The following is a 57,103-nucleotide window of genomic DNA, read 5'->3' on the forward strand; positions in this document are numbered from 1 at the left end:
AGTTTATATCCTGAGGCGATTACTGAAAATGATGCTTATGAAATTAATACCTTTTGCTCAAATAATAGACTAAAATTACTACAAGAAGAGCAGTCTTTTTTAAATAAAAAGATTAAAGATGCAGAAAAACTTGAAAACAAAGTAAAAGAATTATTTAAAGATGAATTGTCTCGCCAATCGAGACCGATTAAGAGAAAATATAAAATGATTTATCGTATAATTGTATTTCTGCTTCTATTACTCTCATGTTTGTTAACATATATTCTATTTATTATTGCAAATCTGATTCCAGAACCATTTTCAAATATTTCTAATGGAGTTATTGCAAATTTAGTTTACTTGGTCGTTTCTTCATGTTTTTTCCTGAAAATTATTCCTCCAAAAATAAAAAAATTTATTAGAAAAAAGTACGCATTAGATTATATACGATTAAAAAGGAATTGTTCCCATAAATTTTTTAATACTTGATAAATAAGAGCATTTTCATCACTTCGCTGCCCATCATTTTGCGTCCAGAACGCGGTCTGGACGCTCATTCGGCGCGGGCGCAGCTACGCTGTCGCCAGAGCGATTTGGATAATTTCATTACCAAATCACTCTAAAACATTAATTGATTTGAGGCTTACCGCCATTTGCGGCGGTCGGAAACGTGCGGCTTTTTCACAAGCAGTTCTCGCTGATTCCGCGTCGGTCGCGCAGGCAAAAAAGTAGCCTTCAGCGTTGGAGAAAAATCGCTGATAATCGGTGGTAGTTGTTCAATCGGGCATATTGCACCTGCTTGTCAGTGGCGCCTTGAGGCGTTTGCCCAGATTCTGTGCCTCCACCCAGATTGAAAAAATACGGCTTGCTGAAACTCTTTCTTTCAGCGCGACCGCGGGGCGGAATGCAAAAACGGCTCCCGCCGTGGAGCGGGAGCCGTCGTCTATACGAATGGAACGGGCAAGGCCGCGACAGGAACGGCTTAGTACATGCCGTCCATGCCGCCCATGCCGCCCATGCCGCCGGGCATGGCCGGGGCGTCCTTCTTGGGTTCGGGCCTTTCGGCAATGGCGCATTCGGTGGTCAGCAGCAGGGAGGCCACGGAAGCGGCGTTCTGCAGGGCCGTGCGCGTCACCTTTTTCGGGTCGATGACGCCAGCCTTGATCAGGTCTTCGTATTCGCCGGTAGCGGCGTTGAAGCCGAAGCCGTCCTTGCCGGCGCGAACCTTTTCCACCACGATGGAACCTTCAAAGCCGGCGTTGTGAGCGATCTGACGCAGGGGCTCTTCAATGGCGCGGCGGATGATGTTCACGCCGGCCAGTTCGTCGTCGTCAGCGGGCTTGATGTCGTTGAGAACTTTGGACACGCGAATCAACGCGGTGCCGCCGCCAGGCACGATGCCTTCTTCCACGGCGGCGCGGGTGGCGTTGAGGGCGTCTTCAACGCGGTCTTTCTTTTCTTTCATTTCCACTTCAGTGGCGGCGCCCACATGCACCACGGCCACGCCGCCCACCAGCTTGGCCAGGCGTTCCTGCAACTTTTCGCGGTCGTAATCGGAGGTGCTGTCTTCGATCTGGGCGCGAATCTGCTTCACGCGGCCCTTGATGTCTTCGCTCTTGCCGGCGCCGTCCACGATGGTGGTGTTGTCCTTGTCCACCACCACGCGCTTGGCGGTGCCCAGTTCGGCCAGGGTCATATTCTCCAGCTTGGAGCCGGTGTCTTCGGAAGCGACCTGGCCGCCGGTGAGGATGGCGATATCCTGAAGCATGGCCTTGCGGCGGTCGCCGAAGCCCGGAGCCTTCACAGCCACGACCTGCAGGGCGCCGCGCAGTTTGTTGACCACCAGGGTGGCCAGGGCTTCGCCTTCCACATCTTCGGCGATGATCATCAGAGGACGGTTGACCTTGGCCACCTGCTCAAGCACGGGCAGCATGTCTTTCATGCTGGATATCTTCTTTTCCGTGCAGAGGATGTAGGGGTTGTCCATCTCGCAGATCATCTTTTCGGCATTGGTCACGAAATAGGGGGAGAGGTAGCCGCGGTCGAAGCGCATGCCTTCCACCACATCCATAGTGGTTTCCAGGCCCTTGGCTTCTTCAACGGTGATGACGCCTTCCTTGCCCACCTTGGACATGGCTTCGGCGATGATGTTGCCGATAGTGGCGTCGGAGTTGGCGGAAATGGTGCCGATCTGGGCGATTTCCTTCTGGTCGCGGGTGGGTTTGGCCAGGTTGGCCAGTTCAGCGATCAGGGCATCCACGCCCTTGTCGATGCCGCGCTTGATGGCCATGGGGTTGCGACCGGCGGCCACCAGCTTGATGCCTTCATGATACACGGCCTGGGCCAGAATGGTGGCGGTGGTGGTGCCGTCGCCGGCGGCGTCGGAAGTTTTGGAGGCGACTTCCTTCACGAGCTGGGCGCCCATGTTTTCAAACTTGTCGTCCAGTTCGATTTCTTTGGCCACGGTTACGCCGTCCTTGGTGATGACGGGCGCGCCGAAGGATTTTTCAAGGGCGACGTTACGGCCTTTGGGGCCGAGAGTCACTTTAACGGCATTGGCCAGCTTGTCCACGCCGCGGGCAAGTTTTTCACGGGCTTTAACGTCAAAAAAGATTTCTTTAGCGGACATTTTCTGATTTCCTCCTGAGTGGTGATTCGGCAAGGATCGGGTTAGTCGATGATGGCGAGGATGTCTTCCTCACGCATCACAAGGTGGTCGACGCCGTCCAGCTTGATTTCCGTACCGGCATACTTGTTGAAGAGCACTTCGTCACCCTTCTTCACAGCCATGGCGACGCGGGAACCGTTTTCCGCGATCTTGCCGGGGCCCACAGCCACAACCTCGCCCTTGGAGGGTTTTTCCTTGGCCGTGTCGGGGATGTACAAACCACCGGCGGTCTTTTCTTCGGATTCAAGGCGCTTGACCAGCACACGGTCGTTAAGGGGTTTCAGCTTCATGACGTCAAATCCTCCCGGAAAGTTTTTTATGGCCCTTGCGGGCACAGACGGCGGCCGGAACCAGCGGACGCGCCGGAAATATTGCGCGTAACGGGCCGCAGCGGGCATTGCCGTTGCACTGCCCCGCACGGGCATAGAGATAAGTCACTCTTGCGGCTTGAAAAGGGGCATGGACAAAATTTTTTAAAAAATTTTTTCATGAAAATAGAAAATATTTTTATATCAATATGTTGTATGAATATTTCTGTGGCGCGACACTATCCCTGCATGTCGGCGGGGCATAAAAAAGAGCCCGGTGAGGGGCTCCGACTGATGGCAAACCCGCCTTGCGGCGTACGCGCGTTTAAACCGCCAAGGCGGCCTGAAAAAAGACGAAAAAACACAGTCAATTACTCGTGGGCAGGCCGCGGCCTGCTCATGATTTCCGGGCTTGCCGAGCTTCTCAGCAACCCCAAGACCCCGTGAGAGATTCGCACACGACCGGAAGCGCCCCGCATTCCGCCTGAGCCAGCCGGCCGGCGGCAAAGCCGCTTTAATACGAGCAGAGCCGATCCGCCGGGATAATGGTGAAGCCGTTGCTCTTGAGCACCTCCACGGCCTGATCCACCTTGTCGAAGCGAAAAATCATCGCCGCGCTTTCCTGCTCGCGCTGCACAAAGGCGTACATGTATTCCACATTGATGCCGTTGCGCGAAACAAGCTGCAAAACGGCATCCAGGCCGCCCGGCGCGTCAGCCACTTCCACAGCCACCACACTGGTGCGCCCCAGGGTAAAGCCTTTTTCCTTGAGCACGTTTTTGGCTTTTTCATGATCGCAGACGATCATGCGCAGAATACCGAAGTCCGACGTGTCGGCCAGAGAAAGGGCGCGGATGTTGATGCCCGCTTCGGCCAGGGTATGGGTGACCTCAGCCAGACGACCGGCCCGGTTTTCCAGAAAAACGGATAACTGTTCTGCTTTCATGACGAAATCCTTTCTCAGCCGTATTGTGGCGCTCAGGCCTTGCGGGAGTCTTCACCGGAAGAGGACGGTTCTTTTCTATCCCTGGGGGTGATGTCGATTTCATCGGGTTCAGATGAGGCACGGCGGAAATTGCGGATAGCCCGGCCAAGTCCGCCGCCTATTTCCGGCAGTTTTTTTGCGCCGAAAATAAGCAGCACAACTACCAGAATGAGTAAGAGTTCCTGCGTGCCAATGCCGAACATGCGGCAAGCCTCCGTTGGATGTTGGGCTGTAAAACCGGTTTGCCCGGCCAGCATAAGCCGTCGCGCGCCCGAGGTCAAGGCGGCGGCGCGGCGCGGGCGCTTGGCCGGGGGCTTCAACGCCGTCGCGTCAGCGAGTGGCGCACCTGTCTGGGAGAGGCGGGATGGCGAAAACCGGCCTCAATCAGGCGGCGGGCCGAAACGTCGCGCCTGTCTTTGGCGTCGCCGCCCAAAACCACGGCCAGCAGACGGGTTTTGCCGCGTTGGGCCGTAACCACGATATTGTAGCCGGAGGCGACAGTCCAGCCGGTTTTCAGGCCGTTGACTCCGGGCACGCCGCCCAGCAGCGGGTTGGTGTTGCGCAGGGCGCGGCCTCTGTGCAGGAAAAAGCGCGTGCTGTGAAAGCGCATGACGCCGGGGTGCGCCCTGAGGTAGGCGCGGCTCAGCGTTGCCATGTCGCGGGCTGTGGTTTTCTGACCGGCGGCGGGAAGGCCGGTGGAGTTTTTGAAGACTGTGCGCCGCATGCCCAAGGCGCGGGCCTTGCTGTTCATCCGGCGCACGAAATTGCGGATATTGCCGCCGCTGACGCGTTGGGCCACGGCCACGGCGGCGTCGTTGCCCGAAGCCACGGCCATGCCGGTAAGCAGCCGTACCAGCGGAACGCGCTCTCCGGCGCGCAGGTGCATGGAGGAGCCCCCGGTGGAGGCGGCCTGGCGGCTGATTTTGACCTTTTCATTCAAGGAAAGGCTTTTTGCCCTGGCCGCGTCCATGGCCAGAAACATGGTCATGATCTTGGTCAGCGAGGCCGGCGGGATGGGCGCGTCGGCATTTTGTTCATAGAGGACGCGGCCTGTGTCCAGATTGATCAGCATGGCGGCGCGCACCGGCAGCGCGGCCCGGGCCGGAAGAGCCGGGATGCAGAAAAACAGAAAAAGGATCAGCCAGAGCGGCCCGGCGAGGCGCGTCCGGCCCGGGCGGGGCCGGCAAACGGCGCCGGAGACGCGGAGCGACGTCGCCCGGGGCTGTTCGCGCTGCTTCCGGGTCAGGGCGGCGTCGGAGTCAGTCATGGGCCTTGTAAAAAAGGTTGGCCTCTTCCACCGCCTGTATGGCGAAAGCAAGCAGAACAGGCCCGGCGATGAGCCCCACCGGGCCAAAGCTGGCCAGACCGCAAAGGATGGCGAGAATGAGAACAAAGAAGGGGGCCTTGATGCCCTGACGCAAAAAAAGGGGCCGCAGCACGTTGTCCACGCCGGCCACGGCCAGCATGCCCCAGAGGGCCAGGCCCACGGCGGCCACGGTTTTGCCGGTGAACCAGAGCGAGAGGCAGAGCGGCAGCCAGACCAGGGCCGTGCCAACCACCGGAATGGGGGCCACCAGCGTCGCCAGCATGCCCCAGAAGGCGGGCTGGTTGAGTCCGGCCACGGCAAAGCCTATGCCGCATAGAAAGCCCTGGGCCAGGGCCACCAGCACAATGCCCAGCATGATGGCGCGCAGGGCGCGGTGAATGGCGCTGATGAAACGTCGCAGAAGGGCCTGCGGCAAGCGGAATATCCGGCAGAAAATCTTGCGGATGCGGCGGGAATAAAGCGTGAACAGCACCGTAAGCGTGAGAAAGAGAAAGGTGGTCCAGAGCGCGGTCATGGTGCCGCCCAGAAAGCCGAAGCCGCGGCTGACCAGCATGCTCACAGCGTCTCCGAAAAGCGTATCCAGATTGTGCAGAAAGTCGTTAATCAGCTTCTCGATACGCGGATATTCGGTCAGGTTCAGACGCCATTGCTGGATGTGTTCCACCCATTGCGGCGGCAACTGGAAGTTATTGGCCTGAAGCTCGCGCAGCCGCGCCAGGCCGGCCACAGCCTGGGGCGAAACCAGCAGGGCCAGAACGGCGACGGGCGCAAGCAGGGAAGAAATAACGACCGCGACATATCCCCAAAGCGGCGCATGACGCGAAAGGCCGATGAGCCAGCGTCGCTTGCGCGAGTCTGGCTCGCGGCGCTCCAGACGAACTCTCCAGATGGCGGCCTTCTGGCGCAGACGGCGGTACAGGGGCAGGGTCAGGCAGGAGAAGCAGGCGGCCATGAAAATGGTGACGGGATTGGGCAAGAAAAGCAGATACCACGCCAGCGCGGCCAGCAGGTAAAGCAGGCGCGGCAGAAATGCAGTCATATATCAAACCCTTGTTGCGTCCGGCGCGATGTCGGCGACGGCGGACGGCGTTGCGGAGCGGGATGTGGCCTTGCGGGATGTCATGCCGGTTCGGCTGACTCCCGCCTTGCGCCCCGCCGGCTGAAAAAGCTGCGGTATTTCGCTGTCGGCGGCGCAAGACGGAACGATTCTAGCAGACCTTGCCGGGCCCTGCCAAGCCCCATAGCCGTGACTCGCGGCGGCTTGCCGCCGGGCCGTGCGTTGCATTGCGCCGGGGCCTGCCGTACCATGCGCGCATGAATATGGATTTTTCCGGGCCGTCCCTGCGCTCCGCAGGCGCGCCCGCGCTGACGGTATTGCTGGCCTGTTCGGCGGAAGCGCCGCCCACGGCCTGCCTTGAGGCTCTGGCCGCCGCCGGAGCAGGCGACGCGATGGTTTTTTGCTGCTGCCCGCCGGAGCTGGAAGGCCCGGCGCGGGCAGTGGGAGAAACCCTGTGCCGGTCGGGATGCCTGGGCGGCTTCCGCTGTCTGCCTCTTGCGCCGGGCGACGACCGGCATGCCGCCGTCAACGGGGCGGCGAAAGCGGCAGAAAGCTCTTTGTTGCTGCTGCTTTCTTCGGATGCGCTGCTGGAGCCGGACAGCCTGCCTGCCCTGTCGGCCAGACTGGCGAAAGAGCCCGCGCTTGCTGGGCTTAATCCCGTATTGCTCGCGCCCGGAGGAGGGGCCGGGCCGCGCCGCATATGCCATCTGGGTTGTGTGGCCGACAGCGTGGGGCAACTGCATTATTTATATGAAGGGCTGCCCGACGGCCACCCGCTGGCCGCCCGGCGACGCGCCTTTCAGTTGGCCCATGAGGCGGCGCTGCTGGTGCGGCGGGAGGATTTTCTGGCTGTGGGCGGTTTCAGGCCGGGGCTGGAAGGGCTGGCGACGCCGGATTTCTGTCTGCGCCTTGCGGCCGCGCGCAAGGGCGTTTTTTCCACCGAGCCCACAGCCAGAGCCGAGCTGCGTGATGGCTTTGATTCCTGGAAAAAATGCGGTCTCTGGAACAGTCTTTTGCAGCGCGGTCGTCTGAAACCGGGTCTGCTGCGGTGCGACTATCATGCCCAGGTTCAGGCCGACGGGCTGGAATACGGCCTTACCCCCTGGCTGGCGGAAGGCCCATGCAACCTGCCCCTTGAAGCGGAAAAGGACGGCCTGGATGCGGCCTGGCTGCGCTGGCGGCACGCGCCCGAACCCGCCGCGCTGCTGCGCCTGCTGCGCCTTTTGCCGCCACAGCGGCGCGCCTGGGCTTTGCGCCTCTGCCGCGAACTGCCATCCAGCCTGCCGCGCGCTTTTGCCTGGTATACGGCTTTGGCCGCGCGTCTGGAGGGCTTCGGCCGACGTGAAAATCTGCCGCGACTCACGGAACAGGCGCGCGCCTGGCAGGCGAAAGCCCGGCGTTTTCAGCATGAGATGCTTGGGCCGGGCCTGCGCGCCCTGGCAGACGCGGGCATCTACGCCTGCTCGCTGGACAGCGCGCCTTCCCTGTATGACGCCTGGCTTGAATTGCGAGAAAACAGCCTTCAGGCGGCGGAGCGGAAGGCGAGAAATTTGCGGGTGGAACGAACCTGGCCGGAAATTGCCGTGCTCATGCCGGTCTGGAACCCCGAACCGGAGTTTTTGCGCGCCGCTCTCGATTCCGTACTGGCCCAGAGTTACAGCCAGTGGCAACTCTGCCTGGCCGACGACGCGTCCACCAGGCCGGAAACGCCGGAGCTGCTGCGCGCCTGCGCCGCGCGGGACAAACGCGTCCGCCTAGTCATCAGGGAGCGGAACGGGCATATCTCTCGCGCCAGCAACAGCGCGCTGGCTCTGGCGGATGCGCCCTGGGCGGCTTTTCTGGATCATGATGACCTGCTGGCCCCTGACGCCCTGCTGGAGGTGGCCCGGCATGCGGCGGATCGTCCGGGCCTGCGTTTTTTGTACAGCGACGAAGACAAAATTGACGCCGCCGGCGTGCGGCGCACGCCGGTATTCAGGGCGGCCTTTGATCCTGACAGTTATTGCCCCGGCCATCTTGCCGCCTATGCCGTGGCCGCGCTGCGCGACGCGGGCGGTCTGCGCCCCGGTCTGGAAGGTTCGCAGGATTTTGATCTCGGCCTGCGCGTGACCGAAAAGCTCAACCCTGAAGAAATCGCCCACATTCCGCGTATTCTTTACCATTGGCGCATCCATGCGGACAGCACCACGGCCAGCGTGGCCACCAAACCCTATGCGCTGGAGGCCACGCGTCGGGCTTTGGCCGAGAGCGCGCAACGCCGGGGCCTGGCCGCGTCTGTTCTGCCGGCGGGAAAAAACAATTTTTTCAGACTGGAACTGGCCGTGCCGCCGGGCCTGCGGTGCAGCGCGATTTTGCTGGCGGACGCCCCCGGAGCGCTGACGCCGGGGCTGGCCGACTGTCTGCGTGGCCTCGCCCGGCGGCTTCGCCTGGAAACGCTTTGGCAGCCCTTGACCCCCTCGGCCCTGCCCGTGAACCTGCCGAAGTCCTGGCCGCCGCGCCTGAACGGGCGTGTGCTGCCGCCTGCCGGGCCGCATTGGGCCACAGCCTGTCGGGCGGCGGCCCGTGCCGCCGCGGGGGATGTGCTGCTGTTTCTGTCCGCCGATCTTCTGCCTGTGGGCGACTGTCGCCCGGAGCAACTGGCGGCGCTGGCGCTGCGGCCCGATCTGGCCGTGGTGGGCGCTTGCGTCTGGCGGGGCGGGCGGCTCTGGCACGCGGGCCTGTACCCCGATGTGACGGGCCTGCCTTTTCCTTTGCAGCGCGGGGCCGATCCCGCGCTGATTTCCTCGCTTTGCTGGGGGCGGTTATTGCTCGCGCGCCGTGTGCTGGCTGTCTCCTGGCGGTGCATGGCCGTCCGACGACAGGACTTTCTGGAAAACGGCGGCTTCGATCCGTCCATGGGCTCGCTGGCGGGGGCGGATTACGGTCTGCGCCGGGAAGCGCGGGGGCGCTTTGCCCTGGTTTCGCCCTGGGGGCAATGGCTGCTGCCGGCAGGGGCGGGGGAGGAAACGCTGTCGCCCCGAACGCGGCAGTGTTTTCTTGAGCGCTGGGGCCATATCGTGCGCGGGCATGGCCTGAGGAATCCGCACATGCGCGCCGCGCCGGATTACGGCTGGACGCTGAACCTGAGCGGAGCGTAGCGCCCGACGGCTCTTGCTGAAAACGCTCATGGAGCGGGGCGCCATGTTGCCGTGCCGCTTGCCCCATGAGCGTTTTTTGTTTCATTGCGGCATAAGCGCGTTGTCGGCGGCTGTCGCCGCTCAGGCCAGCACCTTGCTGCCGTTGAAGGAAATGCTGATCACCTCATAGGTGACGCGGCCGCGCGGGATGTCCACCGTGACTTCGTCGCCTTCCTCCTTGCCCAGCAGGGCCTGGCCCACTGGCGACATGAAAGAGATGGAGCCCTTGCCGGGGTCGGCTTCATCCGGGCCGAGAATGGTGAAACTGCGGCTTTCGCCGCTGTCCACATCCTCCACTTCCACTGTGGAGCCGAAGATGACCTTGTCGCCGCCGAGCTTGTCTAGGTCAATCACCTGATAAAGCGCCAGGCGCGATTCAATATATTTGATGCGCGCCTCAGCCATGCCCTGGCGTTCGCGCGCGGCGTCATAGCCCGCGTTTTCGCGCAGGTCGCCTTCTTCTCTGGCTTCTTTGATGGCCTGGATGATGGCCGGGCGCTCGCTTTTCAGGCGGGCCAGTTCTTCTTCCAGTTTCCTGTAGCCCTGTACGGAAATGGGGATATTTGTCATGTCCAACCTCACAGCGCAAAAAAAGCGTCCGCTGCACGGGCAGCGGAGCATACGCGCGACTTTTTTGCTGAAAGACTTTAGCGCGAACCGCCTTTGAAAAAGGCGTTCGCTTCCGGCGGCCGCGAGAGCGGACGCCCGCGCCGAATGAGCCTGAAAAATCGCGTTTTTCAGGCTCTTGCCCGCTCTGCGGGGAAATGCGACGCCGTTTTTGAAATTGTAAATTTCAAGAGCAAAATGCTCTAGTGTCTAATTGCAAAAATTCTTCGCAGAATTCCGCGCAGAATCTTTGCGGGATCGTACGCGAAAAAAAGTGGTTTTTCGCTCACCCACGGCGGCCACTTTTGCAAGTAGGCGCTAGAAGCGCGGCAGACGCAACAAAAACCCCGCGTGACGAAAGCCGGTCGAGGGCGTGAGCGTGCCTGCCTGTCTACCCTAGCCGCTGCCCGCGCCGTGGTCAAGCCCTGAAACGCTTTCCCGCGCACGGATAAAGGCGGGCCGTTCCCCGGGCTTGCGCGCGCGGCGTGTGGCGTATATGCTGGGGAAAATGCAGAAATAGCGCCCCGCGCGTCAGCAGAGCACACGGCATGCCATGAAAAAATACTTGCGTTATCTGGGCCCCGTTCTGGTCACCGCCATTTTTTTGCTGGCGATCTATCTGCTTTACAACAAGCTTAAAGCGTACAGCATCGTTCAGATTCGGGAGAGCATCCAGCAGATTTCCTACGGTCGCATTGGCCTTTCTCTGGCGCTCATGGTCATCAATTATATGATTCTGGTGGGCTATGACTGGCTGGCCCTGAAAGCCATCCACAAAAAACTGGCCTTGCCGCGCGTGGCTCTGGTTTCCTTTGTGGGGCAGGCCGTCAGCTACAACTTTGGCGCGCTGCTGGGCGGCACCAGCGTGCGCTATCGCTTTTACTCGGCCTGGGGCTTCTCCCTGACGGACATCGTGCGTCTGGTGCTCATGCTGGCCGTGACGTTCTGGGTGGGGGCGCTGGGGCTGTGCGGCATTATTTTCATGGTCGCCCCGCCGGTGATACCCGACGAACTGCTGAAGCATATGCCCATCGCGGATGTGCGCATTCTGGGCGTGATTCTTTCCATGATCGCCTGTTCCTATCTGGCGCTCTGTTTCGCGGTGCGCAAGCCGGTGCATGTTTTCGGCAAGGAATTTGTCTTTCCCGCGCCGCGCATCGCGGTGGCCCAGTTTGTTGTGGCGGGGGTGGACATCATTGCCGCGGCGGCCTGCATGTATGTAATGCTGCCCGACAACATGGGCATCGGTTTTCTGGATTTTCTGCCCAGTTATCTCATGGCCCAGGTGGCTGTGGTGCTGACCCACATTCCCGGCGGCGTGGGCGTGTTCGAGCTGGTCATTCTGCATCTTACCCACACCGACCACGAGCAGATGGTCTTTGCCGCGGTGCTGCTTTTCCGGCTTATTTACTACATTATCCCTCTGCTGGCGGCGGCCGCGCTGCTGGCCGTGTACGAAGCCCGGCAGCGCCGCCACATGCTGCGCGAGGCCGGGCGCTGGCTTTCGGTGCTCTCGCATTCCATCGCGGCCTACGCTGTCTTTGTGGGCGGCCTTGCCCTGCTGGTTTCGGCCACACTGCCAACCTTGCCCCACAAGGCGGCGCTGCTTGACGCCTGGCTGCCCAGGGGCGTGTCGGCCGCGGGACATTTTGTCTGCGCGCTTTCCGGCGCTGCGCTGCTCTTCGTCTCATATGGCCTGGAGCGCCGTCAGACCCGCGCGTTCAAGCTGAGCGCATGTTTTTTGATTGCAGGCATGGCGGGCGCGCTGCTCAAGGGCTTTTCCTGGGAGGTGGCCCTGATGGCCGGCGTGGCGCTGCTGGCCGTCTGTCTGGCGCGGCGGCGTTTTTATCGTTCCTCCTTTTTCTGGGAAGAACCCATCCCCCTGCACTGGCTGGCCGGGGCCGTGGGCGCGCTGGCGCTGATTTTCTTTCTGGGCTGGGCCATCTATCATCCGGCCTGGGACCGGGCCGCAAGCTGGGGCTTTGAGCGCCCCCTGAACGCCTCGCGGACATTGCGGGCGTTTGCGGGCATTGTTCTTGTGCTGTCGCTCTCCTGGTTCTGGCGCGTGACCCTGCGGCAGCGGCGGCGTCTCAGGGAAAAGAAGGCGGCCGCCCCGGCGGAGCCGCCGTTCAGACCGGCGGCGAAAAAATAGCCGTATTTTCAGCCTGCAGCACAGCGGGCAGGCGGGCGATCAGCTCTCCCACCTGCGTGGCCGGAGTGGGCGCGCAATGCCGGGCCAGCAGGCGCGCGGCCCGCGCGGCGGCAAGCGTCGCCAGGCCGAGGGGCAGGCCGCCGGCCAGAAAGGCCGTCGCCAGCCCCATAACCAGGTCGCCCGTGCCGCCGATGCATTCCATGGCCGGTACGGAAGGGCTGCTCACCGTGGCGCTGATTTCTCCACCGCAGACAATATGATCAACCCGCCCCTTGACGATCAGGTTGGGCGGGCAGTTGCCGTGTCGCCGCGCCCGTTCCAGCAGGCCGGGAATATCCTCTTCTTCGGCCAGCAGAAAGCCCCGCGTGTAAAAAGGGTGGGGGGCTTTTTCGTCAGCCAGAAAGGCCAGCTCGCCCAGGTCGGGAGTGAAAAGATCATAGCTGTCGGCGTAGCCGCTCATCTTGGCCGCGTACATGAAGCCCGCGTCGGCCGCCAGCAGCGGTTTGGGAGTCAGCGCCTGGAGGACCAGAAGAACGCGGTTGTGCCAATCCACATCCGGGAAAAGATAGTGAAAGGTCAGGCCCGTCAGCCCCCCGGGCAGTCCGGCCGGCAGTGCCGGCAGGCGCTTTTCCAGCCAGGCGTACGCGGCCCGGCTGCCTGATCCGGAACCCGTGTCGCCGGCCAGGAGCAGACGGGGCGCGGGAAAACCGCAAGCGGCGCAGGCCAGCAGGGCCGTGGCGGCCAGAGCCGCCGTGCCCCGCCGCACGGGCACGCGGCGGTTGTCGGGCAGTATCAGCGCCTCGCCGTCCACCCGGCTTTCAGAAAAAACGTCGTCCGGGCGCAGAGCGAAATCCGCATCGGGCACGGTTCCCACGATCAGCCACATGCGCGCTGCCTCCGTAATTCCTCAAAGGCTTTCTGCAAACTGTAGCAGCAGAGCGTCCGGCCCAGACTGAGGGGTTCCGGCGCTTCGGCAAGGCGCAGCCCGCACAGGCTCTGGGCCAGCCATGGCACGTCTGGACAGCCGCCGCCGGAAATATTGACAATGCGCTCATCGGTGGTGTCGATGGTGATTTTCATGTTGGCCGCCCGCACCATCAGCCAGCGGTCCAGGCGCCTGGTCTGGAAGAGGGAAACAGGCTCCAGCAGCACGTCATGGGCGCTGACCACCTGTTCCGGCGGAATGCCGGCCCGCTTGAGCCGTTCCAGCACCGCCGCCTGGCTGATCAGCGGAAAGACCACCACCATGTCGCAGCCGGTGCGCAACCGCGGCGGAGGCCCCTTGACCTCCACCGCAAAACCGGCTTCACGCAGCAGGCGTTCGGCCTGAATCACCTCGCCGGTATGGGAAAAAACCAGCAGGCCCCGGTCGCTGAGCCCCGCGCTGCTCTCTCGGGCGGGCCGGGCGTGCAGGAGACGGCGCAGACCGCCGGAAAGCCGGGCAAACCAGGAATGTCGTTGTTCGGGCATAGCTTCCCCTGGCGGGGCGCGGCTCGCTGATGCGGATTCCACGCCCCGCGCCGGAATGTGAGTGGATCAGGCTTTGCCGATGTTCAGCCGGGTCACGCCCTGGTCTTCCTCCTGGGCCTCCACGCTGAAGCCGTGATTGCGGGCCGCGCGGCTCACGTTTTCACGGCTGGCGTCGTTATCCACCAGGACGCTGAAAGGGCCGTCGGCATTGTCTTTGACGGCGGTCAGAAAAAGCAGAACCGGCTGCGGGCAGGAAAGCCCGCGGGTATCGATAAGAGTGGACATCAGGCGCCTCGCTTGCAGTTGAAAAAGCCGATGAACAGGCAGATGACCAGCCCGCTGATGGTGGCGGCCGCCCCATGCGCGCCGATGCCCGCGCCGCTGGAAGCCATGCCGAAGTTGTGGGCCATGGCCGTGCCCACAATCAGCCCCGTGGCGAATACGGCGGCGTCATTGTCGCCCTCGCCGGCCATGAAAAGCTGCCGGCCGGGGCAGCCGCCCGCCAGCGCAAAGGCCAGCCCGGCGGTGACCATGCCCAGGAAGTTCCACAGGTCGTCGGGCTGGGCAATGGGCTGATTTTCAAAGCCCCAGTGAAAGGAGCCCAGGCTCAGGTTAAGCACCAGGGCCGCGGCCAGCATGGCCAGAAAGCCCAGAGCCAGATGCCATTGTCTGAAAAGCATCACGTCGCGCAGCGCCCCCATGGTGCAAAAACGGCTGCGCTGGGCCAGAAAGCCCACAACCAGGCCCGCGCCCAGAGAAATCAGAAAGGGCGCGTGCTGTGAGCCTGGCCCCTTGACCGAGTAGAAAAGCACGCCGCTCTGGGGCTGGCCCTGAATCTGCGGATCCATGAGGTAGAGAACCGTCAGGGCCAGCATGATGCCTGGCAGCGCCAGACCGGAAATGCGCCCCTGGCTCTGGCTGCGGCCCAGGGAAAAACCCTGGCGGAAAAAGAGAACGCCGATGCCCACGCCCACGATCAGACCGGCCAGGCCAAAAAGGGCGTGGGCGTCGCCCCCGGCCAGGCGCAGGATTACGCGCCAGGGGCAGCCCAGAAAGACCAGCGCGCCGATGCCGGCGATGGCGCCGAGCAAAAAGCGGATGATGGGCGAGGAGCCGCCGCGGGGCTTGTATTCGCCGAAGGCCAGCGCGGCCATGAAGGCGCCGAGCACCATGCCCAGGATTTCCGGGCGCAGGTACTGAACCACGGCGGCCCGGTGCAGGCCCACAGCGCCCGCGATATCACGGTTGAAGCAGACCACGCAGATGCCCATATTGCCCGGATTGCCCGAGTGTTGCAGCCAGACCGCCAGAACCCCGAAGATCAGGCCCGTGACCACAATGCCGGTCGTGGTGGAAAAAATGTTGAAACCAGATTTCATAAAAATCCCCATGGTTATGGGCGCGCGCGCCCGTTGCGAACGCCGGTCAGTCGCACTGACCGGCAACGCGGACGGGGATTTCGGAAAATCAGGCTTGCCGGGTGAGGAAAAAGCGCAATCCTCCGCGCCGCCGTCCGCATACGCTCCACGCCGTGAAGCTCAGTGGATTGCGTCAGGTCTGGCGCAGGAACATGGCCGTCCTCCTGGCAAGAGGTGAAAAGGAAATGAAAAAATCGCGCGCTGCCGGGCCGCCGAAGACGTTCTGCCTATTCGCCGCTGAGGCGTACCGCGTCTTCGCCGTCGCGCTCTTCCAGCAGCACGTCCACATGCTCGTGGCGGCTGGTATTGACCACCCGGCCCACATAGTCGGCGTGGATGGGCAGTTCGCGGTGTCCGCGGTCAATGAGCACCAGCAATTCCACGGCCCTGGGGCGGCCGTAGTCCAGCAGGGCCTCCAGAGCCGCGCGGATGGTGCGGCCGCTGAACAGCACATCGTCCACAAGAATGATCACACGCTCATCCACGTTGCCGGGAATCCTGGACTGCCCGATGTGCGGCTTGCCCTCCAGGCTGGTCCAGTCGTCGCGGTACAGGTTGATGTCCAGAGTGCCCAGCGGCGCCGGGCAGGCCAGACCGGCATTGACGCGTGCAGCCAGTCGCCGGGCCAGATCCGCGCCGCGCCGCTGAATGCCCACCAGCATCACATCTTCGCAGCCGGCATGCCGTTCCAGCACCTGAGAGGCCAGGCGATCCAGAATGCGGGCCATTTCATCTTTTTCCAGCAGCAGGGTCGAGCTCATGTGTCCTCCAGGGCGGCGTCAGCGCCGTGTGAGGCAATATAGCCGCTTTCGCCGCTCAAGAAAAGCCCCGCCGGCGATTGACAAGCCGTATTCTTGTCCTTAGATATTTCGGAATTAGAATAAGGAGGCCATATGCTCGAACTGACGGATAGCGCCCGCAAAGAGCTGGAAGCGTACTTTGCGGATAAGAAAAAGGAAACGATCCGGGTCTACTCTGTCAGCGGCTGAGGCGGGCCGCGGCTCGCGTTGGCTCTGGATGAGCCGAATGATCAGGATCAGACTGAGGAACAGGGCGGTTTTACCTTCTGCATCAACAAAGACCTGCTGGCCCAGGTGCAGGGGGTCAAAATTGATCTGACCTATATGGGCTTTGCGGTGGAACCCACAGTGCCCCTGGCCGCCCCGGCAGGCGGCAGCGCCTGCGGTTCCTGCTCCAGCGGCTGCGGCGGCAATTAGTAAGGAGTGCCGGGCGGCGGTTCCTTTGCTTTTTTGCGCCAGGCTTGCTCCGCGCACGCGGCGGCCCCGCCCGATAAAAAGCGAGAGCCGCCGCATGCGGCGAACATGCGCCCGCAGACTGCCTTTCTCCGCCGGAGTGTCGCCAAAGCGCCTTGATTCTGAGGCATCCGTTTTCTGCGCATGCCGTGAAACCTTTGACGGCACGCCCCGATATGGAGGAAGCATGCTGGAACTGACCGAAAGCGCCCGCAAAGAGCTTGAAAGCTATTTCGAGGGCAGGGAAAAAGGCGTCATTCGCGTTTATCTGGCCCCCGGCGGCTGCTGCGGCCCGCGCCTCGCGCTGGCTCTGGACGCCGCCACTGACCAGGATCAGAGTGAAGAGCGGGGCGGCTTTACCTTCTGCATCAATAAGGAATTGCTGGCCCAGATACATGGCGTTAAAATAGATCTGAGCCAGATGGGCTTCTCTGTGGAGCCTGAGGCTCCGTTGCCGGAAAACGCCGGCGGAGGATGCGGCAGCTGTTGCGGCGGCTGCGGTTCTCATTGAAACGGATGAACATTGACGCTGTGCAAGGCCCATGGTTCGGAACCCGTCAGGCCGTGGCATAAGGCGGTGGGGCGCACTGCCCTGAATCGCCGCAAGGCGAAGGGCGCGCCCAAGGCGTGGGAAACCGCGCGCTTTTCCTGACCTGCGCGTGGCGAATCCGACATGGCCCTGTGATTTCAAATGGGGGGCGGTCATGCGACCGCCCCCGTTCTTGGCGTAATTCATGCAGAATCTCAGCGCATTGCTTGCGAATCGGGATAACCGGCTTTACCTGAAGCGCAGCGGCATGGTCACGCGCTGCCGCCTGGCCTGCGAGGCTCTGGCCCAGGGGCGCGGCGCGGTGATTCTCGCCCGCGATCGTGAGGAATTTCATGCGGCCCGCGCCCTGCTGACGCTTTTTTTGCCCCAGCTTTCCCTGGGGGATGCTCCTGTGGGCAAGCCCGTGTGGGAAAGCCCCTGTCTGAGCCTGCCCGCCATGAGCCAGTGGCGGGACAGGGACAGTTGGGCCGCCCGGATGGCCGCGCTGTACGCTCTGGCCCAGGGCGGGCCGCGTTGTGTGGTGGCCGGCGTGGAAAGCGCGCTGTTGCGCTATATGCCGTTGAAATTTTTTGATGCGCGCACTCTGGACCTCCAGCGCGGAGGCGAATATTCACCGGAACTCATTCTGGATCAGGCCGTGGAGTGGGGGTACGAGCGCGTCTCGCTGGTGACCCGCCCCGGCGACATGGCCCGGCGCGGCGATATTCTGGACATTTTTCCGCCCGGTTACGCCAGGCCGGCGCGCCTGGAGTTTTTCGGCGATTCCATTGAGGAAATGCGCCTCTTTGACGCCGAGAGCCAGCGCTCTCTGCAACATCTTGAGGCATTGACCCTGCTGCCCGTGAGTCCGCTGGCGCTGGACAAAAACGGTCTGGCGTCGGCCCGCAAACGCTGCGATCAGATGTTCAGCGAAGGCCGGATCAGCGAAAACGAATGCTATTCCTTCAAAAAAGCGCTGGATGGCGGCGGCGCGGGCATTCTGCCCGGCGTGCTCTGGGAAGCGTCCACGCTGCTGGAAGAGTGGCTGCCCGCCGACAGCCTCTGGCTGCTGCCCGGCGAGGCGGATAGCGCCGCAGCCCTGCGCGACGGGCGTCTGGCGCTCAAAGAGAGCCTGGAAGCCGAAGACGCGCCCATGCGGCAGCCCGCCGCCCTGGCCCTGCGCAAAAATTCCCAGCCCGCGCCCTGGCGGAATTTCCAGTGCGTCTTCGCTGAACCCCTGGTCATGGGTGTGGAGGAGCGGGGCGCGGACTTTCAGGAGCGCGCCCTGCACGCCTTCAGTGAGCTGTTCCCCTTGCCCGCCGCGCAGGACAGGCCCTGGCAGCATCTGGCCGCCGGACTCAGGCAATGGCAGAGTCAACGCCGCCAGGTTATTCTGAGTTTTTCCTCCGAACGGGGGCGGAACAAGTTTCTCAAGCTGGCGGAACAGGACGGCATCAGCCCGGCCCTGCGCTACGCGCCCGAGGCGCATGGGCTGTTCGCCCTGGTATCGCCCTTTCGTTCCGGCGCGGAACTGGTCTGGGACAACAGCCTGGTGCTGGGAGAGGATATTATCTACCCTCGCGCGGAAAAGACGCCGCGCGCCGCCTCGCGGGCCTTCAAGGGCCTGGACAGTTTTGACGATCTCAAAAACGGCGACCTGCTGGTTCACCGCGATTACGGCATCGGACGTTTCGCGGGGCTGCACCATCTGAATCTCAACGAGGCGGCCAACGACTTTCTTCTTATCGAATATTCCGGGCGGGACAGGCTCTATGTGCCCGCCGACCGTTTGAGCCTGATTCAGCGTTTCAAGGGAAGCGAGGGTGTGGAACCCGCCCTGGACCGCCTGGGCGGCCCCTCCTGGGCGGCGGGCAAGGAAAAGGCCCGCAAGGCCATTGAAAAAATCGCTGCCGACCTGGTGGAGATGTATGCCTATCGCAAGGTGGCCAAGGGCTTCCGCTATGATCCGCCGGGCGAACTCTACCGCGAGTTTGAGGCTACCTTCGGCTTTGAGGAAACCCCGGATCAGGCCAAGGCCATTCAGGATGTGCTGGATGACATGGACAGAAGCGAACCCATGGATCGCCTGATCTGCGGCGATGTGGGCTTTGGCAAGACCGAGGTGGCTTTGCGCGCGGCGTTTCGCGCCGCCGCCGAGGGCCGGCAGGTGGCCTTGCTCTGTCCCACCACGGTGCTGGCCGAGCAGCATTACCAGACGTTCCGGGCCAGGCTGGCCGGTTTTCCGGTCAATGTGGGCCTGCTGAGCCGTTTCGTGCCCCGCCCCCGGCAAAAGGAGGTGCTCAGGGCCGCCGCAGCCGGGCAGATTGACATCCTCATCGGCACCCACCGCATTCTTTCCAATGATGTGAAGCTGCCCAACCTGGCCCTTCTCGTGCTGGACGAAGAGCAGCGCTTCGGCGTGCGCCACAAGGAAAAACTCAAGGCCCTGAAAAAAAACGTGGATGTGCTGACCCTGACGGCCACGCCCATTCCGCGCACATTGCAGCTTTCCATGTCCGGCATTCGCGAGCTTTCCATCATCGAAACCGCCCCGCAGGATCGCAAGCCCGTGGCCACGGCGGTGCTGCGCCGCGATGACGAGGTGCTGCGCAAGGTCATCGCGCGTGAAATCGAGCGCGAGGGCCAGGTGTTCTGGGTGTACAACCGGGTGCAGGGGCTTGAGCGCGTGGCGGAATATGTTCGCGGGCTCGCGCCCGACGCCAGGGTGGGCATGGCCCACGGCCAGATGTCCGAAACCGAGCTGGAAACCGCCATGCGCAAATTCTGGCATGGCGAACTGGATGTGCTGGTCTGCACCTCCATTGTGGAGTCGGGCCTGGATTTCCCGCGCGCCAACACCCTGGTGGTGGATCAGGCCCAGATGTTCGGCCTGGGCCAGCTTTACCAGTTGCGGGGGCGCGTGGGCCGCAGCGAACGGCAGGCCTATGCGTTTTTTGTCGTGCCCGATGCCGAGCGCCTCACAGCCGTGGCCGAGGAGCGTCTGCGCATCATCATGGACATGGATTACCTGGGCGCGGGTTTTCAGGTTGCCATGGAAGATTTGCGCCTGCGCGGGGCGGGCAATATTCTGGGCGAAGTGCAGTCCGGGCATATGAGCCGTGTGGGGCTGGATCTTTACCTGGAAATGCTTGAAGAGGCCGTGGGCCGCCTCAAGGGCGCGCCTTTGGCTCTGACCGCGGAAACGGAGCTGACTCTGGGCTTGCCTGCCCATATCCCCGCGTCGTATATTGACGACGGTCGTGAGCGCCTGCGCTGCTACAAGGCCCTGACTTCCGCCGTGGGCGGCCCGGCCAGGGAAGAGGCGGCGTTATCCATGCGCGACCGTTTCGGCCCCTTCCCCGAAGAGCTGAACAATTTTCTGGCCGTGCTGGATTTCAAGCAATTCCTCACGGAATTGCAGGTGCAGCGGGCCGACGTGTACCGGGACCATGTGCGCATGTTCTGGCCTGGCGGCCAGACCGCGGTACAGCCGGAACGCATTGTGGAGCTGGCGGCCGAAATGCCGGGCGCGCGTCTGCACCCCCCGGCGGGGCTGAGCCTGCCTCTGGCCGGGGAGCTTGCGTTTGGCGAGGGCCTGCAAGAAATACGGCTGGCGCTGGAAGGCATCCGCGCGTCAGCCTCCTGACAGGGCGGCGGTCAGTCTGGGGGAGTGAACATGGCGACGCGGGAAAACATCTTTGCTTATGTGAAGCGCGCGTTCCAGACAGAGCCGGACTATCCCTGGCGACGCTTCCCTGAATACGCCGTGTTGCGGCATGGTGGAAACGGCAAGTGGTACGGCCTGATTCTGAATTTGCCCAAAGCGCGGCTGGGCCTGGAAGGCGCGGGAAATATGGACGTCATCAATCTGAAAAGCGATCATGTGCTGGATATTCTTGTGAACAGCGCATCCGGCGCATTGCCCGCCTATCATATGAACAAAAAACACTGGATTACGCTTGTGCTGGACGGCGGCTTTCCCGACGAGGAACTGTACAAACTCATTGATGAAAGCCACAAACTGACGCAGTGAAGGACATGATGCGGCAGGGAGTTGTAAAGGCGGTCGAACCGCGCGTTGCGGGAATGCGCCTTGCGTTCTGTTGCGGGTTTGTTCCGCTGCTTTGCTGCTGCCTTCTGCTCGGCGCCTGTCTGGAGAGCCGTCTGCCCGAAGGCGTGGTGGCCATGGTCAACGGCGAGCCCATCCGCCTGCGAACGCTGCAGACCTTGCTGGACGGCCGTTCCGCCGCGCTGGGCATCCTGCAGCGTCCCTCGCTGGAGCACATGAAACGCCGCTACGGCGAGGCGCTGGGCGCGCTGATCATCCACGCCCTGGTGCGCCAGGAGTTGGAGCGTCTTCATATCCCCGTGGGCGACGCGGCCATGGAGCAGGCTGTGGCCCTGGTGCGCGACGACTACGGCCCCGGCGGCCTTTCCAAAGTTCTGACAGACGAATCTCTGGATGAAACCGCCTGGCAGACCCTGATGCGCGACCATCTGGCCATGCTGACCTTTGAAAAGCGGGTGCTGCTGCCCGGCATCCGGGTGCGTCTGGAAGAAGTGCGCGCATATTATCAGGAGCGTCAGGCTGACTTTCGGCTGCCTGAAAGTCTGGATGTCTGTTTCGTCTCTAGCGAGAACCGCGAAGCTCTGGAAGCTTTTTGCGAGTCTTTGCCGGCGGGCGGAAAAACGCCGCCCGAAACGGTGCTGGCGCAATGTCTGGAAGTCGGGGCCGACGAAGTGCCGCCGCCCTGGAACAGGGAGATGTCAGCCCTCAGGCCCGGGCACTGCCTTGCGGCCCGCCGCCGTGACGATGTCTGGGAGAGCGTCGGACTGGTGGAGCGCCTGAAGGCGCGCAGCCTGGAACTGTCCGAAGCCTACCCGTTGATTGAGCATATTTTGCGGGAGCAGAAAAAAAGCGCCGCGTTCGAGCAATGGCTGGAGAACAGCCTGTCCCGCGCCGCGGTCAGGGTTTCGCCCCTGCTCAGGGACGAGCTGCTGACGCCGCCTTCAGCCCGGCGAGGGGAACAGGACGGCGCGAATGGCCGTTCCGACATGCTCGACGCCTCGACCGGGATTGAGGAAAGCTTTGACGCGGGAGCGGCGGACGTTGAGGCGGATTCCGGCAAACCCGCGGACGACGCCGGCGACGGCGGGCGGCGCTGATTCGCGTTGTTTGCGGCGGAAAGCGCCCGATGGTTTGACGTGTTGGCCGGGCGCGGCGAAACGCGGGCTGAGCCTGTGGACAATCGCGACAAAACATGCGGCCGGCACAAGACGGAATCCCGGCTCTGTTGCCCGGCCCGGCGGACATTGCATCTCGGGTCGTTTTGCGATAGGCAGATGCCCATACAACAGCTTCCGGTAATTTCCTGGCGCAAAAGGGGAGACGCATAGTGAAGAAAACGCTTGTTCTGCTGCTGGCGGTCTGGCTTTGCGGCATTTGCGGCGCGCAGGCCGCCCAACTCAATAAAGTGGCGGCGGTGGTCAACGGTCAGGTCATCACTATGTTCGACCTCCAGAAAAACGCCATGCCCGAACTGGCGCGGGCCAGGCTCAACCCCGGCGATCCGAAGCAGACCCAGGCCGTGGACAAGGTTTTCCGCAAGGTGCTGGACATGATGATCATGGACATTCTGCTTGCGCAGGAGGCCAAACGGCTCAAGATCAGCGTTTCACCCGCCGAGGTGGATAACGAAATCGCCAAGTTGATGAAGGCCCGCAACCTGACCAAACAGCAGTTTGAAGCCCAGCTCGCCCAGCAGAAGGTCTCTGTCGGCGAGATACGCGAAAACTTTGAAAAATCTTTGCTGCGCCAGAAGATCATGGGCATGGAAGTGGGCCGCAAGGTGGTGGTGACCCCGGCTGAAATCAAAGAATACTACGAAGCCCACAAAGACAGTCTCTATGAACGCAGCGGCCTGCATATGGGCGTGCTGGTCTACGCGCCCAACGTCAACGCCCGATCCATTGCCGCCCAGATCAAATCCGGCAAGCTGAGCTTTGAAGAGGCGGCGGCCAAATATTCCATAGCCCCCAACAGGGACAAGGGCGGTGATATGGGGCCCGTGGAGTGGGATCGTCTGAACCCGGAATGGGAAGGGCGGCTCGCCAGGATGAAGCCCGGCGACGTGACCGAACTGTTTGACCTTCAGGGCCGCAAGGCCCAGGTTCATTTGTTCCGGCCCGGCGGCGGCGCGAGCAAGCAACTCACCCTGGAACAGGCTACCCCGCAGATCGACGCCATTCTGCGCCAGCCCAAGGCCGTTGAACGCTTTGAGGGCTATACCAGCCAGCTGCGCAGCAAGGCGGTCATTGATATCCGGCTGTAAGTCGCCGCGCCTTGCGCGGCGAGACATACACAGAGGCTTTGCATGAGCTTAGAGGAATTGGGCGCGGCGCTTCGCGCCGAACGCGAAAAACGCGGCCTGAGCATTGAGGATGTGGCCAACCACCTGAAAATCGGGGTTCGCCTGCTGCGCGCTCTGGAAGAGGGGGACGCCGCATCTTTGCCCCATCTGGCGTATGCCAAGGGCTTTATCCGCTCGTACGGCTTCTATCTCGGCATGGCCGCCGAAGAAATAAACGAAGCCGTTTGCGCCCTGGGCGGCGCAAGCCCGGCCACCACACCCCAAGCCGTGTATGAGCCGGAGGAATCTCTGGCGCGGCCACGCGGCCTGAAATGGCTGGGCGCGCTTGTTGTTCTGGCGTTGCTGGGGGGCGGGGCATATGTGGCCTGGCAACAGGGCGTTCTGGAGATTCTGAGCCGCCAGACGCGGCGTCTGGCCCAGCCCTCGCCGCCGTTGCAAACGCCCGATTCCGTCGAGACCATGCCGGGCCGGGATGCTTCGCCCGCGGCTGTTCCGCCCGCCGCCCCGGTTCAGCCCCCGTCGCCGTCCGCCGCCTCGGCGAGTTCTCCGGTTTCCGCGCCGGCGCCCTCTGCCGTTGCGCCAGCCGATGCCGCAAGAGCGTCAGCCCTCGCGTCTGCCGGCGTCGCGCGCAACGCGACTGCCCCCACAGCCAGGGAACAGGAAAACATGGCGGCGGGCAATGCGACGTGGCCCGCCGAATCCGTCCGCTCCGCGGAGGGCGCGCCGCCTCCGGGCCAGCACAAGGTCATCATCACCGCCACGGAGGAATGCTGGATTCATTCCAACGCCGACAATACCGATACCCGGCAGTTTTCCTTGCGCAAGGGCGACACGTTTGCCCTGACCTTCACCAAGGGGCTGGAGCTGAAGCTGGGCAATGCCGGCGGCGTGCGCATCCGTTATAACGGGCGGGACATGCCCGCGCCCGGCCAGTCCGGTCAGGTGCGGACGCTGACCTTTCCGCCCGCGGCCCGGCAGTGATGGAATGGGCCGATCAGGCCGTGGTTTTGCGTATCGGGCATTTCCGCGAATCTGATCTCTGGTTGAAGCTGCTTTGCCGCAAGCGTGGTTTGCTGACCCTGTTCGCCTTTGGCGGCAGTCGCAGCCGACGGCGTTTCTGCGGCTGCCTGGATGTGCTGAATACCCTGCAATGCCGGGTCAAGGTTTCGGGCAGGGGAAACTTTCTTAATCTGGAAGAAGCGGTGCTGCTGTCCGGCCCGCAGCGGCTGCGCGGCAACTGGCGCCGCATGGGCCTGGCCGCCAACTGCCTGCGCTTTGTGGAGGCCCTGGGCGTCAATGATGACGGCGCGGCGGAAAGCTTTGCCCTGGTGGAAGACCTGCGCCGCGTTCTGGAAGAAGAAGCGCGCCTGCCCGCCTTGCTGCCGCTTTTTTTCCGCCTGCGTCTGGCCGGCGCTTTGGGCTTTGCGCCCAATCTGGGGCATTGCGGCGCGTGCGGCGCGCCTCTGGCGGAGCGGGCGCTCTTTGTGGTGGACGAGGGGCAGATGCGTTGCGCCGCGTGCCGGTCGCGAGCATCCTTGCCGGCCACGCGCTACGGAGTGGAGCTTTCTTTGACCGGGCTTGACCTTTTACGCCGCGTGCAGCGGGAATTTCCCTCCGCCTGGCCGGCGGAGGACGGGCCGTCGTCAGATCGCCGGGCCTGCGCGCGGGCCATTGACGGTTTTGTGCAGTACCATTTGGGGCTGGCCTGGGAGGGCGGGTATTTTCGCCGGGTATGAAAGCCGGGCCGTTTGCCGCTGGCTGCGCAAACCGCGCTTTTTGCCGGGGGCGGGAGCGGGCGCATTGCCTTCACAAAAAAGCCTTCTTCCTGCCGGAGATGCGACATCGGCCTTCGGCGGACTGATGTCGCCGTCTGTGCGGCTCTGTGAACATTGAGCATAACAAAGGACAGCGCATGTATTTTCAGGATGTGATTCTTACCCTGCAACATTACTGGGCAAGCCGGGGCTGCGTCATTGAGCAGCCTTCGGGCGTTGAGTGCGGGGCCGGCACGTTTAATCCGAGCACATTCCTGCGGGTTCTCGGCCCTGAACCCTGGAAGGTCGCCTATGTGGAACCTTCGCGCCGTCCCACGGACGGCCGCTACGGCGAAAACCCCAATCGCCTGCAGCGCTATTTTCAGTTTCAGGTGGTGCTCAAACCCTCGCCGGACAATGTGCAGGATCTTTACCTGCAAAGTCTGGAAGCTCTGGGGCTCAACCCCGCCCGCCATGACATCCGCTTTGTGGAGGACGACTGGGAATCGCCCACGCTTGGGGCCTGGGGCCTGGGCTGGGAGGTTTGGCTCAATGGCATGGAAGTGAGCCAGTTCACCTATTTTCAGCAGGTGGGCGGCATTGATCTGTCGCCGGTCAGCGTGGAGCTGACCTATGGTCTGGAACGCCTGACCATGTATCTTCAGGGCGTGGAATCGGTGTATGATCTGCGCTGGAACCAGAACGTGACGTACGGCCACATCTATCACCAGAACGAGGTGGAGCAGTCACGGCACAATTTTGAAGTCAGCAATGCGGCAATGCTGCTGCGCCAGTTCAGCGATTTTGAGAGGGAATGCAAGACCATGCTGGAGCTGGGCCTGCCCTGGCCCGCCTACGATTACTGCCTGAAGTGCTCGCATACCTTCAATCTTCTGGATGCGCGCGGGGCGATTTCCATTACCGAGCGCACCGGCTACATCGGTCGGGTGCGCGCTCTGGCCGCGGGCGTGGCGCGTCTGTACACGACGCAACGCGAAGAACTGGGCTATCCCATGCTCGACAACAAGGATGCGAGGTAAGGCATGGCGACCTTTGTGCTTGAAATCGGCAGCGAGGAACTGCCTTCCCGTTTTCTGGCCCCGGAAGAGGCGGAACTGCGAAGCCGTTTTGTCGCCGCGCTGAACGAGGCGGGCCTGGAGCACGGCGTCGTGCGCGTCATGAGCACGCCGCGCCGGGCAGTCTTGCTGGTGGAAGACCTCAACCCCGTGCAGAGTGAAAAAGAGGAAGTGATTTCAGGCCCTCCGGCGCGCGTTGCCTACGGGCCTGACGGAGCGCCCAGCAAGGCTCTGGAAGGTTTTGCCCGCACCCACGGCCTGAGCGTGGCGGATGTTTTTCAGCTGGAGACGGAAAAGGGCGCATATGTGGCCGTGCGCAAGCGTACCGGCGGCGCTGCGGCCAGGGATCTGCTGGCTGAAATCTGCCCGGCGGTGATTACGGCCCTGTCTTTTGCCAAGCGCATGCGCTGGGGCGCGTATTCGCTGGCCTACGCCCGCCCCATCCGCTGGATTCTGGCCTTGCTGGATGCGGAGGTTGTGCCCTTCGGCATCGGGCCGGTGAGTTCCGGCCGCGAAACCAGCGGCCATCGCGTGCACGGTCCCGGCCCCTTCAGCGTGGAGCATGCCGGAGCCTATCTGCAAACCGTGGCCGATCTTTGCGCCGTGACCTTGGATCCGGCCCGGCGTCGCGCCGCCATTGTGGAGGGCGGCGACGCTCAGGCCGCCCGCTGCGGCGGCAAGGTGCTCTGGAAGGACAGCCTTCTGGACGAAGTGCAGGGCCTGGCCGAGCATCCCGTGCCCTTGCTGGCGGATTTTGATCCGGCCTATCTGGAAGTGCCGCGCGAAGTGCTGCTGACCAGCATGGAGAGCCATCAGAAAAGTTTTGGCATTGAGGGCGCGGACGGCAAGCTCATGCCGCATTTCCTGACCGTGCTCAACCTGACCCCCGAGGATATGAGCGTGGTCAGGCACGGCTGGGAGCGAGTGCTGCGAGCCCGTCTGGACGACGCCCGCTTTTTCTGGCGCGCGGATCTGCGGGAAAATTTTGACGCCTGGCTGGCCAGGCTGGATCATGTCATCTTTATCGGCGCGCTGGGCAGCATGGGCGACAAAACCCGCCGCCTTGAGTCCCTTTGCCGCTGGCTGGCGCAACGCTGCGCCCCGCGCCTGGGCGCTGACCTGACGGCGGACGCCGCGCGGGCTGGCCGCCTCTCCAAGGCCGATCTGGTCAGCGGCATGGTGGGCGAATTTGATGTCCTTCAGGGGATCATGGGGGGCATTTATGCGGAGCGCAAGGGAGAATCCCCGGTCGTGTCCGCAGCCCTGAAAGAACAATACCTGCCCGCCGGGCCTGATTCGCCTCTGCCTGCAAGCCCCGTGGGCGCGCTGCTTTCGCTGGCGGACAAGGCCGACACCCTGGCGGGCTGCTTCGGCCTGAACATGATTCCCACCGGCGCGGCGGACCCCAATGGTCTGCGGCGTTGCGCCCTGGGCATTATCCGCATTCTGCTGGACTACGGTTTTGAGCTGGATGCGCGTGAACTGTTCGCCAAGGCGCGGGAGCTTTATGGCTCGCGGGAGTGGAAGCTGCCGCCGGATGAAAGCCTGGACAGGCTCATGGAATTTTTCGCGGCCCGACTGCGCAACTATTTCATGAGTCAGGGGCAGGATACCCTGCTGGTGGACGCCGCGCTGAACGCCGGCGCGGCTCTGGCGTCCGACTGCGGCGCGCGTTTGGCCGCCCTGACGGCCTTCAGCAGAGAAGCTGGCTATGCCGAGGCCGTGCAGACCTTCAAGCGGGTGGCTAATATTGTGCGCAAGCAAGTCGCCGCCGAGACGTTGCCCGATCACTGGGAGGCGGCCCTGTTGCGCGAGGCGCCGGAAAAGGCTTTGGCTGAGACTCTGGATGCGCTGTTGCCCCGGCTGGACGCCCTGTGGGCCGCGGGCGACCACGGCGCGGCCCTGGCCACGCTCAGGGAAGTGCGCCCGGCGGTGGATGCCTTTTTTGACGGCGTCATGGTCATGTGCGAGGACGCGGCCCTGCGCCGCAACCGCCTGACCATGCTCCGGGCCCTGGGTGCACGCTTTGCCCGGCTGGCTGACTTTGCGGCCTTGCAGGTGTAGGGGCGCGCGTCATGTTCAAGTTCGGATGCGCAAGCGGCTTGTCTGTAAGAGCCCCCGCCGCGCATGCGCCTGACATGCAAAGAGCGTGACGGCCAGTGTGGCAAATTTGCTTGACAGACCTGAAGGCTTGAGCTAATAACGCTGTTTCACAACATTACGTTGCTGCCAATGGCGGCTGTGCCGCTTCTTCGATATCATGGCTTGCGCGGGCAAGCCCAACATAGTGGAGGAATACCGTGGCCAACCACAAGTCAGCCATCAAACGTCACAAGCAGAGCCTCAACCGCGCCGCCCGCAATCGCGCCGCCCGCACCCGCGTGAAAAACGCCATCAAGGAAGTGCGCGCCGCTATTCAGAACAAGGACAAAGGGCTGGCCGGCTCCTCGCTGACCGTCGCCACCTCTGTGCTGGCCAAGGCCGCCGGCAAGGGCGCGCTGCACTGGAAAAAAGCCGCGCGCAAGATTTCGCGTCTGGCTCGCGCGGTCAACAGCATTGAAGCCGAGTAGGCCGCATGTAACACGGTGTTGTTTGCCCCTCAGAGCGCTGCCGATGGCTTGAGCAAAGACCGTCAGATGAAAAAGCTGCTTTGAGAATGCGCCGACAGGCAAATGGAAAATATTGCGGATAATGCTTGACGGGCAGGGTGGTGTAAGGTAATATTTTTTCGTTACGCGCTCGTAGCTCAGCTGGATAGAGCAACAGGCTACGAACCTGTAGGTCAGGAGTTCGAATCTCTTCGAGCGCGCCAATTATTTCAGGCACTTGCGGATGCCGCCGCAAGTGCCTTTTCATTTGGGCACATGGTTTGGGCACATGCGGCACATCCGGCATGGCCTTCCAGGATAAGGAAGCGAAACGATTGCTGTGAGCTGTCGCGTAAAATAAGAATTTTTTCACGAAAAATGAGAACGTGCCGGGGCAGATTTTCCGCTCTGGCACTTTTTTTGTTTAGCTGTCAAAATTTACCCATGTGTTCTCCATTTTGTAAATGATCCCTGATGCCTCAGCAATGCGATATGGCGCTGTAATTCTCTTCATCTGTTTAGGTTCTGCTAACAAATAGCTTACAAGATATTTTTCCTTGCGCAGTATGGACGTATGGAAAGATGCCAAACACTCACTGATGAACAATTTGCCCTTATAGAGCCAATACTCAAAGAAGAGCGTGATTCAGGGGGGAGAAAACCTGCCATAGCTGAAGAATGCCCGGGATAATCTCATGGGCGGTTTCACCACGGTGCGCGACGAAGGCTATTTCACCATCCGGGGGGCAGGCCATCCGCGACGCCATCAATGCCGGTTTTGCCGAAGGGCCGCGCGTGTTCACCAGCGGCATGGTCATCACCCAGACGGCCGGGCATCTCGAACCGCGCTGGACGCAGGAGCGCTTCGGCATTCAGACCTTCAAGTCCGTCAATGTGGCCAACACGCCCGGTGCAGTGGTGACTGCCGCGCGCCAGATGCTCAAGATGGGAGCCGACCAGATCAAGACCATGGTGACAGGCGGCCTTCTCAGCCGAGGCGCTAACGTGGGCGAACAGAATATGAGCGATGAAGAAATCGCGGCACGGGCGGGCGTTACGGTCATCGAGCATTGCGCAACCGTGGATGATGAGGGCATCCGGCTCATGGCTGAAAACGCCGTGGCCCTGGCGCCGACTTTCAGCGTGCTCAAGCTCATTGCCGAAAAGGGGCCGGAAGCGGGCGTTTCAGCGGATGCCGTTGGCAAGTCTGCGGCACTTGCCCCGCGCCATCTGGAAAACGTGAAAAAAGCCTACGATGCCGGGGCGCGCGTGGTATTTGGCACGGATACCGGAACGCCACTGGGCTATCACGGCAGACGGCATCAGGAATCTGTCCTTATGGAAGAGGCGGGCATCACCGAACCAGATATTCTGCTTTCCGCCAGCCCCCGCGCCAGCAGCATGAGCGCCGAAAGGACGAGAATGCCCAGCAGCGCCTTGCGGAACAGCCGGACATTCATGCGGCGCGCCAGCGGAATGCTGGCCGTGATGCCGCAGCAGGCGAAAAACGCCCCCACAGTCCCAGACCTGTCTCCACGCCGTCATAGAGCCCTTGCCAATACCGCCAGGGTAACGTCACCGCCGTGATGACCACGCTGACCACATTGACGGCGCCCAGAGCGGCCTCCTTTTCCAGCTTCCGCCAATGGACATAGACCGCCAGCGCCGGGCCGCCCATGCCCATGGCGCTCATCATGACGCCGGAGGCCACCCCCAGCGGCAGGGCAAACCAGCTCCCGACGGGGGGGCGCCGGTTGCCGCCGGGCAGCCATTGCCAGAACAGAAAGCCCCCCAGACAGAAGGCGGCGCCCAGCAACAGGGCGCGCGATCCCGCATGCGCCAGGGCCCAGACGCCGAACGGGATGCCCGTCAGGGCCCCCGCCGTCAAAAGCGCGACATCGCCCCAGTGAACGTGCCTGGCATGGATCACGCTCATGAACGCAGCGACGGCCGTGCCCGAGATGCAGCCCAGCAGAATGGCCTCCCGCGGCGGCAGCAGAAGGGCCGCGAACGGAAGCGCAAAAAGATTGGCGCCAAAGGAGGCAATGCCGGTGACGAACCCTCCGCAGAACCAGAGCAGATTGTAGCAGACAGCGTTCAGCATGCCGGAAAGGGGACGTCGGCGGGAAAGAACCGACGGCGTCTCCGGGAAACAGTCAGGCTTTCACGCCAGAAGTCAGGCCGAGAACGCGCCGGGCATTCTCATACATGACCTTGCGGCGCGCATCCTCCCGCAGGGGGAAGGCCGCATACGCATCCAGCGCGTCGGCCAGCTCCACGAAGGGATGGGCGCTGGCGAAGAGAACCTTGTCGCCTATGGTCTCGTTCATGGCCCGCACGTAGACATCCACCATGGGCGCGCGCTCGTATTCGGAAATGTCCATATAGACATTGGCGTTGCGCAGGCAGGTGTAAATGGCCTCGTTGACGAAGGGATAGCCGCCGTGACTCATGATGAGGACGAGTTCGGGAAAGTCGCGGGCGACCTTATCCACATCGCGCGGGTCGGCATATTCCAGGATGGCGCCCGGCACCTGGGGCGGCGGCGCCATGGTGATGAAGACCGGTACTCCCAGTTCGCAGCACTTGGCGTACAGCGGATAGAACCGGGCCTCGGAAGCCGGGATGTGGGTGAGGTAGGGATCAATGGCGATGCCCTTCATGCCCAGCTCGCGCACGGCGTGCTCCACTTCGCGCACGGCGGCCATCTTCTTGTGCGGGTCGATGCCCCAGAAGCCCACGAACTTCCGCGGGTACGCCCGGCAAAACTCCAGTACGCTCGGATTGTTGGCCGGGAAGCCGTAGGTGGTCTCGCAATCACGACCGGTGATCACGCCAAGTTCCACGCCCAGGCGATCCAGCCCGGCGACAATCTCCGGCAGGGGCTGGGCCTGGCGCGCGTCAAAGCCTATGGCTTTGCAGGCGGCCTTGAACATGGCGCTGTTCTTGATGCCGTTGATGATTTCCGGCGTATTGGGCCGGAAACGGAAATCAATGGTCCGCATGTTTCCCCCCTCCCGACGGCGAGGGCTGCCCGGCAGCCCCTTCGGGGACGTTGCCCTTCAGGGGGGAACTCTCCTGACCGCCCCCGAAGGTCTGTATTTCGAGAATCGGCAGACTGAAAATGACGAGCATATGACTGGCCCTGCCGTCCGCGCCGAGCAGCGTCACTTCCGCCTCACGCGTGTCTGCCCGCACGATTTGCAACAATTCCGGCAGATTGCGGCTCATGATCTTCATTTCCCTGCTGATGCGCCTCGTATGGAACCAGCCAAAGGACATGAAGTTCACGGCTTCCGTCCGGTAAAGTCCGGCGATGCGTTTTTGCAGCTCCTCACTGCCGAATGCCTTGAGAACGGCAATGAAATCCAGATTCCGGCCTTCAGCCTGCATGGCGAGCATTTCAAAGCCTTCTTCACCCAGGAGCGCGTTTACGGCATCAAGGCGCTCCCTGCTGTAGGTCTCAAGCAGGCAAACGCGCACAAGCCGCGCGGCGGGAGCGCCTCCCGCTTTCGCTTCCGCCCCCGTGCCGCCCCGCCGGAACTCCAGGCTGACATTCCAGGGCAGACCGGCCCAGGTGACTTCGGGCAGCAGGACATGGCCCGCCATGTCTCCGTTTCCTTCCTTGGCGCCCGGCAGTCGCAGGGCCGCCGACCGTTCCATGCCGAACCGCCATTTTCCGAAAATGACGGGATCAGCAAGTTTGTGGCGCTCCCGGCCCGGGACGCGACACTCCCTCGGGGGCTTTTTCGACGTTTCGGCGGCAATGGCCGGCCCCGCCAGACAGAGCGCCAAGCAGAGGCACGCCAAAAGTATCCGCACGCAGTCCATTGGGCCTCCTTTGGATGATGATGTTTCGGTAGCCGGGAGCCTGTGCCCGGTGGGCCGCTATTCTTTCATGACCGTGGGCAGCCAGGTGACGATGGCCGGGAAAAGAATGATGAGCACCAGCCCCACAAGCTGGCAGCCGATGAACTCGAACATGCCTTTGTAGATATCGCTCAGCGACCAGTGCGGGATACTGCCCTTGATGAAGTAGCACGAAAGGGCCACTGGAGGCGAGAGCCATGACGTCTGCAGGGTGACGGCGACCACCAGGCAGAACCAGAGCTTGTCAAAATGCAGCCCCTCGATCACGGGGATGAGCAGCGGCACGAGAATGAGGACAATGGGCACCCATTCCATGGCCCAGCCCATGAAGAAGATGATGGCGCAAATGAGCGCCAGCATGGCCATGGGCGCCATATCCAGCCCCAGCAGGAAGTTGGAGAGGGCTACGGCCCCGCCGAGCCGCGAAAAGACCGCGCCGAAGAAATTGCAGGACGCGATCATGATGAGAATCATGGAAGAAAGAAGAATCGTGCTGTGCAGAGCTTTGGCGAGTCCCTTCCAGGTAAACTTGCCATAGGCGATGACCAGAACCAGGGCGCCGAAGGAGCCGCAGGCCGCGCCCTCGGTGGGGGTGGCAAATCCGCAGAGGATGCTGCCCAGGGTGGCGAAGATGAGCACCGCCAGGGGCACCGCTCCGATCACAAGGCCTTTCAGCACTTCGCCCATGCTCGTGGGGCGCTCATCCGGCGGCAGCGGCGGCCCGTACTTGGGCCAGATGGCGCACTTGATGAGCGAGTACGCGATATAGAGAGAAGCCAGGAGCAGGCCGGGCAGGATGGCCGCGGTGAACAGATCGGTGATGGGCACGCCCACGATGGGGCCGAGCACGATGAGCATGATGCTCGGCGGAATCAGGATGCCGAGGGTGCCCGCGGCGGCGATGCAGCCCGCGCCCATGCGCACGTCATAGCCACTGCGGCGCATGGCGGGTTCGGCCATGATGCAGAGCAGGTTGACGGAGGAACCGACAATGCCGGTGGCCGCCGCAAAAATTGTGCCCGTGAGGCTGACCGTGGCAAAAAGCGAACCGGGCAGCCTGGACAGGAGAAGCTGGAACGAGCGGAACAGCCGCGTCATGAGTCCCGCGCCTTCCAGAAGATAGCCCATGAACAGGAAAAAGGGGATGGCGACCATGACGCTGTCGCTCATGACCTGCCAGAACTGGATCGTCAGCAGGTGAAAGACGAGCTTGCCGAACCCGAGAAAACCGAACAGCAGCCCGCTGAAAATCATGGTATAGGAAATGGGGAAGCCCGTGCAGAACAGGCCGAACATGGAAATGATGGAGAACACCGCCAGCATTTCATTGGATATAACCATGCGAAAGCTCCTTAAGGCGCGTCATTCTGGGATGGGGCCGTCACTGTCGCCGCCGCGCCCAGCCCCCGCGCGGCGCGAATTTTGGCGTTAGTCGGCAGCCTCGCCCAACTGCTCGTTGTCCCAGAGCAGTTCATTGGTCTTCCAGCGATACCAGCACTTGATAACTTCCGAGACACCTTGGATCAGCGTCAGCGCAACGCAGAAGGGCAGCGCCATCTTGGCCGGCCAGATGATGGGCATCCAGGGGCTTGTGACGGAAACTTCGTTCTGAATGTAAGACTTCCAGGCATAGGCGACGGAAATATCCAGAAAAACAATGTGGATGGGGAAAAAGAAAATGAGGTAATTGAACATATCCACCAGAGCCTTGGTTTTGATGGACCAAGAGTGGTAGAAAAAGTCGGTGCGGATATGGTTGCCCGTCTGAAGGCAGAAGGGGGAACCAAGCATGAAATGAATGGCGTAGAGGATCATCACCACGTCCAGCGCCCAGATGGAGGGGGCGGTGAAGACGTTGCGCATGATCACCTCGTACATCATGGCCAGCACCATGGGAATGACGAGCCAGGAAGTGATCTTGCCGACACGTTCATTGAGGCGGTCAATCCAGGCCACTATCTTTCTGGCCGCCGGGGGCACCGCCGCCAGGCCCTGTTTCGACGTCCGGGAAAGTTCTGCACAGTCGGACATACATGCTCCTTGAAACAAAGATGGGTGCTCGGCGCGGGGGCCGCGCTTGCGCGGCCCCCATTCAGATGCGCTTATTTGTAATCGGTGATGATGCCTTCATCCATGGCGGTCTTGCCCATCATGTAGAACAGACCGTTGGAGCGGGTTTCAAAGGGTACCGTCAGTTTCGCCCAGGCGATCTGGGAATCGTGCACCTTCTTGAAGAAGGGATCCTTGTCGTACTTGGCGATAACCGTACGGGCGGCCTTCATGAAGGCGGGATAGTAGTCGGCCGGGGTCTCCTCGATGACGACGCCCTGCTTGCGAACCATGGTCTCAAGGGCTTCCGAGTTGACCTTGATGCCGCTGAGAAGCTGGTCGATGAGGCACACTTTCATGGAGAGGTTGATGACTTCCTGAAGGTTCTTCGGCAGCTTCTCGAACCAGGTCTTGTTGATGTAGACGTCGCCGATGGAGATGGCCTGATGCAGGCCCTGGAGATAGTAGTGCTTCCAGACTTCGGGGAAGCCCATGACGATATCCTCGCCGGGAGCGATCCATTCGGCGGCCTGGATGGCGCCGCGCTGGGCCGCGGGGATGATGTCGCCTCCGGCCATGGAGACCACGGGCATCCCCATTTCCTTGAAGGCTTCGGAGGGTACGCCTGGAGGCGCGCGGAAGGTCAGCTTGTTGATCTGCGCGACCGAGGTGTACTTTTCATGGAACCAGCCGAAGCATTCGGGACCCATGGGAAGCACGGGGAAGGAGATCATGTCCAGCTTGAGGATGTCCTGATAATAGGCGTTGAGAAGCTTGAGCCCTTCGCCCTCGAACATCCAGGACAGCTGGGACATCTGGTCAAGACCGTAGCCCAGGCCGCCGATGGGCGCCGAAAAGAGCGTGCCCGCGGGATGCTTGCCGGAAGCCCAGTGCGTCCAGCACATGCCGCCATTGACCAACCCCTCGCTCACGGCGTCAAAAATCTCGAAATTTTTGACAATGGCGCCGTCGGCATAAAGCTCCACCTTGATCTGTCCGGCGGAAAGCTTCTCGATGTTGGCCTTCAGACGCTCAAGCGTTTTGAAGTACATGGACGAAGTGGCGAGCGAGGTCTGGATCTTCAGCTCATACGCCGCCGCGGAGGCTTTGGAGGCAACCGGGCCGAAAAAGAGGGCCAGCGCCACAACCAGCAATGCGAACTTTTTCACAATTAATCCCTCCGGTTAATCATTAAACTTCTCGTGGGCTCCTGCGCGTGTTCCTTTCCCTCCTTGCGTGTTGCGGGTTCCGCACGATGCGGGGCGTTCGCCCCGTGTCAGTCGCCAAAGAATCCGATTCCACCATAGGGCAAGCCTATAACAATCATGCCGCCGGCAAATATAGCAAACGCTACACTGGCTGGTTTTTCACAAAAATTTTCCCCGCGGATGGATTGCCATGAAACCGGTATTCCCTCTGCCCACGCCCGCCGGCTTTCCCGGCCTGGGGGCGTACTTTTTTTCGCCAAAGCCGCGCAAGAGTTCCGCGTGGATGCGCCCATCCCCGGCGCGCGCCAATCCCGGTTTTTCCGCGCAGGTGAGAAAAAAACGCCTGTTGTCGCATTTGCTATAGAAAAGCCCATCCAAAAAGGCTTTTTTCCTGACCATAGGGAAAATCAAAGCCTGCCGCCCGGCGGTGAAAAAGCAGTCCCTTCGAAGGAGGAGTACATGTTTTCGAGTTTTCAGACAGTAAGCCGTGTGGTGTTTGGACGCGGCAGTGCCGCGGAACTGGGAAGCGAAGCGCACAAGCTCAATGCCGCCAAGGTCGGCCTGATCACCGACGCCGGCCTGACCAAGGCCGGAATCCATGTTCCCCTGACGGATTCCCTGGCAAAGGCGGGCATTCCGTGCGTGGTCTATGACAAGGCGGAACTGGACCCCACGCCGTCCTCCATAGAACGGGCCGCGGCATGGGTTCGGGAAAACGGGGTCGATCTGCTGCTCGGCGTGGGCGGCGGCAGCGCGATGGACACCACCAAGGCCACGGCGCTCCTCGCCCGGCACGAAGGGCCATTGAGCCGCTATTACGGCCTGCACAAGGTGCCCGGCCCCTGCATGCCGACCATCCTTGTGCCCACCACTGCGGGCACGGGCAGCGAGATGACGTCCAACTCCGTGCTCAGTGACCCCGTCACGGATTCGAAGCAGGGGATCGTCAGCGACCACCTTTACGCCAGGGTCGTCCTGCTCGACCCGGAGCTGACCGTGGGGCTGCCCCCGTTCTATACCGCCATCACCGGCATGGACGCCCTTGTCCACAGCATCGAGTCCTATGTGAGCCAGCACGCGACCTTCATTACGGATGCCCTCAATCTTCAGGCCATCCGCATGATCGTGAACAATATCCGCCAGGCATACGCCAACGGCGGCAATATCCAGGCTCGTGAGCAGATGCTCTACGGGGCGGCCGCCAGCGGCATCGCGTTCTCAAATACCCAGAACGGCGTCATCCATGCGATTGGCATGTCCTTCTCGCACGAGCACCACATCCCCCACGGCCTGATGATGGCTATTTGCGCCCCCATGGGCATGACGTTCAATGCCACGGCCGCGCCGGAAAAATTCGCCGCCATCGCGGATATTTTCGGCAGCGCGCCCGCCGACGCTCCGATTCTCGTCAAGGCCAAGAGCGCGGCTTCCGGTTTCGCCGCACTCATGGAGGATCTTGACATCACGCCGGGGCTTGGCGCGCATGGCATCACCAGAGAGGAACTCCGCCCTGTGGCGGAAAAGGGCGCGGCCTACAAGCGCCTCATGGACAGCAACCCGCGCAGGGCCACTGCCGACCAGCTGGAACGTCTGCTGGAACGCTTTTACTAGCGGCCACTTGCAAAAGTGGACACTACAAAACCCGCAAGGGTTTTGCGGCGGCGTAGCCGGGTTCATTTGCGAAAAACCGCGTTTTTTCGCCAACGATCCCGCAAGGATTCTTCGCGGAATTCCGCGCGGAATTTTTACGATTAGACACTAGGCTCATCGGCCGATGCGCGCGTCGGACGAAAATACAACCGCCTCACGGCAAGGGGTACATCATGGCAGAGTTTTCCTACGTCAAAATCAGGAACTTCATCAACGGCCAGTGGCAGACCGAACCGGATGCGCCGGTCAAACCGCTCTACAATCCTTCCACGGGCGAGCAGATCGGAGAAGTGCCCATGTCCGGCGCCAAAACCTGCGAAGCTGCCATCGCCACGGCATGGGAGGCGTATCAGAGCTGGCGCGAACTTCCCATAGCGAAACGCCTCGTCTATATTTTCAAGCTGCGTGACGCCATGGTGCGCAATCATGAAAAACTGGCCCAGGGCATCGCCTGGGATCAGGCCAAGCACATTTCCGAAGCGCGGGGCGAAGTGCAGCGCGTCATCGAGATTATTGAATCCGCCGCCGGCGCTTCCTCGACCATCCAGGGCGACACTCTCGACCAGGTTTCGGGAAGCATCTCCGCCAAGGTGGTGAAGCAGTCGCTGGGCGTTTTCGGCGGCGTGGCCCCCTTCAACTTCCCGGCGCTGGTTTTCGGCTGGTTCATTCCCTATGCGCTGCTGGCGGGCGATACCTTCATTTTCAAACCCTCCACCCAGTCCCCCTATTTCATGCAGCTCATGTGCGAGATATTCCAGGAGATCGAGCTGCCGGCAGGCGTGGTCAACGTCATCCACGGCGACCGTTCCATCCCTGGAACCTGGTATGAAGATCCGCGCATGGCGGGCGTGTGCCTGGTGGGCTCCACGCCCACGGCCAAGAAGATGGCCGAGGGCTGCGCGCGCGGAGCCAAGCGTTCCATGTTGCTCGGGGGCGCCAAAAACATGCTCCTCGTCATGGAAGACGCCAATCTTGATGTCTTCGTGGACAACTTCATCAACTCCTGCTACGGCTCGGCCGGCCAGCGCTGCCTGGCGGGTTCCATTGTCGCGGCGGTGCCGGAAATCTATGACGAAGTCATCGAGCGCATCGTCGAGGCATCCAAAAAAGTCAAGGTGGGCGACGCCTTCGATCCCGAGGTCTACATGGGCCCCCTCATTTCCCGCGCCGCCGCCGACAACGTGATCAACTATGTGGATATCGCCCTCAGGCACGGCAAATGCGAGCTGCTTCTCGATGGCCGCCACCCCGACCTGCCGGAGAAAAACCGCAACGGCTATTTTGTTGGCCCCACGATCATCAAGGATGTCACGCCCTGCAATCCGCTGTTCACCACCGAGGTTTTCGGGCCGCTGGTGGCGACCATCAAGGTGGCGGACATGGATGACGCCCTCAGCCTCATCCGCGCATCCGAATTTGGCAACGGCGCTTGCATTTTCACGCAGAATGCCTACTATGCTGAAAGGTTCGGTCGCCTGGCCGACGTGGGCATGGTGGGTGTCAATGTCGGCATCTGCGCGCCGCATCCGTATGTGCCCTTCGGCGGCATCAAGGGTTCCCTGCTCGGCACCAACAAAGTGCAGGGCAAGGAAGGTATGGATTTCTTCCTGCAAAACAAGGTCATCACCCTGCGCACACATCCGCCCAAGGGGGTGGCCGCTTCCGGCGTCAAACCCTCTGCGGTGCGTTCCTGCGTTGCCTCCTAAGGCGCGATGTTCTGCAAGCCAGTGGAGAGTATTCCGAAGCCTGAAATACTCCATTATTCCTGCAAATAGCCTCGGGGGAGGGGGAAGCCCCTCCCCTGCTGGAATCAGATATGGTCAACAAGAGCGACTCCGCGGGAACGGGCCCTCCCACCAAAGATTACAGACTCGCCCAGGTGGCCGACCTCAATCGCTGCTGGGAACAGCTCCTCCATTTCGCACGGCGGCATGTGTATGCGAAACATGCCATCATTCCGCATCAGCACAGCAATTCCTTCTATTATCTCTCCGATGGCCTGGTGGGGCTTTTCTACACGGCAAGCTGTGGTCGGGAACGGCTCACCCTGCGCGTCAAGCCGGGCTGCATTTTCAATGAGGCGCGCCCTCTGAGCGGCCTGACCCCGGAAGGACGCTTCGTCTGCATGCAGGCTTCGGTGGTCTGGCATTTTCCCGAACGCCTGCTGCGAGATCCAGGCTTCATCAGCGGGCATGCGGAGCAGATCAGCAACCTGCTGCGTTCCATGGGAACCAAGATACTCACGCATTATATCTTCCTCGCCGAAATGGGGACAGGCAGTCACGAGACGCACCTTTGCCGCTTCATACAGGCGCTCATGCACGGCAGCCGGCAACGGAACATCCCCTGCAACATGACGCAGGAAGAAGTGGCCTCGCTGCTCGGCATCCACCGCACCACACTGGCGAGGCTGGTGCGACGCCTGAAAAGGCGCGGGGTCATCTCCTCGTTCACGGCCAGAAGCATCACCATTGAAAACCCCGAAGAACTTGACATGATCGCGAACGGAGGCCAGCTGCCCGCAGATGGAGAGGATATATGATGCAGAATTGCGACTTTCGGCGGGGCATTGTTTGAATAAACCTTGGAAAACAGGCGCCCGCCCACAAGCTAGTTGCAAAATTGCATCACTTTTGGGCAAAAAGGCCCTCTTTCGTCCAATTGTCGCAAATTTGCATCCCGACTTCCCGTTCCATGGGCATCCCCGCTGCGACCGAGGAGAATGGTGTAATGATTATCAATAAAAATCAATATGTTGCGGTATTGGCACAAAAGCTGCTTGTAGGGAAATAGTTCACCAGATGACGGCGTTGGCCGGCTGCATGCCGCGCCGGACGCCACATCGCAGCCATTCTTTTCAGGAAGGAGTTCCAAATGAATGTGACTACCTGCGCGTGCCGTTCCCCTCAGGAAGAACGCCTTTACGACAGGATCGCCGGCAAGGAGGACAAGTTCCGTCACACGCATGCCCGGGTTTTCCGGTTGCTGGAGCGATTTGAAGGCCAGAAGCCGCGCATCGACATTGAGCGTGCCCGCTACTTCACCGAGTCAATGAAAGAGACCGAGGGCCAGCCCCTGGTGCTGCGCTGGGCCAAGGCGCTCATGCACATCGCCAAGAATATTTCGGTCTGCGTGCAGGAAGACCAGCTGCTGCTGGGCCGCGCCGGCTGCAATGGGCGCTATGGCATTCTTTATCCCGAACTGGACGGTGATTTTCTGGACGCCGCCGTGCGCGACCTGCCTACCCGCAAGACCTCGCCTGCCACCATCACGCCTGAGGACGCCAAGGTGGTCATTGAGGAGATCGCTCCCTACTGGAAGGGCAAGACCTATCACGAAGCCCTCAATGCCGCCCTGCCGCCGGAAGTGCACAAGCTCACCTATGACGACCCGCAGGGCCTCGTCTCGCGCTTCATCGTCAACGAGACCTCGTCCTTCCGCTCCTCCATCCAGTGGGTGCACGACTACGAAAAGATTCTCAAGCGCGGCTTCAACAGCATCAAGAAAGAGGCCCAGGAAAAACTGGCCGCCCTTGATCCGCTGAGCGCCAGGGATGACCGCGAGAAGCGCCCCTTCCTGGAAGCCGTCATCATTGTCTGCGACGCCATCGTTCTCTGGGCCAAGCGCCACGCCAGGCTGGCGCGCGAAATGGCCGCCAGGGAGACGAACCCCGCGCGTAAGGCCGAGCTTCTCCGCATGGCCGACAATGCCGAGCGCGTGCCCGGCGAGCCCGCCCGCGACTTCTGGGAAGCCTGCCAGAGCCAGTGGTTCACCCAGATGTTCTCGCGCCTTGAGCAGAAGACCGGCACCACCATTTCCAACGGCCGCATGGATCAGTACCTCTATCCCTTCTACAAGCGGGACAAGGCCGCCGGCAAGCTCAACGACGCGCAGGCCATGGAGCTGCTGGAGTGCATGTGGGTTGGCATGGCCGAATTCATCGACATGTATATTTCTCCTTGCGGCGGCGCCTTCAACGAGGGCTACGCCCACTGGGAGGCCGTGACCGTCGGCGGTCAGACCCCGGACGGTCGAGACGCCAGCAACGAGCTGACCCATCTTATCCTCAAGTCCAAACGCGAGTTTCCGCTGCACTATCCCGACCTGGCGGCGCGCATCCATGCGCGCGCCCCCGAGCGTTACCTCTGGGATGTCGCCGAGACCATCAAGGACGGCACGGGCTTCCCCAAGCTGATCAACGATGAGGAAGTGGTGCCGCTCTATGTCTCCAAGGGAGCCACCTTTGAGGAGGCCCTGGACTATGCCGTTTCCGGCTGCACGGAGGCGCGCATGCCCAATCGCGACACCTACACCTCCGGGGGCGCCTACATCAACTTCGCCGCCGCCGTGGAAATGGTGCTGCGCAACGGTCGCATGAAGAAGTACGGCGACCAGCTCCTGGGCGTGGAAACGGGCGACCCGCGCAACTTCAAGACCTGGGAAGAGTTCTGGAACGCCTATGTGCAGCAGCACCTGCTCTTCCTCAAGACCGCCTTTGTCCAGCAGTATATCATCAACAAGCTGCGCGCCCGGCACTTTGCCCAGCCCATGGGTTCCGCCATGCATGACCTGTGCATGAAGCACTGCATCGACCTGCATCAGGAGCAGATCCCCGAAGGCATCAACCTGGGCTACTTTGAATACATGGGCCTCGGCACGGTGGTGGACTCCCTGTCGGCGGTGAAAAAGCTGGTCTTTGAAGAAAAGAAGCTGACCATGGATCAGCTCATCAAGGCCATCGACGCCAACTTTGTGGGCTATGAGGACGTGCAGGCGCTGCTGCGCTCCGCGCCCTGCTACGGCAACAACGATTCCTACGCCGACGCCATCGGCCGCGAGATCGACCGCATCTCCGTGGAATACGGCGGCAAGTATTCCATGAAGGATCTGGGCATGCACAATGATGTCCGTTATGTGCCCTTCACCTCCCATGTGCCCTTCGGCAAGGTGGTGTCCGCCACGCCCAACGGCCGCACCGACGGCTTCCCGCTTTCCGACGGCACCTCCGCCTCGCATGGCGCGGATGTGAACGGGCCCACCGCCATCCTGCTCTCCAACTACAACACCAAGAACATGGGCATGCGCGACCGCGCCGCCCGCATGCTGAACATCAAGTTTACGCCCAAGTGCCTGGAAGGCGAGGCCGGGACGGAAAAGCTGGTTTCCTTCATCCGCGCCTTCTGTGACCTCAAGCTCTGGCATGTGCAGTTCAACGTGCTCAACAGGGAAACCCTGCTGGCCGCCCAGAAAGACCCGCAGAAATACCGTAACCTCATCGTGCGCATTGCCGGCTACAGCGCCTATTTTGTGGATCTCTCGCCGGATCTCCAGAATGACCTCATCGCCCGCACCGAGCACGAAACCTGCTGATTGATCTCCGAATTGATGCCCTGGCCGGTTCTGCCGGCCAGGGCATCCCTTTTAAGTCAAACAACGCAAGGATGCGGCATGAATCAGGAAGCCTATGATGATGACCGGGATCTCGCCCAGGAAGGGATGGTTTTCAACGTCCAGAAGTACTCCGTCCATGACGGTCCCGGCATTCGGACCATTGTCTTCCTCAAGGGCTGTTCCCTGCGCTGCCGCTGGTGCAGCAATCCCGAATCCCAGAACACCGCGCCGGAGCTTGCCTGGAACGAGGGGCGCTGCATCGGCATAGAAAAATGCGGTCACTGCCTGGAAGCGTGCGACAAGGGCGCCCTGACCCCGGGAGCTGATGGCAAACCTGCGCTTCAGCGGGAAAAATGCGGCGACTGCGCCCAGAGCTGCGCGGCGACCTGCCCTTCGCAGGGGCTGCTCATCTATGGCAGGCGGCGCACCGCGGGGGATGTGCTGAACGCGGTGGAACAGGACATGGCCTTCTACAGCCGCTCCGGAGGCGGCATGACGCTTTCCGGCGGAGAGCCGCTCCTGCAATATGATTTCGCCGTGGCCCTGCTGCGCCAGGCGCGCCTGCGACGCATGAAAACGGCCATCGAGACCTGCGGCATGGCGCCGGAAGCGAATATCCGCGCAGCGGCGCCCTGGCTCAGTTATGCGCTCTTTGATATCAAACATATGGACGCGGCGACGCACAAGGAGCAGACCGGGGTGGAGAATACGCGCATTCTCGCCAACTTCCGCATTCTGGCCGAGGAGTTCCCCACCCTGCCCATCCTGGCCCGCACCCCGGTCATTCCCGGCTTCAACGATACGCCCGAAGCCATTGAAGCCATAGCGGGTTTTATCAAGCCCTACGAGCGTGTGCGCTATGAGATGCTCCCCTACCACCGCCTCGGAACGCAGAAATACCACTTTCTCCACCGTGAACCGCCCATGGGAGAGGTGACGCTGGAAAAAAGCCGCATGCCCAGGCTGCAAAGGATCGCCCTTGACATCTTGGGGGAGCGGGTGCAGATTCCCAGATAATTGGGAATGCCCCATTTCAGGAAGTGATTTTCGGCGGCCCTCGTCACGGTGTCAGCCATGCCCGATCGCGTCACCGAGCTTCTCGCCCCCCATGTCAGGCACATTCTGGACGCCATGCCTTCCGGCGTCTTCATCACCGATGTCTCGGGGCGCACGCTCTATGTCAATCGCACCTATGAACAGCTGACAGGTCTCCGGCAGGAAGAGCTGCGCGGCAAGAATGTGTGCAGTCTGGTGGGCGAGGGCATTTTCGACAATGTCCTCAATCCTGAGATCGTCCGCACCTGCAAGCCCGCCACGCATGTGCAGCAACTGAAAAACGGCACACGGCTCGCGCTTTCCGGCTTCCCGGTTTTTGACGAAGGCGGCGTCATTCGCCTGGTGGCCACCTTTGCCCGCGACATTACCCTTCTGACCGACCTTCAGGATCAGGTGGCGGCCCAGCGCAAGCTCATCGACCAGATCAGCGGGCAACTCTCCCATGTCGCCAAGGAAAATCATCACCAGCTGCCCATCTATGCCAGCGGCGCCATGAGGGAGGTCATCTCCCTGCTGCGCCGGTTCGCCGCCACGGACGCCACCGTGCTCGTCTTGGGCGAGACGGGGGTGGGCAAGGATGTCGTGGCCCGCTACCTGCACGGCATTTCCGCCCGCAAGAACAAGGTCATGCTCAAGGTGGACTGCGGCGGCATTTCCGAAACACTCACCGAATCCGAACTTTTCGGCTACCTGCCCGGCGCCTTTACCGGAGCCTCCCCCAAGGGCCGGGCCGGGTACTTTGAAATCGCCGATGGCGGCACCATCTTTCTGGACGAAATCGGCGAACTGCCGCTGCCCATCCAGACGCGCCTCCTGCGCGTGCTTCAGGATGGCGAGATCGCGCGCGTGGGCTCCTCGACGCCGCGCAAGGTGAATGTGCGCGTCATCGCGGCCACCAACCGCGACCTGGCGCGTTGCGTGGAGGAGGGCGCCTTCCGCCGCGATCTTTTCTACCGCCTCAATGTGGCCACCCTGCACATCCCCCCCCTGCGCGAGCGCCGGGAGGACGTGCGCCCCCTAGCCGAGCATTTCCTGCGCCAGTATACGGCCAAGTATCGGAAGACCCTGGCCTTCATGAACATCACCCTCGACCTTCTGACGGACTACGCTTGGCCCGGGAACGTGCGGGAACTCCAGAATCTCGTCCACAGTCTTGTCATCACGCGCAACGGTCCTCTCATCGGGCCGGGAGACCTGCCGGAAGAAATCTCCGGCCGCAAAAAAAATGACGTCGCCCTGGCCGTGCCCGGTGAAGGCAGACCCCTGAAAGACATCGTGGCCGACATGGAACGGGAATTTCTCTGCAAGGCCATCGAAGTGCATGGCTCCGTGCAGAAGGTGGCCGCGCTTTTCCGGGTCAACCGCAGCACCATCTTCCGCAAGCTCCAGGAAGGGAAGGGCAGGAAGGGCGGAACGGGGGGAAGCGACGGCGGCGAGGGCGCTGTCGCTCTGTCCGCCTCCGGGCCGGAACGCTGAGGCGGGGACGAACGCGCCGTCGCGGCGCGCAAGAGGCCCCTTTCCCGGCGGCGATGCCGGGAAAGGGCCTCCTGATTTCCGGGTGCGGGCGGCGTCTGGCGCCTAATTGCAAAAATTCTTCGCGGAATTCCGCGAAGAATTCTTGCGGGATCGTTGGCGAAAAAAACGTGGTTTTTCGCAAATGCCCCGGCTGCGCCGCCGCAAAACCCTTGCGGGTTTTATAGTGTATACTTTTGCAAGTAGACACCTGGAGCCTGTACCTGCGCTTCAGTCAGCGCCAGCCCCTGCTCGGCGGACATCTTTTCCAACGCCGTCAGGCGTTGTTTCATGGATGCGAGGTTATGCTGCGGCCAGATGGACCGTACCCCGGACGGTGAAACAAAAATGCCGCTTTTGCGCAACTCGTTGCTGGCTCTAAGTTGTCCATGAGCCGGAAAGGCTGTGGCAAATTCCGCAACTGCCTGTTCCGTCGCTTCTTCCAGCCGGTTTTTCAGGTTTGGCTTTCTGCGGCTGACCTCAAAGAGCGCTTCCACCCCGCCCGCATCACGGCCAGCCTGATACCTGCAAAAAGTATCCCCAGGGCATTTCGCTCATGGGGATGCTCCACGGAGCCGGGCGGGGCGAGACGCCGCCGCCATATCGGAGCAGCCGCAATGCGCTTGCGGCGTTACCGCCGCTGGAGACTGAAACCCGCGGGTCAGAATATGGGTCCTGCTGACGGGTATTTTCAAATGCATAAAGCTCTCATGGAGCAGACACCTCTGATTGAAGCGGCGGCAACTTGTCGCCAACGGGAGCGGAAGCGCAATTATAGCCAGAAGTTTCAACTCGGAAAATTGGAATGATGTCTATGGATCACACATTTGAACTATTTCGGGGCATTTTCGTATGAAAAATGCTCCGCCGACTGCGCGAGGATAATGCAAAGCCGAACATGGACGCCGCGGCATCGGGCATGCTACACTTGGACACGGCGCGACGCGCGAGGGGTTGGCCCGCTCAAAGCGTCTTTCCGGAATTTTTTAACAGGAGCGTCTTCATGAAACATTTTGTTGTTGCCCTGTTCGTTGTTTCCCTGTTGTGCGCCGTGCAGGCGCAGGCTCAGGAGAAACGGGGAAATCTGGAAACAATCAGGAAAAGCATTGAACTTAATGACGGCTCCTCCAAGCGCATGCATGTCATGTTCAGACATGCCTCGCACAAAGGCGTCAAATGCCGCGCCTGTCACCATGAAGGCTTGCCGGGAAACCGCTACGCATCCTGCACCAGCGAGGAGTGTCACTCCATCAAGGGCGCGCGCGAGCGCGACCCCATGAGTCTGTTCATGGCCTACCACTCTCAGGATACGGATCGTTCCTGCTACGGCTGTCACCGGAAGCTGGCAGGCAAGTACCCCAATTTTAAAGGCTGTCGCCCCTGCCACATGAGCCCGCAGGCCCGCGCTGCCGCCGCTGCCCAGGCCAGGTGAGCTGAGGGCGCGTCCGTGCCGCATGTGGCCGGTCGAGAATATAGATCGGCCACATGCGGGTGCAAAAAAGTCCCGGCATACCGTGGGATAACAGGTATGCCGGGATCGTGCGTCGAGGCGGCTCCAACCTCAGCCCGACAGCACCGCCATCGCGCCGCGCGTCGGTTCAAATGCCTTATTTCTTTCGGCGGCCGTCCATCCAGCGCCCGAGCATTTTGGGTTTGAAAATGGTCGCCTGCCGGCGGCGAGAGGTTGACAGCCGCCGTCGGGCGCGACCGCTGCCCGCGGCTCGCCAATAGCCGCTACGGGCGCGCCTTTGAATTTTGATTCAGTCAAAAGGCACGCTGTCTACCTGGGCTGTCTGACCACATCGATAACCGTGCCGTCACGGTATTCAACCACACCCACGATTCTGTCGGTAAATTCGACAATGTCGGGTTTGCCGGCCAGTTTGTCGCCGATTTCCTTGAGTTTGTGGATGTCCATGATGGGCAGTCTGGAATCCTTCAGTTTTTCCAGCAGGTCTGTCCGGCGGGGGTTGATGGCGATGCCCCGATCCGTGACCAGGGCGTCAATGGTTTCGCCGGGGCTGGCCACTGTGGTCACCTTGTCGCGCAGCACGCAGAGACGCCCCTTGAGCAGGTTGGTGACAACAATGGATATCTTACTGCCCGCCGCCGTGTCGTTGTGCCCGCCGGAAGCGCCCATGATGGTGCCGTCCGAACCGGTAATCACGTTGACGTTGAAGTCCGTGTCGATTTCCGTGGCGCCCAGAATCATGATGTCCAGGTTATTGACCACCGGGCCGCAGTTGTGCGGATTGCCGTACAGCGAGCCGCTCATGGCCATGTGCTTGGGGTTGCTGCCCGCCGAGGCCACGGAAACCAGATCAAAGTCCTGCACGTCGAAAAGCGCGCGGAACAGACCTTCATTGAGCATTTCCACAAAGTAGGCGGTGATGCCGCCCGCACCGAAGGAGCCCACGACGCCCTTGGCCTGCATGCGTTTTTTGATCTCGGCGGCCACAGCCAGGGAGGTGCCGCCCGCGCCGGTCTGGCAGGACATGCCTTCCTTGATGTAGCCGGTTTCGTCGATAAGCTCCGCGGCGGCGGCCGCGATTTTCAGGCCAATGGGGTCGGATGTGACCTTGGTGGTGCCGGAAACAATGCCGTTAGGGTCGCCGATGGAATCCACAGTTACCACATAGTCCACAAGATCCTGAGTGATTTCAATGGGGCAGGCCGGATAAGGCACCAGATTGTCCGTCACGGCCACCACATGGTCAGCGTATTGAGCGTCGGGATAAATGTAAGAGAGCACACCGCAGGCCGACTTGCCGTGAGTGCCGTTGATGTTGCCGTAATTGTCGCAGCAGGGCGCGGCGATGAAAGCCACGTCCACATGCAGATCGCCCGATTCCACCGCGCGCGGGCGTCCGCCATGGCTGCGGAATACCGCCGGCTTGGGCAGCAGGCCCTTGGTGATGGCCTTGGCCACGGGGCCGGGCGAAATGTAGTTGACCGACATGCCGGTGATCACGCCGGATTTTATGTATTCGACCAGAGGCTCATGGCAGGCGAAAATACCGGTGGCCGCCACATGAATGTCTTTGATGCCCTTGTCCGCGATGACTTTCATGACCATGTTGGTAACATAGTCGCCATTGCGCAGATGATGGTGGAAGGAGACGGTCATGCCGTCCCTGATGCCCGTTTTTTCCACGGCCTCTTCAATGGAGGCCAGCAACTTGGCGTCGCCGGGCTCCAGCTTGTTGCCGGGCCTGACCGAACGGCGGGTAATGGTGGTTCTGGTTCTGGGGTCGATGCTGGCGTAAGCGCCTTTGAATGGTCTTACCTGACCATAGCCCTCAATATAGTCGGGGACGTCACGACCGAGAATGTTTTTCATGTCTTTTTCCCTCATCTTCCTTAACTGTGTGCTGCCCAGTACATCGGCTAGGCTTTGCGCGGCGGGCAGGGCGCTTCTCGCATGAAAAGCGGCATCAGCCCCGCAAGGGTTCCCGCACATTTTTTGCCGCGCAACGCGAGTCGGCGGGCGTTGGGCAACGGCATTCCTGAACGCGGAATGCTTCAGACCCGCCGGGAGGGGGCAGATCAGGCAAAAATTTCGTTGATCAACGGCACCTGACCGCCGTTAACCGCCAGCTTGCCGTTGAAGCCCAGGGCCCTGCCGTTTCGCGCGTCGGCTTCAAAACCGTCGCGATCCTTCACGTTGTTCCAGGACCTGTCAATGGCCGGAATGCCGGCCGCGCGGCACGCCAGGGCCACCTTGCTGCGGGCGTAAAGAATCTGGCTGGCGTCGCCGCTTTCGGCCACGCCCAGATTTTTCAGAAAGTTCCCGGCATTGAAGATAACGCCCATGATTCTGGGGCAGGATGTCAGCAGCGCGCCGATATTTTCCAGGGCGGCAACGGATTCCACCGTGGGAATCAGCCTGATGGATCCGGCGGCAAAACCGTTTGCGCTTTCCAGCGCGGCAATGGCCGCGTCGGCCTGGGGCAGGCTTTGCGCATCGGCCTGGGGCAGAATGAAGGCTTGCGGCTTGCCCTTGCCCGCCACGGCGATGTCTTCGCCGCCCCCCTCAGACATGGGGTTCACACGCACAAATACGCCGGAATCGCCGAAATCAAAAAAGGCGAGGGCTTCCTGCAGCAGCAGGCGCGCGGCGTCCTTGTCGTTGGCGCTCACAGCCTCGTGCAGGTCATAGGCCACGGCGTCCGCGCCGTACAGGGTGGAGTTGAGCAGGGCTTTGGGGTCGTTGCCGTTGATGAGCAAAATGCTTTTCATGCTGCAACTCCTTTAGACAGCCCGCTGGATGGCGGCGCGGACTCTGGCTTTGATGGTGCAGTCAAGAGCGCCGTTGTCCTTGGCGCAGATGCGGGCGTTTTTCAGGCCGTTTTCCTCGGCGGTTTTTTGGATCAGTTCCCTGATTTGTCTGCCGAACTGCTTGAGGATGACGGACTTGCCGCTCAGTTCGATCTGGATGCCGGGTTCTTCAGAGGGAGCGACGGTCACAAGAATGTCGCCGCTTTCCGCCGCGCCGGCTTCGCCGGTCTTGTTCAGTTTCATAGGGCTGCCTCCTGGTCTTTGCCTGTCGAGGGAAGAGGTTGCGCCAGACGCGCGATATCGGGTGGGTTGTGAAAGTCGGGCGCGGAGTCGCAAACATAGTCCGCCGGAAAGATTTTCAGGCAGCTCGTGCTGTTCCGGCCTTGCGGACGCAATTGAAATCAGGCTGAGGCCGCTCCCGCCGTCGTCGGTGGGAGCGGCCTTGCGTTTAGGACAGAGAGTCCGCGTAGATTTCAATGGTGTGCTTGACTTTGACCGAGTCGTGGTTGCGGGCGAGCATGTCCGAAATCTGCATCATGCAGGCCGGGCAGCCCATAGCCACTACTTCCGCGCCGCTGGCCACGATGTTGTCGCGTTTGCGCTGGCCGATCTTGGCGGAGAGTTCGGGTTGGGTCAGGGTGAAGGTGCCGCCGCAACCGCAGCAATGGTCGGCTTCCTTCATGGGCACAAGTTGACAGTTCTTGTTCATCTTGATGAGATCTTTGGGCTGCTTGCTGACGCGCAGAGATTTCATCAGGTGGCAGGATTCGTGATAGGTGACCTTGGTCTTGCCCTGGCCAGCGCCTTCGGGCGGGGTGACCTTGAGCACATCCACCACAAAGGCGTTGATGTCCATGGCTTTTTCACCCAGGCTGCGGGCAAAGGCGCGCTGGGCCGGGGTAAGGTCTTCAGCGTTCTGCCAGTGTTCCTTGATGGTGGCGGTGCAGGAAGAACAGGGCGTGATGATGTAGTCAAACTTGCCCTTTTCAAACAGATCCAGATTGTAGGCGGCCAGCTTGCCGAAGCTCTTCAGGTCGCCGGAGGTCAGCGCCGGAATACCGCAGCAGGCCTGATTGTCAGGCATATAGACGCCCACGCCGTGATGCTCGAAAACCCTCAGGCAGGCTTCGGACATGTCGGTGTATATCTTGTCGCCCATGCAGCCGGGGAAGAAGGCAACCTTCAGGCCGCTCTTGCCAGCCGGAGTGTCGCGGGTTCCCACTTTGGCGGAAAAGGTTTTCTTGGCCAGCATGGGGATGTGACGTTCGCCGATGAAAGCCTTGAACATGGGCACGCAGGCCGTGTTCTGCGGCGAATTGTCTTTTTTGATGAACAGGCCCTGGAAGGGCGAGCTCAGTTTCATCAGGGTGTTGAACAGCCGCGGGTTGGGCAGCAGAGTCCGGAAAATGGCTTTCTTGATGGGAGAAAGCCCCAGATAGCTGACCACAATGGCGCGCGCTTCAAGGAAAATCTCCATGGTGGGCGCGCCGGCCGGGCAGCTGAAGTTGCAGCCGCCGCAGAGAAGACAACGGGAAAGCCGTTCGTAAACCGCTTCAGGATCTTGGATGACAAGGTGCGCCAGGTTTTCCACAAGGGCGATTTTGCCTCGGGTTACGTCGCCCTCTTCGCCGGTTTCGTCAAAAACCGGGCAAAATGCCTGACAGAAGCCGCATTTCATGCAGGAAACCAGCTTGTCGTCCAGAGCCATCAACGAATTGGCAAGCCTGGTAAGATCGTTCATGCTCCAGCCCCAGTGCCGGATGGAAAGGCCTTTGCCGCCCATCCGGCTGCTTGAGATTTATGGTTCCGGAGCGGCCCTCCGGGCCGCTCCGGCGGATTTTCTACCCACGAGCTCCGACGATTTTTTCCGGATTGAACAGGCCCTTGGGGTCAAAGGCGTTGCGCAACCGGCGAGAGAACATGATGGAGCCGCGCGAGGTTTCCTGCTCAAGCCACTGCTTTTTGGCAAGACCAATGCCGTGTTCGCCGGAAAGCGTGCCCTTGAGTTCGAGGCCGAGGTTGAACAGGTCGTCCACGGCCAGTTCCACACGGGCCCATTCCTGCTTGTCGCGCTTGTCGCAGAGGATGCCGGGGTGCAGGTTGCCGTCGCCGGCATGGCCGAAGGTGGCGATGGTCACGTTGCGATCCTTGGCGATCTTCTCCAGACCGGCGATCATGGCCGGAATCTTGGAGCGGGGAACGGTGACGTCTTCCATCATGAAGGTGGGTTTGGCGCGGGCGAGGGCCGGAATTGCCACGCGGCGGGCTTCCCAGATGTTCTTTTTCTGTTCGGCGTCCTTGGCCACGACCACTTCCGTGGAGCCGCAGTCCTTAAGCACCTTTTCCACCACAGCGGCGTCGTCTTCGACCTGGGCGGGATGGCCGTCCACTTCAACCAGCAGCATGGCGCCGGCGTCGCGGGGCAGGCCGATCTTCACATAGTCTTCCACATAGTTGATGGTGGCGTGATCCAGAAATTCCAGGGTACACGGCACCACATGGGCGGAGATGATGGCGGCCACGGCCTTGGAGGCGGACTGCATGTCCGGGAACAGGGCCATCATGGCTTTGGAGGCCTTCGGCGGGGGCACGAGCTTCAGGGTCACCTGGCTGGTGACGGCCAGGGTGCCTTCACTGCCCACCAGAAGGGGAGAAATGGCATAGCCGGTGGCGCATTTCACACAGCGCGAACCGCAACGCACCAGGTCGCCGGTATTGGCATAAACTTCCATGCCCATGACGTAGTCTTTGGTGGTGCCGTATTTCAGGCCGCGCAGGCCGCCGGAATTTTCGGCCACGTTGCCGCCGATGGTGGACACGGACATGGAACCCGGATCCGGGGGATAGAAAAGGCCCTTGGAAGCGATTTTCGCGGCCATGGGAGCGGTGATGACGCCAGGTTCCACAATGGCGTAAAGGTCTTCCTCGTTGATTTCGAGGATGCGGTTCAGAGCGGTGGTCAGAATGACGATGGTGTCGGTGGTGTCCGGGATGGTGCCGCCGGAAAGGTTGGTGCCCGCGCCGCGCACGGTCATGGGCAGACCTTCTTTGTAGCACAGGTTGATGATGGGCCCGAGCTGCTCGGTATGGGTGGGACGCACCACGCCACCGGGAATGCACGGAGTCCACACGCAAGAATCATACGCGTAATTCTGGCGGTCCGCTTCACTGGTAAAGACATTTTCCTTACCGACAATGGCCTCGAATTCCTTGGCAAGGGAATCACTCAACATACATTTCCCCCAACAGGGTTAGAGGGTTTTGCGAGCGAGATGCTCAGGCGCGCGCTTGCTTGGCCAGGCGCTTTCGCAAATTTTCCGCTACAACAGCGGGGTCGATCTTCACACGCGCGATGCCGCTGTCCATGGCGGCCTTGGCCGTAGCCGCGGCGACCATGGGGGCCACATCGGGGTTGAGAGTGGAGGGAATGACCATTTCGGGCCCCAGCTCTTCAGGCTTGACAAGATCGGCCAGGGCGTAGGCCGCGGCGATCTTCATGACGTCATTGATGTCCGTGGCGCGCACGTCGATGGCGCCGCGGAAAATGCCGGGGAAGGCCAGAACATTGTTGATTTGGTTCGGGCAGTCGGAACGACCGCTGGAAACCACTTTGGCGCCGGCGTCATGGGCACGTTGCAGGGGCCAGATTTCTGGAATGGGGTTGGCCTGGGCGAAGACGATGGGATCCTTGGCCATGCTGCGGATCATGTCTTCATTCAGGGTGTCGGGAGCGGATACGCCGATGAAGACGTCCGCGCCCCTGATGGCTTCGGCCAGGCCGCCCTTGACCTTGTCGGGATTGGTGCGCTTGGCGATTTCGTTTTTGTAGGGGTTCATGCCCTCCGTGCGGCCATCCCAGATGGCGCCCCTGGAGTCGCACATGATAACGTTTTTGAGGCCCACGGCCATGAGCAGCTTGATGATGGCGATGCCCGCCGCGCCCGCGCCGCTGGTGACAACCTTGACGTCTTCCAGCTTTTTGCCCACCACTTTCAGGGCGTTGATCAGGCCCGCCAGGGTGACCACGGCGGTGCCGTGCTGGTCGTCATGGAAAATGGCGCCCTTGAAGATGCCGCGTTCCTTGAGGCCGTCTTCAATGACGAAGCATTCCGGCGCCTTGATGTCTTCGAGATTCACGCCGCCGAAGGTGGGGGCCATGAGTTCGATCATCTCAATGATCTTTTGCGGATCCTTGGTGTTGATGCAAATGGGGAAAGCGTCTACATCGCCGAAGGTCTTGAAAAGCAAGGATTTCCCTTCCATAACCGGCATGGCCGCCCCAGGGCCGATGTCGCCAAGGCCCAGCACGGCCGTACCGTTGGAAACCACGCAGACGAAGTTGGAGTGGTTGGTATAGACATCCAGCGTCTCTGGGTTTTTGTTGATTTCCATGCACGGTTCGGCGACACCGGGCGAATAGGCCAGCGTCAGGTCATCATTATCCCGCACGGGCACTTTGACCCGCACTTCGATTTTCCCCTGATGATCCTTGTGCATGGCCAGAGCTTCTTCACGCAAATTCTTGATCCGAGACATCTATTCTCCTTTGGTGCACCCAGGTTGGCGGAGCCGAAACATGGCAACGCATCCACGCATCAGACGGCCCCGGTTGAGCGGGTTCCGGGCGCGCGGCCCGGAACCCGAAGCGGCGAAGCCGCCTTATTTGCTGTTCTTGGCGTCGATTTCAGCCTGAGCGGCCAGAATGTCGCGCGCGTTGTCATACACGGGCGTGTCAACCATCTTGCCCAGATAGGACACGGCGGCCTTGCCCTTGGCCAGGCCTTCCTCTTCAAACACTTTCACCACGCCGCGCGCCCATTCCACGTCGGCCGGGTCGGGGGCGTACAGACGGTTGGAGGGCTCCACCTGGCTGGGATGGATGATCATGCGGCCGCCGTAGCCCATCTGCAGGCCGTCGCGCACGTTGCGTTCGAACGCTTCGGTATCCTGGAAGGAAACAAAGGGGGCGTCAATGGCCACCAGGCCGGAAGCGCGGCAGGCGATGGCGACCTTGGCGCGGCCCCAGAGCTGTTCCACGGCTTCGTTGGTGATTTTGACGTGCATGTCGCGGCAGTAGTCCACAGCGCCGAAGATGGCGTTGACGTTACGGGGGCTGGCCATGCAGCATTCATAGGCGTTCATGATGCCCTTGGCGGTTTCGAGCAGCATGGAGATTTTCACCGAACCGATTTCCATGCCGCGGCGGCGTTCCAGCTCTTCCAGCTTCCAGGCCAGGCGTTTCACGTCGTCGGGATGGCCGGTTTTGGCCAGGGTGACGCCGTTGAGGCCGGGCTGCACCACGGCTTCCAGGTCGTCATTGGTCATTTCGGTTTCCCAGTTGTTGATGCGCACATAGATTTCGGCGCCGCTCACGCTCGCCTTGGCGATCTTGTTCATGTTTTCGACGATCATCTTGCGCGCGTTTTCCTTTTCGGACGGGGGAACGGCGTCCTCAAGGTCGAGCGTGATGATGTCGGCCGGAATGCTGGGGGCTTTTTCGATGAATTTGGGGTTGTTGCCGGGCACATAAAAGATGGAACGCATAACAGCCATGTGACTACTCCTGTGGATAAAAGTCGTCTGAAAAAACCTCAACCGCCTTAATCAAGAAACATTTGTTCCGGCGTTGTCGCGGGGCGGGCCGGTTCCTCCGGGAGGCCGGGGCGCGCAGGTTTCTCTTCGCTATGCCCGCCTTGCCCGGCGGATGGCCGAGCCGCACTGCTTATTTGCCGTTTCATTTTGAATAGGTTATCGTTATTAGCAAGTCAACATGTTATACCAAAATGGGCAAAGAAATTTTGGCCCGCTTTTTAAAATTTCTCCGGTCGGGTTTACAAAAGCGCTCAGGCCGTGCACACTGAGGCATCAGCGTGGTTTTGTTCTCCGATTATTCATAACATACCAGCGATGCGCATGAAAAGCAACCACACAGAAATATTTGGGAATAAGCGGCGTAATATTCAGCGCCCACGCGTACATACCGAAGTATTGACCTGTCTGCTGGAGGATATCCGGGCCGGGGTTTATCAGGAAGGGCAGAAGCTGCCTTCCGAACGGGAACTGATGGAGGAGTTCGGGGTGGGGCGGCCCGCGGTGCGCGAGGCGCTGTCCGCCTTGGGGCGCATGGGCTTGATCGAGATTTCGCCCGGCATGCGCGCCCGCGTCTGCAAGCTTACGCTCAAGCCCCTCTTGGGCGAGATGCGCGCCACATTGCAGATTTATTCCAGTTCGCCGGACGGCTGGCGGCAGCTTCATGACCTGCGCCTTTTTTTTGAAACCTCCGTGGCGCGGCAACTGGCCCGCCAGGTGACGGACGAGCAGTTGCGCTCGCTGCGGGAAATTCTCGCCAATCAGCGCGGTTTTCTTGACAAGTCGGAAATACGCTCCTTTGCCGAGGCGGATCTCGCCTTTCACCGCGCTCTGGTGGAATTTCTGGGCAATCCTTTTCTTGGTCTGCTGGCCGAGGGCTTTGGGGGCTGGCTGATCACGCCCCTGTATGCTTCCATGCAGGTGCGGCGGCAGAGCGAACGCTCGTATCTCGCGCATACGGCCGTGTTCAAGGCGTTGCAGGAGAGAAATTCTGATCTGGCCGAACAGGCCATGCATTCGCATCTGGAAGAAATGCGCGGCATTTATCTGGTGGATCTGATGGCCGCGCGGGCGGCCGGGGAAAGCGGCGAGGATTTCGCCCCGCTGGATCAGACGCCGTCGCTGCCGGACGAGCAGGACTTTCCGCCCCTGATGCATGGCGCGCCGGATCGCTCGCCCGAATAGCGCCGGCGGCGTGCCGCCGTAATGACGCCGGAGCGGATTTGCTGGGCTGGCGCGTTGCCTTTGCCTGCGCGGCCGCAGGTTCGCCCGAAGGTTCCCGCGTGGCGGGGGAGGGGCGAGCTTCTCAAAGCGGCCTTGTTCGCGTCGTGCCGGCATAAAATTCATGGAACGGCATTTCAGAACGCAAAAAACGCGGCAAGGCTGACTTGTCGCGTTTTTTGCGGGCCGGACACCCGGCAACGTCTGTTGCCGCTGCTTCCTTTCGGACCTGACGGGGTTGGCAGTGTTGCCGCCGTCCGGCTTGAGCAATGCATTACCCGCAAAGGAGGGGGCTGTCAATCCGGGCCGGCGCATTCATTCGCGTTTCGCCATTCGGGTCGGCCCCCGCTCGCGCGCGAGGCTCAAGCGCCTTTTGTCAGCGTGCCCAACGCTCAGGTGGGCGCCTTTGCATATCGGCTTTGCAAAAAAGTTCAGGCACACCCGCTGCTGAACAAGGCGCGAAAGGGGACGGCAGGCGTGCCGTTTCAGATCAGGGCCGGGCCCTGGGCCGCGAAAAGGCGTTCGGCATTGCTCATCACGGCCTCCAGTTGCGCGTCGCTCA

General features: G+C 61.4%; 48 protein-coding genes, 1 tRNA gene, 1 other RNA gene and 2 pseudogenes (1 of these 52 cut by a window edge). 24 read left to right on the forward strand and 28 right to left on the reverse strand.

Annotated features, from left to right (window positions below):
- Positions 1-468: hypothetical protein (locus tag ACQRA4_RS07695; RefSeq protein WP_427822494.1), on the forward strand; the 468-nt coding region annotated here is incomplete at its 5' end.
- Between the two features lie 493 nt (positions 469-961).
- Here the strand turns inward: ACQRA4_RS07695 and groL are convergent.
- The 6 genes from groL to ACQRA4_RS07725 all read right to left on the reverse strand — a co-directional run bounded on the left by groL (position 962) and on the right by ACQRA4_RS07725 (position 6,306).
- Positions 962-2,608, reverse strand: a complete 1,647-nt coding sequence (gene groL, locus ACQRA4_RS07700; protein ID WP_427822495.1) for a chaperonin GroEL — start codon at positions 2,606-2,608, stop codon at positions 962-964.
- Between the two features lie 41 nt (positions 2,609-2,649).
- Entirely contained in the window at positions 2,650-2,937 is a 288-nt protein-coding gene (groES, locus tag ACQRA4_RS07705) for a co-chaperone GroES (RefSeq protein ID WP_154510021.1), read from the reverse strand.
- A 532-nt stretch (positions 2,938-3,469) separates the two neighbouring features.
- Positions 3,470-3,901 (reverse strand): ACT domain-containing protein, encoded by a 432-nt coding sequence (locus ACQRA4_RS07710; RefSeq protein WP_427822496.1) that lies wholly within the window; start codon positions 3,899-3,901, stop codon positions 3,470-3,472.
- A 32-nt stretch (positions 3,902-3,933) separates the two neighbouring features.
- Positions 3,934-4,143 (reverse strand): twin-arginine translocase TatA/TatE family subunit, encoded by a 210-nt coding sequence (locus tag ACQRA4_RS07715; protein ID WP_427822497.1) that lies wholly within the window; start codon positions 4,141-4,143, stop codon positions 3,934-3,936.
- Positions 4,144-4,256: 113 nt separating this feature from the next.
- The gene (locus ACQRA4_RS07720; protein WP_427822498.1) at positions 4,257-5,207 is read right to left on the reverse strand and encodes a D-alanyl-D-alanine carboxypeptidase family protein; all 951 of its coding nucleotides are present in this window, start codon (positions 5,205-5,207) and stop codon (positions 4,257-4,259) included.
- Positions 5,200-6,306 (reverse strand): AI-2E family transporter, encoded by a 1,107-nt coding sequence (locus tag ACQRA4_RS07725; protein ID WP_427822499.1) that lies wholly within the window; start codon positions 6,304-6,306, stop codon positions 5,200-5,202. The genes ACQRA4_RS07720 and ACQRA4_RS07725 overlap by 8 nt, the downstream gene beginning before the upstream one ends.
- A 275-nt stretch (positions 6,307-6,581) precedes the next feature.
- On the opposite strand from ACQRA4_RS07725, the gene ACQRA4_RS07730 reads away from it, so the two are divergent.
- Positions 6,582-9,461 (forward strand): glycosyltransferase, encoded by a 2,880-nt coding sequence (locus tag ACQRA4_RS07730; RefSeq protein WP_427822500.1) that lies wholly within the window; start codon positions 6,582-6,584, stop codon positions 9,459-9,461.
- A 120-nt stretch (positions 9,462-9,581) separates the two neighbouring features.
- On the opposite strand, the gene greA is transcribed toward ACQRA4_RS07730, so the two are convergent.
- A complete protein-coding gene (gene greA, locus ACQRA4_RS07735) occupies positions 9,582-10,070 on the reverse strand; it encodes a transcription elongation factor GreA (RefSeq protein WP_427822501.1) in 489 nt (162 codons plus the stop codon).
- A 589-nt stretch (positions 10,071-10,659) separates the two neighbouring features.
- On the opposite strand from greA, the gene ACQRA4_RS07740 reads away from it, so the two are divergent.
- On the forward strand, positions 10,660-12,258 hold the full coding sequence (locus ACQRA4_RS07740) for a lysylphosphatidylglycerol synthetase family protein (protein ID WP_427822502.1): 1,599 nt from the start codon (positions 10,660-10,662) through the stop codon (positions 12,256-12,258).
- On the opposite strand, the gene ACQRA4_RS07745 is transcribed toward ACQRA4_RS07740, so the two are convergent.
- From ACQRA4_RS07745 to pyrR, 5 genes are all read right to left on the reverse strand, one after another.
- The gene (locus ACQRA4_RS07745; protein WP_427822503.1) at positions 12,236-13,144 is read right to left on the reverse strand and encodes an NAD(P)H-hydrate dehydratase; all 909 of its coding nucleotides are present in this window, start codon (positions 13,142-13,144) and stop codon (positions 12,236-12,238) included. The genes ACQRA4_RS07740 and ACQRA4_RS07745 overlap by 23 nt on opposite strands.
- On the reverse strand, positions 13,135-13,728 hold the full coding sequence (locus ACQRA4_RS07750) for a DUF3343 domain-containing protein (RefSeq protein WP_427822504.1): 594 nt from the start codon (positions 13,726-13,728) through the stop codon (positions 13,135-13,137). Before ACQRA4_RS07750 ends, ACQRA4_RS07745 begins: the two co-directional genes overlap by 10 nt.
- 66 nt (positions 13,729-13,794) lie before the next feature.
- The gene (locus tag ACQRA4_RS07755) at positions 13,795-14,013 is read right to left on the reverse strand and encodes a sulfurtransferase TusA family protein (RefSeq protein WP_427822505.1); all 219 of its coding nucleotides are present in this window, start codon (positions 14,011-14,013) and stop codon (positions 13,795-13,797) included.
- A complete protein-coding gene (gene yedE, locus ACQRA4_RS07760; protein WP_427822506.1) occupies positions 14,013-15,107 on the reverse strand; it encodes a YedE family putative selenium transporter in 1,095 nt (364 codons plus the stop codon). The genes ACQRA4_RS07755 and yedE overlap by 1 nt, the downstream gene beginning before the upstream one ends.
- Positions 15,108-15,373: 266 nt before the next feature.
- On the reverse strand, positions 15,374-15,907 hold the full coding sequence (pyrR, locus tag ACQRA4_RS07765) for a bifunctional pyr operon transcriptional regulator/uracil phosphoribosyltransferase PyrR (RefSeq protein WP_427822507.1): 534 nt from the start codon (positions 15,905-15,907) through the stop codon (positions 15,374-15,376).
- A 132-nt stretch (positions 15,908-16,039) separates the two neighbouring features.
- Here pyrR and ACQRA4_RS07770 point away from each other — a divergent pair, with 132 nt between their 5' ends.
- The 13 genes from ACQRA4_RS07770 to ACQRA4_RS07830 all read left to right on the forward strand — a co-directional run bounded on the left by ACQRA4_RS07770 (position 16,040) and on the right by ACQRA4_RS07830 (position 30,304).
- Entirely contained in the window at positions 16,040-16,363 is a 324-nt protein-coding gene (locus ACQRA4_RS07770; RefSeq protein WP_427822508.1) for an IscA/HesB family protein, read from the forward strand.
- A 223-nt stretch (positions 16,364-16,586) separates the two neighbouring features.
- Positions 16,587-16,910, forward strand: coding sequence for an IscA/HesB family protein (locus ACQRA4_RS07775; RefSeq protein ID WP_427822509.1), 324 nt, complete (start codon positions 16,587-16,589; stop codon positions 16,908-16,910).
- Positions 16,911-17,133: 223 nt separating this feature from the next.
- Complete coding sequence (mfd, locus tag ACQRA4_RS07780; protein WP_427822510.1) at positions 17,134-20,574, forward strand: transcription-repair coupling factor; 3,441 nt, start codon at positions 17,134-17,136, stop codon at positions 20,572-20,574.
- Between the two features lie 30 nt (positions 20,575-20,604).
- On the forward strand, positions 20,605-20,961 hold the full coding sequence (locus ACQRA4_RS07785) for an MmcQ/YjbR family DNA-binding protein (protein ID WP_427822511.1): 357 nt from the start codon (positions 20,605-20,607) through the stop codon (positions 20,959-20,961).
- A gap of 5 nt (positions 20,962-20,966) precedes the next feature.
- Complete coding sequence (locus ACQRA4_RS07790) at positions 20,967-22,094, forward strand: peptidyl-prolyl cis-trans isomerase (RefSeq protein ID WP_427822512.1); 1,128 nt, start codon at positions 20,967-20,969, stop codon at positions 22,092-22,094.
- A gap of 230 nt (positions 22,095-22,324) precedes the next feature.
- Positions 22,325-23,260: a SurA N-terminal domain-containing protein gene (locus ACQRA4_RS07795; RefSeq protein ID WP_427822513.1), complete on the forward strand. Its 936-nt coding sequence runs from the start codon at positions 22,325-22,327 to the stop codon at positions 23,258-23,260.
- A gap of 42 nt (positions 23,261-23,302) precedes the next feature.
- Positions 23,303-24,280: a helix-turn-helix domain-containing protein gene (locus ACQRA4_RS07800; RefSeq protein ID WP_427822514.1), complete on the forward strand. Its 978-nt coding sequence runs from the start codon at positions 23,303-23,305 to the stop codon at positions 24,278-24,280.
- Entirely contained in the window at positions 24,280-25,035 is a 756-nt protein-coding gene (gene recO / locus ACQRA4_RS07805; RefSeq protein ID WP_427822515.1) for a DNA repair protein RecO, read from the forward strand. The genes ACQRA4_RS07800 and recO overlap by 1 nt, the downstream gene beginning before the upstream one ends.
- Before the next feature lie 176 nt (positions 25,036-25,211).
- On the forward strand, positions 25,212-26,093 hold the full coding sequence (gene glyQ / locus ACQRA4_RS07810; RefSeq protein ID WP_427822516.1) for a glycine--tRNA ligase subunit alpha: 882 nt from the start codon (positions 25,212-25,214) through the stop codon (positions 26,091-26,093).
- A gap of 3 nt (positions 26,094-26,096) precedes the next feature.
- Entirely contained in the window at positions 26,097-28,193 is a 2,097-nt protein-coding gene (glyS, locus tag ACQRA4_RS07815; RefSeq protein ID WP_427822517.1) for a glycine--tRNA ligase subunit beta, read from the forward strand.
- 236 nt (positions 28,194-28,429) lie between these two features.
- Positions 28,430-28,699: a 30S ribosomal protein S20 gene (gene rpsT, locus ACQRA4_RS07820; RefSeq protein ID WP_427822518.1), complete on the forward strand. Its 270-nt coding sequence runs from the start codon at positions 28,430-28,432 to the stop codon at positions 28,697-28,699.
- 165 nt (positions 28,700-28,864) lie between these two features.
- Positions 28,865-28,941: transfer RNA gene (locus tag ACQRA4_RS07825), tRNA-Arg, on the forward strand.
- Positions 28,942-29,395: 454 nt separating this feature from the next.
- Positions 29,396-30,304: an amidohydrolase family protein gene (locus ACQRA4_RS07830; protein ID WP_427822519.1), complete on the forward strand. Its 909-nt coding sequence runs from the start codon at positions 29,396-29,398 to the stop codon at positions 30,302-30,304.
- Positions 30,305-30,317: 13 nt separating this feature from the next.
- Here ACQRA4_RS07830 and ACQRA4_RS07835 read toward each other — a convergent pair.
- From ACQRA4_RS07835 to ACQRA4_RS07860, 6 genes and pseudogenes are all read right to left on the reverse strand, one after another.
- Positions 30,318-30,821: pseudogene (locus ACQRA4_RS07835) on the reverse strand (TSUP family transporter); the annotation flags it as partial.
- Between the two features lie 52 nt (positions 30,822-30,873).
- Complete coding sequence (locus tag ACQRA4_RS07840) at positions 30,874-31,722, reverse strand: amidohydrolase family protein (RefSeq protein ID WP_427822520.1); 849 nt, start codon at positions 31,720-31,722, stop codon at positions 30,874-30,876.
- Positions 31,709-32,326: a hypothetical protein gene (locus ACQRA4_RS07845; RefSeq protein ID WP_427822521.1), complete on the reverse strand. Its 618-nt coding sequence runs from the start codon at positions 32,324-32,326 to the stop codon at positions 31,709-31,711. The genes ACQRA4_RS07840 and ACQRA4_RS07845 overlap by 14 nt, the downstream gene beginning before the upstream one ends.
- A 279-nt stretch (positions 32,327-32,605) precedes the next feature.
- Complete coding sequence (locus ACQRA4_RS07850; protein WP_427822522.1) at positions 32,606-33,928, reverse strand: TRAP transporter large permease; 1,323 nt, start codon at positions 33,926-33,928, stop codon at positions 32,606-32,608.
- Positions 33,929-34,015: 87 nt separating this feature from the next.
- Complete coding sequence (locus ACQRA4_RS07855) at positions 34,016-34,618, reverse strand: TRAP transporter small permease subunit (protein WP_427822523.1); 603 nt, start codon at positions 34,616-34,618, stop codon at positions 34,016-34,018.
- 71 nt (positions 34,619-34,689) lie between these two features.
- On the reverse strand, positions 34,690-35,805 hold the full coding sequence (locus tag ACQRA4_RS07860; protein WP_427822524.1) for a TRAP transporter substrate-binding protein: 1,116 nt from the start codon (positions 35,803-35,805) through the stop codon (positions 34,690-34,692).
- A gap of 498 nt (positions 35,806-36,303) precedes the next feature.
- Here ACQRA4_RS07860 and ACQRA4_RS07865 point away from each other — a divergent pair, with 498 nt between their 5' ends.
- The 6 genes from ACQRA4_RS07865 (at position 36,304) to ACQRA4_RS07890 (ending at position 45,417) form a co-directional block, all read left to right on the forward strand.
- Positions 36,304-37,455, forward strand: a complete 1,152-nt coding sequence (locus tag ACQRA4_RS07865; RefSeq protein ID WP_427822525.1) for an iron-containing alcohol dehydrogenase — start codon at positions 36,304-36,306, stop codon at positions 37,453-37,455.
- Positions 37,456-37,667: 212 nt separating this feature from the next.
- The gene (locus tag ACQRA4_RS07870) at positions 37,668-39,200 is read left to right on the forward strand and encodes an aldehyde dehydrogenase family protein (RefSeq protein ID WP_427822526.1); all 1,533 of its coding nucleotides are present in this window, start codon (positions 37,668-37,670) and stop codon (positions 39,198-39,200) included.
- 110 nt (positions 39,201-39,310) lie between these two features.
- A complete protein-coding gene (locus tag ACQRA4_RS07875) occupies positions 39,311-40,036 on the forward strand; it encodes a Crp/Fnr family transcriptional regulator (protein WP_427822527.1) in 726 nt (241 codons plus the stop codon).
- A 332-nt stretch (positions 40,037-40,368) separates the two neighbouring features.
- On the forward strand, positions 40,369-42,864 hold the full coding sequence (gene hpsG, locus ACQRA4_RS07880; protein WP_427822528.1) for a (2S)-3-sulfopropanediol dehydratase: 2,496 nt from the start codon (positions 40,369-40,371) through the stop codon (positions 42,862-42,864).
- Positions 42,865-42,942: 78 nt separating this feature from the next.
- On the forward strand, positions 42,943-43,902 hold the full coding sequence (gene hpsH, locus ACQRA4_RS07885) for a (2S)-3-sulfopropanediol dehydratase activating enzyme (protein WP_427822529.1): 960 nt from the start codon (positions 42,943-42,945) through the stop codon (positions 43,900-43,902).
- A gap of 57 nt (positions 43,903-43,959) precedes the next feature.
- Positions 43,960-45,417: a sigma-54 interaction domain-containing protein gene (locus tag ACQRA4_RS07890; RefSeq protein ID WP_427822530.1), complete on the forward strand. Its 1,458-nt coding sequence runs from the start codon at positions 43,960-43,962 to the stop codon at positions 45,415-45,417.
- A 251-nt stretch (positions 45,418-45,668) separates the two neighbouring features.
- Here ACQRA4_RS07890 and ACQRA4_RS07895 read toward each other — a convergent pair.
- Positions 45,669-45,992, reverse strand: a pseudogene (locus tag ACQRA4_RS07895) (IS481 family transposase); the annotation flags it as partial.
- Between the two features lie 464 nt (positions 45,993-46,456).
- Between ACQRA4_RS07895 and ACQRA4_RS07900 the strand changes: the two are divergent.
- On the forward strand, positions 46,457-46,885 hold the full coding sequence (locus ACQRA4_RS07900; protein WP_427822531.1) for a cytochrome c3 family protein: 429 nt from the start codon (positions 46,457-46,459) through the stop codon (positions 46,883-46,885).
- Positions 46,886-47,233: 348 nt separating this feature from the next.
- Here ACQRA4_RS07900 and citF read toward each other — a convergent pair whose 3' ends face one another.
- The 7 genes from citF to ACQRA4_RS07935 form a co-directional block, all read right to left on the reverse strand.
- Entirely contained in the window at positions 47,234-48,793 is a 1,560-nt protein-coding gene (gene citF, locus ACQRA4_RS07905) for a citrate lyase subunit alpha (RefSeq protein WP_427822532.1), read from the reverse strand.
- A gap of 206 nt (positions 48,794-48,999) precedes the next feature.
- Positions 49,000-49,692 (reverse strand): HpcH/HpaI aldolase/citrate lyase family protein, encoded by a 693-nt coding sequence (locus tag ACQRA4_RS07910; RefSeq protein WP_427822533.1) that lies wholly within the window; start codon positions 49,690-49,692, stop codon positions 49,000-49,002.
- 12 nt (positions 49,693-49,704) lie between these two features.
- Positions 49,705-49,974 carry a citrate lyase acyl carrier protein gene (gene citD, locus ACQRA4_RS07915; protein ID WP_427822534.1) on the reverse strand — a complete coding sequence of 90 codons (270 nt, stop codon included), beginning with the start codon at positions 49,972-49,974 and terminating at the stop codon, positions 49,705-49,707.
- Between the two features lie 205 nt (positions 49,975-50,179).
- Complete coding sequence (locus tag ACQRA4_RS07920) at positions 50,180-51,472, reverse strand: (Fe-S)-binding protein (RefSeq protein WP_427822556.1); 1,293 nt, start codon at positions 51,470-51,472, stop codon at positions 50,180-50,182.
- Positions 51,473-51,572: 100 nt separating this feature from the next.
- The gene (locus ACQRA4_RS07925; RefSeq protein WP_427822535.1) at positions 51,573-52,964 is read right to left on the reverse strand and encodes an FAD-binding oxidoreductase; all 1,392 of its coding nucleotides are present in this window, start codon (positions 52,962-52,964) and stop codon (positions 51,573-51,575) included.
- Positions 52,965-53,007: 43 nt separating this feature from the next.
- A complete protein-coding gene (locus tag ACQRA4_RS07930; RefSeq protein ID WP_427822536.1) occupies positions 53,008-54,267 on the reverse strand; it encodes an NAD(P)-dependent malic enzyme in 1,260 nt (419 codons plus the stop codon).
- A 123-nt stretch (positions 54,268-54,390) separates the two neighbouring features.
- Positions 54,391-55,284 carry an HpcH/HpaI aldolase/citrate lyase family protein gene (locus ACQRA4_RS07935; RefSeq protein ID WP_427822537.1) on the reverse strand — a complete coding sequence of 298 codons (894 nt, stop codon included), beginning with the start codon at positions 55,282-55,284 and terminating at the stop codon, positions 54,391-54,393.
- A 435-nt stretch (positions 55,285-55,719) separates the two neighbouring features.
- On the opposite strand from ACQRA4_RS07935, the gene ACQRA4_RS07940 reads away from it, so the two are divergent.
- Positions 55,720-56,505, forward strand: coding sequence for an FCD domain-containing protein (locus tag ACQRA4_RS07940; protein ID WP_427822538.1), 786 nt, complete (start codon positions 55,720-55,722; stop codon positions 56,503-56,505).
- 215 nt (positions 56,506-56,720) lie between these two features.
- Here the strand turns inward: ACQRA4_RS07940 and ffs are convergent.
- Positions 56,721-56,806: signal recognition particle sRNA small type (ffs, locus tag ACQRA4_RS07945), an RNA gene on the reverse strand.
- A 220-nt stretch (positions 56,807-57,026) separates the two neighbouring features.
- Positions 57,027-57,103 carry the end of an amidohydrolase family protein gene (locus ACQRA4_RS07950; protein ID WP_427822539.1) on the reverse strand. Its footprint extends 739 nt past the window's final position, so the window shows 77 of its 816 coding nt (coding positions 740-816); the start codon falls outside the window, past its right edge; the stop codon is at positions 57,027-57,029.

It is taken from the genome of Desulfovibrio sp. SGI.169 (assembly GCF_050313595.1).
Taxonomy (GTDB): Bacteria; Desulfobacterota; Desulfovibrionia; order Desulfovibrionales; family Desulfovibrionaceae; genus Desulfovibrio.

Bases quoted from the DNA above. Each gene is read 5' to 3' on its own strand.
- ACQRA4_RS07710 (WP_427822496.1), bottom strand. From the start codon at position 3,901: ATGAAAGCAGAACAGTTATCCGTTTTTCTGGAAAACCGGGCCGGTCGT.
- ACQRA4_RS07840 (WP_427822520.1), bottom strand. From the start codon at position 31,722: ATGCGGACCATTGATTTCCGTTTCCGGCCCAATACGCCGGAAATCATC.
- groES (WP_154510021.1), bottom strand. From the start codon at position 2,937: ATGAAGCTGAAACCCCTTAACGACCGTGTGCTGGTCAAGCGCCTTGAA.
- recO (WP_427822515.1), top strand. From the start codon at position 24,280: ATGGAATGGGCCGATCAGGCCGTGGTTTTGCGTATCGGGCATTTCCGC.
- yedE (WP_427822506.1), bottom strand. From the start codon at position 15,107: ATGAAATCTGGTTTCAACATTTTTTCCACCACGACCGGCATTGTGGTC.
- greA (WP_427822501.1), bottom strand. From the start codon at position 10,070: ATGACAAATATCCCCATTTCCGTACAGGGCTACAGGAAACTGGAAGAA.
- pyrR (WP_427822507.1), bottom strand. From the start codon at position 15,907: ATGAGCTCGACCCTGCTGCTGGAAAAAGATGAAATGGCCCGCATTCTG.
- ACQRA4_RS07935 (WP_427822537.1), bottom strand. From the start codon at position 55,284: ATGGCTGTTATGCGTTCCATCTTTTATGTGCCCGGCAACAACCCCAAA.
- citD (WP_427822534.1), bottom strand. From the start codon at position 49,974: ATGAAACTGAACAAGACCGGCGAAGCCGGCGCGGCGGAAAGCGGCGAC.
- ACQRA4_RS07925 (WP_427822535.1), bottom strand. From the start codon at position 52,964: ATGTTGAGTGATTCCCTTGCCAAGGAATTCGAGGCCATTGTCGGTAAG.
- ACQRA4_RS07755 (WP_427822505.1), bottom strand. From the start codon at position 14,013: ATGTCCACTCTTATCGATACCCGCGGGCTTTCCTGCCCGCAGCCGGTT.
- ACQRA4_RS07855 (WP_427822523.1), bottom strand. From the start codon at position 34,618: ATGTCCGACTGTGCAGAACTTTCCCGGACGTCGAAACAGGGCCTGGCG.
- ACQRA4_RS07900 (WP_427822531.1), top strand. From the start codon at position 46,457: ATGAAACATTTTGTTGTTGCCCTGTTCGTTGTTTCCCTGTTGTGCGCC.
- ACQRA4_RS07725 (WP_427822499.1), bottom strand. From the start codon at position 6,306: ATGACTGCATTTCTGCCGCGCCTGCTTTACCTGCTGGCCGCGCTGGCG.
- ACQRA4_RS07870 (WP_427822526.1), top strand. From the start codon at position 37,668: ATGGCAGAGTTTTCCTACGTCAAAATCAGGAACTTCATCAACGGCCAG.
- ACQRA4_RS07740 (WP_427822502.1), top strand. From the start codon at position 10,660: ATGAAAAAATACTTGCGTTATCTGGGCCCCGTTCTGGTCACCGCCATT.
- hpsH (WP_427822529.1), top strand. From the start codon at position 42,943: ATGAATCAGGAAGCCTATGATGATGACCGGGATCTCGCCCAGGAAGGG.
- groL (WP_427822495.1), bottom strand. From the start codon at position 2,608: ATGTCCGCTAAAGAAATCTTTTTTGACGTTAAAGCCCGTGAAAAACTT.
- ACQRA4_RS07930 (WP_427822536.1), bottom strand. From the start codon at position 54,267: ATGTCTCGGATCAAGAATTTGCGTGAAGAAGCTCTGGCCATGCACAAG.
- ACQRA4_RS07715 (WP_427822497.1), bottom strand. From the start codon at position 4,143: ATGTTCGGCATTGGCACGCAGGAACTCTTACTCATTCTGGTAGTTGTG.
- hpsG (WP_427822528.1), top strand. From the start codon at position 40,369: ATGAATGTGACTACCTGCGCGTGCCGTTCCCCTCAGGAAGAACGCCTT.
- ACQRA4_RS07745 (WP_427822503.1), bottom strand. From the start codon at position 13,144: ATGTGGCTGATCGTGGGAACCGTGCCCGATGCGGATTTCGCTCTGCGC.
- ACQRA4_RS07910 (WP_427822533.1), bottom strand. From the start codon at position 49,692: ATGAAAAGCATTTTGCTCATCAACGGCAACGACCCCAAAGCCCTGCTC.
- ACQRA4_RS07850 (WP_427822522.1), bottom strand. From the start codon at position 33,928: ATGGTTATATCCAATGAAATGCTGGCGGTGTTCTCCATCATTTCCATG.
- ACQRA4_RS07790 (WP_427822512.1), top strand. From the start codon at position 20,967: ATGATGCGGCAGGGAGTTGTAAAGGCGGTCGAACCGCGCGTTGCGGGA.
- ACQRA4_RS07830 (WP_427822519.1), top strand. From the start codon at position 29,396: ATGCCCGGGATAATCTCATGGGCGGTTTCACCACGGTGCGCGACGAAG.
- mfd (WP_427822510.1), top strand. From the start codon at position 17,134: ATGCAGAATCTCAGCGCATTGCTTGCGAATCGGGATAACCGGCTTTAC.
- ACQRA4_RS07920 (WP_427822556.1), bottom strand. From the start codon at position 51,472: ATGAACGATCTTACCAGGCTTGCCAATTCGTTGATGGCTCTGGACGAC.
- ACQRA4_RS07800 (WP_427822514.1), top strand. From the start codon at position 23,303: ATGAGCTTAGAGGAATTGGGCGCGGCGCTTCGCGCCGAACGCGAAAAA.
- ACQRA4_RS07775 (WP_427822509.1), top strand. From the start codon at position 16,587: ATGCTGGAACTGACCGAAAGCGCCCGCAAAGAGCTTGAAAGCTATTTC.
- ACQRA4_RS07730 (WP_427822500.1), top strand. From the start codon at position 6,582: ATGAATATGGATTTTTCCGGGCCGTCCCTGCGCTCCGCAGGCGCGCCC.
- ACQRA4_RS07845 (WP_427822521.1), bottom strand. From the start codon at position 32,326: ATGGCGGGCCATGTCCTGCTGCCCGAAGTCACCTGGGCCGGTCTGCCC.
- ACQRA4_RS07785 (WP_427822511.1), top strand. From the start codon at position 20,605: ATGGCGACGCGGGAAAACATCTTTGCTTATGTGAAGCGCGCGTTCCAG.
- ACQRA4_RS07865 (WP_427822525.1), top strand. From the start codon at position 36,304: ATGTTTTCGAGTTTTCAGACAGTAAGCCGTGTGGTGTTTGGACGCGGC.
- ACQRA4_RS07750 (WP_427822504.1), bottom strand. From the start codon at position 13,728: ATGCCCGAACAACGACATTCCTGGTTTGCCCGGCTTTCCGGCGGTCTG.
- ACQRA4_RS07890 (WP_427822530.1), top strand. From the start codon at position 43,960: ATGCCCGATCGCGTCACCGAGCTTCTCGCCCCCCATGTCAGGCACATT.
- glyS (WP_427822517.1), top strand. From the start codon at position 26,097: ATGGCGACCTTTGTGCTTGAAATCGGCAGCGAGGAACTGCCTTCCCGT.
- ACQRA4_RS07875 (WP_427822527.1), top strand. From the start codon at position 39,311: ATGGTCAACAAGAGCGACTCCGCGGGAACGGGCCCTCCCACCAAAGAT.
- glyQ (WP_427822516.1), top strand. From the start codon at position 25,212: ATGTATTTTCAGGATGTGATTCTTACCCTGCAACATTACTGGGCAAGC.
- citF (WP_427822532.1), bottom strand. From the start codon at position 48,793: ATGAAAAACATTCTCGGTCGTGACGTCCCCGACTATATTGAGGGCTAT.
- ACQRA4_RS07720 (WP_427822498.1), bottom strand. From the start codon at position 5,207: ATGACTGACTCCGACGCCGCCCTGACCCGGAAGCAGCGCGAACAGCCC.